General features: G+C 56.6%; 49 protein-coding genes, 1 other RNA gene and 2 pseudogenes (1 of these 52 running past the window's edge). 23 read left to right on the top strand and 29 right to left on the bottom strand.

The window, feature by feature from the left end; translation table 11 throughout:
• Positions 1 to 1,429 (bottom strand): annotated as a pseudogene (locus LN450_RS06235) (S8 family serine peptidase); it reaches 1,021 nt to the left of the window's first position.
• Positions 1,430 to 1,564: 135 nt separating this feature from the next.
• Between LN450_RS06235 and ssrA the strand changes: the two are divergent.
• Positions 1,565 to 1,961: a transfer-messenger RNA gene (gene ssrA / locus LN450_RS06230) on the top strand.
• 107 nt (positions 1,962 to 2,068) lie between these two features.
• Entirely contained in the window at positions 2,069 to 3,595 is a 1,527-nt protein-coding gene (locus LN450_RS06225) for a site-specific integrase (protein WP_057680247.1), read from the top strand.
• Positions 3,596 to 3,766: 171 nt separating this feature from the next.
• Here LN450_RS06225 and LN450_RS06220 read toward each other — a convergent pair whose 3' ends face one another.
• The 3 genes from LN450_RS06220 to LN450_RS23345 form a co-directional block, all read right to left on the bottom strand.
• Complete coding sequence (locus tag LN450_RS06220; RefSeq protein WP_155518709.1) at positions 3,767 to 5,974, bottom strand: hypothetical protein; 2,208 nt, start codon at positions 5,972 to 5,974, stop codon at positions 3,767 to 3,769.
• A gap of 425 nt (positions 5,975 to 6,399) precedes the next feature.
• Positions 6,400 to 7,764: a phospholipase D family protein gene (locus LN450_RS06215; protein ID WP_211261768.1), complete on the bottom strand. Its 1,365-nt coding sequence runs from the start codon at positions 7,762 to 7,764 to the stop codon at positions 6,400 to 6,402.
• 350 nt (positions 7,765 to 8,114) lie between these two features.
• The gene (locus LN450_RS23345) at positions 8,115 to 9,758 is read right to left on the bottom strand and encodes a MobA/MobL family protein (protein ID WP_081033228.1); all 1,644 of its coding nucleotides are present in this window, start codon (positions 9,756 to 9,758) and stop codon (positions 8,115 to 8,117) included.
• A 490-nt stretch (positions 9,759 to 10,248) separates the two neighbouring features.
• Between LN450_RS23345 and LN450_RS06205 the strand changes: the two genes are divergently transcribed.
• The 3 genes from LN450_RS06205 to LN450_RS06195 all read left to right on the top strand — a co-directional run bounded on the left by LN450_RS06205 (position 10,249) and on the right by LN450_RS06195 (position 13,824).
• The gene (locus tag LN450_RS06205) at positions 10,249 to 12,063 is read left to right on the top strand and encodes a protein adenylyltransferase SelO family protein (protein WP_057680252.1); all 1,815 of its coding nucleotides are present in this window, start codon (positions 10,249 to 10,251) and stop codon (positions 12,061 to 12,063) included.
• Complete coding sequence (locus LN450_RS06200; protein ID WP_057680253.1) at positions 12,053 to 12,484, top strand: toxin-activating lysine-acyltransferase; 432 nt, start codon at positions 12,053 to 12,055, stop codon at positions 12,482 to 12,484. The genes LN450_RS06205 and LN450_RS06200 overlap by 11 nt, the downstream gene beginning before the upstream one ends.
• 62 nt (positions 12,485 to 12,546) lie before the next feature.
• Complete coding sequence (locus tag LN450_RS06195) at positions 12,547 to 13,824, top strand: MFS transporter (protein ID WP_228892713.1); 1,278 nt, start codon at positions 12,547 to 12,549, stop codon at positions 13,822 to 13,824.
• Between the two features lie 202 nt (positions 13,825 to 14,026).
• Here the strand turns inward: LN450_RS06195 and LN450_RS06190 are convergent, their stop codons facing one another.
• The 9 genes from LN450_RS06190 to LN450_RS06150 all read right to left on the bottom strand — a co-directional run bounded on the left by LN450_RS06190 (position 14,027) and on the right by LN450_RS06150 (position 26,315).
• Positions 14,027 to 14,419, bottom strand: a complete 393-nt coding sequence (locus tag LN450_RS06190) for a hypothetical protein (protein ID WP_228892710.1) — start codon at positions 14,417 to 14,419, stop codon at positions 14,027 to 14,029.
• 148 nt (positions 14,420 to 14,567) lie between these two features.
• Positions 14,568 to 15,146: a hypothetical protein gene (locus tag LN450_RS06185; protein WP_081033293.1), complete on the bottom strand. Its 579-nt coding sequence runs from the start codon at positions 15,144 to 15,146 to the stop codon at positions 14,568 to 14,570.
• A gap of 8 nt (positions 15,147 to 15,154) precedes the next feature.
• Positions 15,155 to 15,901 carry a hypothetical protein gene (locus tag LN450_RS06180; protein ID WP_081033292.1) on the bottom strand — a complete coding sequence of 249 codons (747 nt, stop codon included), beginning with the start codon at positions 15,899 to 15,901 and terminating at the stop codon, positions 15,155 to 15,157.
• Positions 15,902 to 16,008: 107 nt separating this feature from the next.
• A complete protein-coding gene (locus tag LN450_RS06175) occupies positions 16,009 to 18,225 on the bottom strand; it encodes a peptidase domain-containing ABC transporter (protein WP_228892707.1) in 2,217 nt (738 codons plus the stop codon).
• The gene (locus LN450_RS06170) at positions 18,222 to 19,520 is read right to left on the bottom strand and encodes an HlyD family secretion protein (RefSeq protein ID WP_228892706.1); all 1,299 of its coding nucleotides are present in this window, start codon (positions 19,518 to 19,520) and stop codon (positions 18,222 to 18,224) included. The genes LN450_RS06175 and LN450_RS06170 overlap by 4 nt, the downstream gene beginning before the upstream one ends.
• A gap of 303 nt (positions 19,521 to 19,823) precedes the next feature.
• Positions 19,824 to 22,751: a peptidoglycan-binding domain-containing protein gene (locus LN450_RS06165; RefSeq protein ID WP_267476212.1), complete on the bottom strand. Its 2,928-nt coding sequence runs from the start codon at positions 22,749 to 22,751 to the stop codon at positions 19,824 to 19,826.
• 740 nt (positions 22,752 to 23,491) lie between these two features.
• Positions 23,492 to 23,953: a hypothetical protein gene (locus tag LN450_RS06160; RefSeq protein ID WP_057680400.1), complete on the bottom strand. Its 462-nt coding sequence runs from the start codon at positions 23,951 to 23,953 to the stop codon at positions 23,492 to 23,494.
• Positions 23,954 to 23,993: 40 nt separating this feature from the next.
• Entirely contained in the window at positions 23,994 to 25,697 is a 1,704-nt protein-coding gene (locus tag LN450_RS06155) for a type IV secretory system conjugative DNA transfer family protein (protein WP_228892701.1), read from the bottom strand.
• A gap of 264 nt (positions 25,698 to 25,961) precedes the next feature.
• Positions 25,962 to 26,315 carry a helix-turn-helix domain-containing protein gene (locus LN450_RS06150; RefSeq protein ID WP_081033315.1) on the bottom strand — a complete coding sequence of 118 codons (354 nt, stop codon included), beginning with the start codon at positions 26,313 to 26,315 and terminating at the stop codon, positions 25,962 to 25,964.
• Positions 26,316 to 26,503: 188 nt separating this feature from the next.
• Here LN450_RS06150 and LN450_RS06145 point away from each other — a divergent pair, with 188 nt between their 5' ends.
• From LN450_RS06145 to LN450_RS06135, 3 genes are all read left to right on the top strand, one after another.
• Positions 26,504 to 26,815 carry a hypothetical protein gene (locus LN450_RS06145; protein WP_057680595.1) on the top strand — a complete coding sequence of 104 codons (312 nt, stop codon included), beginning with the start codon at positions 26,504 to 26,506 and terminating at the stop codon, positions 26,813 to 26,815.
• Positions 26,816 to 26,863: 48 nt separating this feature from the next.
• Complete coding sequence (locus LN450_RS06140; RefSeq protein ID WP_057680596.1) at positions 26,864 to 27,256, top strand: hypothetical protein; 393 nt, start codon at positions 26,864 to 26,866, stop codon at positions 27,254 to 27,256.
• A gap of 66 nt (positions 27,257 to 27,322) precedes the next feature.
• On the top strand, positions 27,323 to 27,550 hold the full coding sequence (locus LN450_RS06135) for a hypothetical protein (protein ID WP_057680597.1): 228 nt from the start codon (positions 27,323 to 27,325) through the stop codon (positions 27,548 to 27,550).
• Here LN450_RS06135 and LN450_RS06130 read toward each other — a convergent pair.
• Positions 27,542 to 28,387, bottom strand: coding sequence for a MobA/MobL family protein (locus LN450_RS06130; protein ID WP_081033316.1), 846 nt, complete (start codon positions 28,385 to 28,387; stop codon positions 27,542 to 27,544). The genes LN450_RS06135 and LN450_RS06130 overlap by 9 nt on opposite strands.
• A gap of 483 nt (positions 28,388 to 28,870) precedes the next feature.
• On the opposite strand from LN450_RS06130, the gene LN450_RS06125 reads away from it, so the two are divergent.
• Both LN450_RS06125 and LN450_RS06120 read left to right on the top strand, forming a co-directional pair.
• On the top strand, positions 28,871 to 30,262 hold the full coding sequence (locus LN450_RS06125; protein WP_248842359.1) for a site-specific integrase: 1,392 nt from the start codon (positions 28,871 to 28,873) through the stop codon (positions 30,260 to 30,262).
• A 189-nt stretch (positions 30,263 to 30,451) separates the two neighbouring features.
• Positions 30,452 to 30,736 (top strand): site-specific integrase, encoded by a 285-nt coding sequence (locus LN450_RS06120; RefSeq protein WP_057680479.1) that lies wholly within the window; start codon positions 30,452 to 30,454, stop codon positions 30,734 to 30,736.
• Positions 30,737 to 31,160: 424 nt separating this feature from the next.
• Here LN450_RS06120 and LN450_RS06115 read toward each other — a convergent pair whose 3' ends face one another.
• Together LN450_RS06115 and LN450_RS06110 are read right to left on the bottom strand one after the other, a co-directional pair.
• Entirely contained in the window at positions 31,161 to 31,880 is a 720-nt protein-coding gene (locus LN450_RS06115; protein WP_155518832.1) for a hypothetical protein, read from the bottom strand.
• 252 nt (positions 31,881 to 32,132) lie between these two features.
• Positions 32,133 to 32,468, bottom strand: a complete 336-nt coding sequence (locus tag LN450_RS06110) for a hypothetical protein (protein WP_057680478.1) — start codon at positions 32,466 to 32,468, stop codon at positions 32,133 to 32,135.
• 360 nt (positions 32,469 to 32,828) lie between these two features.
• On the opposite strand from LN450_RS06110, the pseudogene LN450_RS06105 reads away from it, so the two are divergent.
• Positions 32,829 to 33,186, top strand: a pseudogene (locus LN450_RS06105) (integrase); the annotation flags it as partial.
• Positions 33,187 to 33,276: 90 nt separating this feature from the next.
• Here LN450_RS06105 and LN450_RS06100 read toward each other — a convergent pair.
• Positions 33,277 to 34,203 (bottom strand): CBS domain-containing protein, encoded by a 927-nt coding sequence (locus tag LN450_RS06100; protein WP_155518830.1) that lies wholly within the window; start codon positions 34,201 to 34,203, stop codon positions 33,277 to 33,279.
• 1,042 nt (positions 34,204 to 35,245) lie between these two features.
• Here LN450_RS06100 and LN450_RS06095 point away from each other — a divergent pair.
• Together LN450_RS06095 and LN450_RS06090 are read left to right on the top strand one after the other, a co-directional pair.
• A complete protein-coding gene (locus LN450_RS06095; protein WP_228892698.1) occupies positions 35,246 to 35,434 on the top strand; it encodes a hypothetical protein in 189 nt (62 codons plus the stop codon).
• 370 nt (positions 35,435 to 35,804) lie between these two features.
• On the top strand, positions 35,805 to 36,536 hold the full coding sequence (locus tag LN450_RS06090; protein ID WP_228892697.1) for a hypothetical protein: 732 nt from the start codon (positions 35,805 to 35,807) through the stop codon (positions 36,534 to 36,536).
• Between the two features lie 53 nt (positions 36,537 to 36,589).
• On the opposite strand, the gene LN450_RS06085 is transcribed toward LN450_RS06090, so the two are convergent.
• The 5 genes from LN450_RS06085 to LN450_RS06065 form a co-directional block, all read right to left on the bottom strand.
• Entirely contained in the window at positions 36,590 to 37,657 is a 1,068-nt protein-coding gene (locus LN450_RS06085; protein WP_057680476.1) for an ankyrin repeat domain-containing protein, read from the bottom strand.
• 91 nt (positions 37,658 to 37,748) lie between these two features.
• Positions 37,749 to 37,982, bottom strand: a complete 234-nt coding sequence (locus tag LN450_RS06080) for a hypothetical protein (RefSeq protein ID WP_057680475.1) — start codon at positions 37,980 to 37,982, stop codon at positions 37,749 to 37,751.
• A gap of 167 nt (positions 37,983 to 38,149) precedes the next feature.
• Positions 38,150 to 38,800 carry a hypothetical protein gene (locus LN450_RS06075; RefSeq protein ID WP_057680474.1) on the bottom strand — a complete coding sequence of 217 codons (651 nt, stop codon included), beginning with the start codon at positions 38,798 to 38,800 and terminating at the stop codon, positions 38,150 to 38,152.
• 103 nt (positions 38,801 to 38,903) lie between these two features.
• Positions 38,904 to 39,542: a DUF6988 family protein gene (locus LN450_RS06070; protein ID WP_057680473.1), complete on the bottom strand. Its 639-nt coding sequence runs from the start codon at positions 39,540 to 39,542 to the stop codon at positions 38,904 to 38,906.
• A 200-nt stretch (positions 39,543 to 39,742) separates the two neighbouring features.
• A complete protein-coding gene (locus tag LN450_RS06065; protein ID WP_425510710.1) occupies positions 39,743 to 40,222 on the bottom strand; it encodes a JAB domain-containing protein in 480 nt (159 codons plus the stop codon).
• Positions 40,223 to 40,672: 450 nt separating this feature from the next.
• Between LN450_RS06065 and LN450_RS06060 the strand changes: the two genes are divergently transcribed.
• Positions 40,673 to 41,098, top strand: a complete 426-nt coding sequence (locus tag LN450_RS06060; RefSeq protein ID WP_057680524.1) for a hypothetical protein — start codon at positions 40,673 to 40,675, stop codon at positions 41,096 to 41,098.
• A 41-nt stretch (positions 41,099 to 41,139) separates the two neighbouring features.
• On the opposite strand, the gene LN450_RS23235 is transcribed toward LN450_RS06060, so the two are convergent.
• On the bottom strand, positions 41,140 to 41,364 hold the full coding sequence (locus LN450_RS23235) for a hypothetical protein (RefSeq protein ID WP_081033303.1): 225 nt from the start codon (positions 41,362 to 41,364) through the stop codon (positions 41,140 to 41,142).
• A 172-nt stretch (positions 41,365 to 41,536) separates the two neighbouring features.
• Positions 41,537 to 41,932: an H-NS histone family protein gene (locus LN450_RS06055; protein WP_081033302.1), complete on the bottom strand. Its 396-nt coding sequence runs from the start codon at positions 41,930 to 41,932 to the stop codon at positions 41,537 to 41,539.
• A 186-nt stretch (positions 41,933 to 42,118) separates the two neighbouring features.
• On the opposite strand from LN450_RS06055, the gene LN450_RS06050 reads away from it, so the two are divergent.
• The 7 genes from LN450_RS06050 (at position 42,119) to LN450_RS06020 (ending at position 51,093) form a co-directional block, all read left to right on the top strand.
• On the top strand, positions 42,119 to 42,400 hold the full coding sequence (locus LN450_RS06050) for a hypothetical protein (RefSeq protein WP_228892691.1): 282 nt from the start codon (positions 42,119 to 42,121) through the stop codon (positions 42,398 to 42,400).
• Between the two features lie 574 nt (positions 42,401 to 42,974).
• Positions 42,975 to 43,196 (top strand): hypothetical protein, encoded by a 222-nt coding sequence (locus LN450_RS06045; RefSeq protein ID WP_169789622.1) that lies wholly within the window; start codon positions 42,975 to 42,977, stop codon positions 43,194 to 43,196.
• Positions 43,193 to 44,278, top strand: a complete 1,086-nt coding sequence (locus tag LN450_RS06040) for a DNA-methyltransferase (protein WP_228892683.1) — start codon at positions 43,193 to 43,195, stop codon at positions 44,276 to 44,278. The genes LN450_RS06045 and LN450_RS06040 overlap by 4 nt, the downstream gene beginning before the upstream one ends.
• Before the next feature lie 4 nt (positions 44,279 to 44,282).
• Positions 44,283 to 46,289 carry an McrB family protein gene (locus LN450_RS06035; protein ID WP_057680216.1) on the top strand — a complete coding sequence of 669 codons (2,007 nt, stop codon included), beginning with the start codon at positions 44,283 to 44,285 and terminating at the stop codon, positions 46,287 to 46,289.
• Entirely contained in the window at positions 46,286 to 48,292 is a 2,007-nt protein-coding gene (locus LN450_RS06030; RefSeq protein WP_057680217.1) for a DUF2357 domain-containing protein, read from the top strand. The genes LN450_RS06035 and LN450_RS06030 overlap by 4 nt, the downstream gene beginning before the upstream one ends.
• Positions 48,293 to 48,646: 354 nt before the next feature.
• Positions 48,647 to 48,997: a hypothetical protein gene (locus LN450_RS06025; protein ID WP_160291450.1), complete on the top strand. Its 351-nt coding sequence runs from the start codon at positions 48,647 to 48,649 to the stop codon at positions 48,995 to 48,997.
• Positions 48,998 to 49,314: 317 nt separating this feature from the next.
• On the top strand, positions 49,315 to 51,093 hold the full coding sequence (locus tag LN450_RS06020; protein ID WP_160291449.1) for an asparagine synthase-related protein: 1,779 nt from the start codon (positions 49,315 to 49,317) through the stop codon (positions 51,091 to 51,093).
• A 171-nt stretch (positions 51,094 to 51,264) separates the two neighbouring features.
• Here the strand turns inward: LN450_RS06020 and LN450_RS06015 are convergent, their stop codons facing one another.
• Both LN450_RS06015 and LN450_RS06010 read right to left on the bottom strand, forming a co-directional pair.
• The gene (locus LN450_RS06015; RefSeq protein WP_008577255.1) at positions 51,265 to 51,441 is read right to left on the bottom strand and encodes a hypothetical protein; all 177 of its coding nucleotides are present in this window, start codon (positions 51,439 to 51,441) and stop codon (positions 51,265 to 51,267) included.
• A gap of 78 nt (positions 51,442 to 51,519) precedes the next feature.
• A complete protein-coding gene (locus tag LN450_RS06010; RefSeq protein ID WP_014089797.1) occupies positions 51,520 to 51,768 on the bottom strand; it encodes a hypothetical protein in 249 nt (82 codons plus the stop codon).
• Positions 51,769 to 51,966: 198 nt separating this feature from the next.
• Here LN450_RS06010 and LN450_RS06005 point away from each other — a divergent pair, with 198 nt between their 5' ends.
• Positions 51,967 to 53,622, top strand: coding sequence for a sensor domain-containing diguanylate cyclase (locus tag LN450_RS06005; protein ID WP_039418344.1), 1,656 nt, complete (start codon positions 51,967 to 51,969; stop codon positions 53,620 to 53,622).
• Between the two features lie 182 nt (positions 53,623 to 53,804).
• On the opposite strand, the gene LN450_RS06000 is transcribed toward LN450_RS06005, so the two are convergent.
• Positions 53,805 to 54,110: a hypothetical protein gene (locus LN450_RS06000; protein ID WP_008577261.1), complete on the bottom strand. Its 306-nt coding sequence runs from the start codon at positions 54,108 to 54,110 to the stop codon at positions 53,805 to 53,807.
• A gap of 94 nt (positions 54,111 to 54,204) precedes the next feature.
• Here LN450_RS06000 and LN450_RS05995 point away from each other — a divergent pair, with 94 nt between their 5' ends.
• The gene (locus LN450_RS05995; protein WP_011346943.1) at positions 54,205 to 55,179 is read left to right on the top strand and encodes a GGDEF domain-containing protein; all 975 of its coding nucleotides are present in this window, start codon (positions 54,205 to 54,207) and stop codon (positions 55,177 to 55,179) included.
• 252 nt (positions 55,180 to 55,431) lie between these two features.
• Here LN450_RS05995 and LN450_RS05990 read toward each other — a convergent pair whose 3' ends face one another.
• Positions 55,432 to 56,856 (bottom strand): efflux transporter outer membrane subunit, encoded by a 1,425-nt coding sequence (locus LN450_RS05990; protein WP_039418342.1) that lies wholly within the window; start codon positions 56,854 to 56,856, stop codon positions 55,432 to 55,434.
• A complete protein-coding gene (locus tag LN450_RS05985; RefSeq protein WP_008577266.1) occupies positions 56,850 to 57,581 on the bottom strand; it encodes an SDR family oxidoreductase in 732 nt (243 codons plus the stop codon). Before LN450_RS05985 ends, LN450_RS05990 begins: the two co-directional genes overlap by 7 nt.
• Positions 57,582 to 57,671 lie beyond the last annotated feature (90 nt).

Genomic DNA, 57,671 nt, shown 5'->3' with positions numbered 1-57,671 from the left:
GCATCGGCATGCAGCACATTGCCCGACACATGGATCAACGCGCGTTTTCCGGCATCGCGCCACACCCGCCGAAAGCCCAACGCGCGGTAGCGATCCTGCAGCGACTCGATCTCGAATCGGGTCAGCCGCGCAGACACGAAACGCTGCAGGCTGTCTTCCAGCTCGATCGCCTCATCCAGCGCATCGCCGCTCAGGCCGGTGGTACGCGCAGCGACTTCGCGCACATGCTGCAACAGCAATGCGCGCACACCGGCAGGGTCGTTCCCCAACACACGCCGATCCAGCTCGATCAGCACATCGTGCCGGTACTCAGGGCCATGCGCTTCGAGCTGCTCGCTGAGGTCCTTGATCAGCACTGCATTGGACACCGGCTGATCGAAGCCCACACCCACGGCTTGGCGCACCGCGGCGCGCACCTGCGGAATGGACAGATAGCCCGAAGCCGAATGCGGGTTGTGCTGCCAATCCGGATTCAAACGCGCAGCGGCCAGGTTCTCGAAACGTCCTTTGGCATTGGCGATGTCGTCGGTGAGGTCCGGGTCCAGCGCGATCGGGTCGCGCGTTTCGGCCACATTGATCCAGCGCTGTACGCACTCGGGAAACGGCAATTTGCGCGTGCCGGTCCAGCGCTTGAACATGCTGCGCACCTGCGGCAAGCCCAGTGGCGAACCCAGGGTGAGGAACAAACTGACCTCGCAATCGGCGGCCTTCAGCTGGCGCAGCACATCGAAGGCGATCATCGACCCCTGGCTGTGCGCCACCACCACGAATGGCCCGCCCCCTGCGCGCAGCCGCTGCGCCAGACTCTCGCGCATCAACGCCGCACGTTCCGGCACGAAGAACAGGTCATGCACATCCTGCAACAATGCAGCCGAAATCAGCCGCAGCAACACCCGGTTGATCGCATCGATGGCGCCCTTGGCCTGCACGCTGCCGGACACGGACGTGCCCTGAAGCTCGTCCAGCAGCCGATGCAGATCGGTGCGTTTCCTGCTCGCTCTGCGCCAGCGCGTTCTGCCAACAGGTGCAGGTCCTGTTCGCCCGGCACCAGGCCAAGCGTACTCAAGGCGCGCTGCACGCTTTGATTGAGCGCCGGCCCCACATCGCGCGCGTCGCAATTGCCCGGCTCGGCCACTGGATACCGCTCGCGATTGACCCAGTACGCCAGCCGCGTGCGCTCGCCCATGGGCCGCCCGAACAACGCCTTGTCCCACTGACAACGCAGCACATCGGCCGGCGGCTTGTTGCCGATGCCATGGATGTAGATCACCGTGCGCGCCTTGCCCTGCACGCGGGTCGCTGTGGACTCCTGGGTCCCGGCCTGCTGCGCGCGCGCAGCGGGCGGCCGCGCCGGTTGTTGCGTGCTTGCAGCCGCCTTGCGCGGCAGCGCGCGTGCAGGTTTCGAACGTGGGGGCTTGCTTGTCGCCATCGCGTCGCTCCTTCGTATGCAGACTGTTCCGTTCGGTACGGGACTGAAGCCACTGTAAGCGTTGCGCATCTCACCACTTGTGACAGGGCGCGCCGATCCCTACACTGACCCGGTCAGCGTTTTATTGCTTTCCCCGGGGGTGCACTGGTTTCGACGGGGGTCGCGAAGTCGCTTGGCGCATGCCGAGGGGGCAGCTTTCCTCGTTAATCCAGCAGCAAACTTTTAGTTGCCAACGATGACAACTACGGTTCGGACTCCGCTATCGCCGCTTAATTGGCTTTAGTTGTAGTTCTACAGCCGCCTAAGGCGAACCCCCGAACCTACTTGTGCCCGTGCTCGTAGGTGTAGGGTCATTATCACGGAACCATCGGTAGTGGCTGCCTGTCAGCTACCGGTCAGATAAAGCAGGCTGGTTTCCAGGTGCGCTTTGCCAACCGTGCTGCCTGGAAACGAGATCTAACGGAGGGCTAAGCATGTAGTGCTGGGGATGGAGTGCTTCCGGACGGCGGTTCGATTCCGCCCACCTCCACCATCTGATCGCGGAAAAGAGCAGTAAGCGCTTGATTTCGCGAAGGTTAGGCCCGGGGTTTGATGTTCAGTTTGAGCCTGCGTTAGGTATCAAACGAGGTATCAAACCCCGTGCCGAAGCCTTATTTTCTGCGCCGCCCTGCTGGGCTGTATGTGCGCTTTTTCGTCCCGACCGACCTTCAAGCCCTTATCGGCTCACGCTACCTTGTCCGTCCCGTTCGCTTGGCCCTTGGTGATGCTGCCCGTCTGGCCGTGGCACGAACTGCTGTGGCACTCTCGGAAGCATTCGATCAGATGCGGCAGGGAGCGGGCATGCGGGACGATTTGCTGAGCCAGGCGCTGGCCGCGTTGCAAGGGAACGAAGCCCGCCCCTACACCATCAAGGTCGGTGGCGTGGAGCTCTCTGCCAACGGAGCTGGGGATCATGCTCGGCTGCTGGACGCACTGAAACACCTCCCTCTTCAGCAACTGGCTTCTGTGAAGAGCGCCGGACCGCTGCTGTCAGAGCGCGCCACCATCCACATCAGTGAAATGCGGCGTGTGGGGCGAAGCGCGAAAAACGTGCTCGATACCGAACACAGCCTGGGGCTGTTTGTGGCGCTTGTCGGCGACAAGCCGGTCGAGGACTACAAGACCGATGACGTCCGACAGTTCCTGGATGCGCTTGAGCACTATCCGAGCAACGCCACCAAGAAGGCGGTGTTCGCCGGCCTCACCCCTGTCGAAATCCTGAGCAAGGCACGGCAAGGTGGTCATGAACTGCTGAGCATGCGCACCAAAGAGAAGCATCGGGATCGTATTGCGTCCTTCTTCAACTCCTTGGCGAACGAAGACCTGATTAGCAAGGCGCCTCACAAAGCCATCCTCAATCGCGCCAAGTCGCTCACCGATGAGCCGAGCCGTGATCCGTTTAGCCAGGCTGAGCTCGAAGCGCTCCTCGAGCTGAATGCGTTCACGTCTTGGGCCAAAAAGTATCCGCACCGATGGTTTGGCACGCTGTTGGGATTTGCGACCGGTGCTCGGGTCAACGAAGTCGCGCAGCTCTATGTCGAAGACATCGGCAAGGTCGGTGACTTCTGGGGCGTGCATTTCCGAGGAGCAAAGCCGGATCAGCGCTTGAAGAACCCCCACTCCTCCCGGTTTGTGCCCCTGCCCACATCCCTGATTGAGGCTGGGTTCTTGGTCTATGTGGATGAGGTCAAGCGCGCAGGCTTTGAGCGACTGTTCCCGCACTTGCCCTACAACGCCGAAAACGGGTATGGCGATGCGCTCGGGGATCAGTTCCGGGCCTATGCGATCAAGCAAGGGCTGACCCAACGGCTCAAAAGCTTTCATTGCTTCCGACACACCTTGTCCAATTCGTTGGTCAATGAGCACGGCGTGTCGCTTCCGATTTCGCAGCAAATCACCGGCCACGAGTTGACGCTTCCACCAGGCTTGAAGCACTACGTCGATCCACCTTCTGTCCCCGCTCGCTTTGCGGCCATTGAACGGTTTGGCCCTCCGCTTCCATTGCCCGCTTACACGCCAGGGCAATTTGACCGTGCGTTCAAGCAGGTTCGCCACATGGAACGACGACGAGAGCAAGCGGCCAAAAAGAGGACGAACAAAACAAGAACAACAGGGTGGAAGAATTAAAATCACGGGGGATCTCGCCCCGAATACCGTGTGGTGGCTGAGTGGATTCTATCGTCGCGGAATCAATGCCTGCACCTAAGCGGACACACGGAATTTGCAAGCTAGGCGATCAACTTGCTAGGCGCTAGAGGCTTGCGCCTAGTGAGACCGGAGGTTAGCCATGCAACTAACTTATAGTCCTTTGGCAAATCTTACACCCACTTCTTCCCAACTTAACTTAGTAGCCAGTGCAAATCCAATTCTTTGATCTAGAAAATAGATAGCGTCCTCCGTACTCTCCAAGGGCGGTAGAACTTTACACTCTTCTGGAAGGTGTCCCACACCGTATGCGCCCGAGGCACTTACTATAACAGCAGCCCTCTTATCACCTTTCTCGAAGATGTGTTGGACACGACTCTTCAACAAAGACATGTCTGGTTTCAACGGCCCCGTGGGCACCAAGGTGTGATGGACAGGAAAACGAATTTTATCGACCGCATCTACGCAAAGACGAAGCACATCTAAAAGCCTATCAAAATCTAAATCTTTGAGGCCGGACACTATATTAGCTTCACCCTCAATATTTGCAATGGATGTCAGCCCCTGAATGTAGTCTCTTACATACAATCCATTTCCGCGCGAAATGTGCTTATTTTGACCCCACTCAATCATCTCCTCAGTCACGTTTCGGCAGAAGAGGATCATTTTCTTCCGAATCTCTTCGAAGCCATCTGGCGTTTCATTTAACGGCTTTCCAGCATTAAGGAGCTCGTAGCACCCACTTAGTTGCAATCCCAGCAAGAATGCCACCTTGTGATAACCACTCTCGTCAATAAGATGATTCGTTACCCACTCAATGATGGCACCCACGCTCTCGACCGAATTTTCCTCTCTGTTAGAGAGCGGTGGCGGTGGTACCTGAATAGATGAGTAGCTTTTAAAAAGCTGGGCCAGCTCAGCCATTAACGCGACAGCGTCCGGGAAACACCATTTAGACAAAGCGACAGCAATGCGCAGTGCGCTTTCTTTCTCGCCACTTCGATCGTTTCCGCGTTGATCCAGTAATGATCGAATGTGTAGCAGGCATATTTGCAGCGAACCTAGGGTTATACCAGCTTCGAATAGATCCCTGCAGAAGACCTGACCCTCGACGAAGGGAATTCTGCCCGACATGTAGCCGATGGCGGGAAGTGCCACAAGGGGATGTGTCCAGTCAAGCTTTGAAGTCGAAAGAAATGGGAGTAGAGAGGATCGAACCGTTTGGCTTGTCACAAAGGATCGCGAGAAGTCGCCTGGCTCGCCCCAAAATTCAAATAAAAAAGGTTCAGAGCGGCCGCGATGCTGCCGCTGTTTCTCTTTCCAAGTGTTATGATTCTCAATCTGGACATCGTAGTCTTCCGAAAGAAGATTCTTCGCATGATCTATAATTCGGTATCCGCTGCCCGGCATAGAGCCATTTGAAAGACCGCCTACTTTAGCAAAATAGGTGGTCAACGTAGATTGCCGACCATCAGCGTTCTTCTGCATTGTTGCGTGAAAGACGCCAGGGTCAAGCGTGCACAACGTGAACACCCAATACGCCCTATTCGAGTCAACAAGGTTTCGCCAAAGCATCAAAAAACCATGAGATCGCATCCGGTCCCCTTCACGAGCAATCATGCTGATGGCCGTTTGAACAAGTGGAGGTGGAAACTCACTGTCCCGATTTAGCGAGTCATCAGTTTTTTCGTAGAGGACAACATCAAAACATTGCATCGCCTCTTCGGGAATATCAACAGTTGCGGTCGGATACCAGGCTTCGACGATACGACATTGTAATTGCCGTGGTTCAGCGTCGTAATCCAGGCTCAAGGCCAAACACTGCTTGCCTGACCATGTAGTCAAGCTTGCGACACCATGGTCTAAAAGGTCACTCCAATCACGAGCAACGATGACAAAGCAAATGTCCATGTTCGAAAGGAATGGAAACAGGTTTTGAATTTCATGCTCATAACCTGCCACCTCTGAAACTGCCTGCCGCTCTGGCCCCTTCTCCCTCTTCACTTCGAAAATCAGCACCACCCTTGATTCCGGATTGTAAGCAATGATATCAGGCCTCAGCACCTCGCCAGATACCAGCGAAATGCTCTTGTCAACAGCAACGATTTCTAGAAGACCCAATTGGCCAAGGACGAATTTTGAAGCCCTCGCACTGGCTAGCCGACTCATTTTGTCGATCGAAAATCTGGGGAGGTGGCTGGCCTGGTCGGCAGCCCCAATAACGGACTCGACTTCATCCTTCCCGACAATTTCATCTACTAGCTTGCCACTGTTTATTAAGTCGATGAGCCAATTCGCAACAACCGACTCTTTGCTCAGGACCTTTCCCATAGGCGCTTTCTTTTTACGGATCTTTGCCATCCCACTCTCGCTAAGTGAATTTTTCAGAAAATTTGGATTTTTTCCAATCTATAGCAAGCTGAACCGAAGGCAGAAAAGCTATTATACCTAACCAGGGTCTGCGCCCCCCTTTTGGAAAATCTCTCACATCGGCCGCATTCGCCTCTCGACATTAAATTTCTTCTCGCCTCACCCAATATTCCTGTCGCCAAAAGCCCTCCAAAAAACAGCGCCATATGCTTTGTTCCCCATGCCCTACCCAGCTCTCATCAGGTATCACCAGGGCTCGCAGAAACAGCTCACACAAACGCATGGGCGCGGGAGCTTGGATCGCGATTATTGTCATTGTTCTGATGGTCTTGCGTTGGTGCTCTAGCTAATCGCAGCTTCGCGTGTCAACGCGGAGTTGTGACCGATGAGCCCTGCCCAGTGATGAGTTTTGGCTGCTAGACGAGAACATCAACATCGTTCCCAAGTGCTCGAAGCGCTTTGCTTGTGCGTGAATTCCGTGGTGGGTATTCCGTCGGGCGGGCCCAGCCCACCACCTCACCCAGGATGCTAGTGCCGATATGCGAAAGCTTGTAGTCATGATCATGGCTCGCTAGCCAGATGCGCTCAGCCACATCACCATCCCCCCAAATTACGAAATCAAGCACCTCGGGCGCAGTCATTCCGTTCCCAGACTGTTGCTTCCAAAGTATCCGCGCCAAGGCTTCACTCTTCGCTTGGCTGCCTGGATCGGTGCCCAAGCCCAAATATAGGTTACTGATCTTCATCGCATGATCGCCAAAAGCGTATACGCGGGTAAGGGCATCGATCCATTCACCTTCGGTCAGTGTGGTGATCCTGCCTCGTGCGAGAAGCTCGTGTAGCAAGGGCGCCGACGTATAAATCGTAGATTCCTCATGCTCATGCTTATATTCGCCTGCCTTCCACCAAGCCAGTCCACTCCGTAGTGCAACCTCTGGATCGAGACGATTCTTTCGGAATTCTCGTTCGTAAGCATCTTTTTCGGTATGAGGCCTGACGACTTGGTAGTAGTAGGCGTGAAGGAATTGATCGCCTTGAACGCCTTGAGACACATCTGACGAGATCCAACTGGGGCGATTCTCATCAAGCGCAACACGAGCGCCAACATTTCGGATCAAGGTGAGTGTGCGTGACCATTCGGCTTGGAAAGCTGCAATCTTCGCTTCGAGCGCCTTTCGATTTGGCGTGGGAGCGATAGGGGGCGTGCGGTCTTTCAGCTTCCAATGATCGTCTTCGAATTCACTCTCGATCTTGTTGAGCTTGCCGACTAGATCTTCCCTCCTTTTCTCCTGTTTGATCTGACGCTCATATTCCTCTCTATCGAGCGGGAACGACTTCTGCGCAAGGCCATCGAAGAATGCTTCAAGTTGGAGCACCATCCCAAAGTGCTCAAGCTCTTCGTGCTTGATGTAAACCCCAGCTTCAAAGTTCTTGAACCACGCCCGATCGGTCAGATTTGCCGAACCAATATATGCCCCTTGGCCTACCCACCAAATCACTTTAGCGTGTAGCCAGTGCGGCACAAGATGGCACACTAAGTTGGGCGATGCACGACGCAAGAACCAGTCGAGAATACGCAGATCGATGGGACATGAGCCATCGACACGGCCATAGAACGTCAGCTTTTTCCCCTTGGCAACGCAGTCCTCAAATAGAAGGATATCGCCGGATGGCTTCGTGGCGTATGCAATTGCAACCTTGACCTCAGAACAGTCTGCGATGGCAGAAGCATGCTTGTTATAAATCATCTCACCCGTGATGGGTTTACCCACAAACTCCATGTATCTAGCCTCCCCTGTTCCGTAAAGCACAGCTTCGCAAAGTAGGAGAGGTTCGTCTACGGGGCAGGAAGCCACGTCAACTACCTCAGGGTGCAGACGTTGATTTGCCTTGCACTTCAACAGATCTGTGCGAAAAGCCGTAGCATTCGGGCTGCAACAGAAAGAGCCCCGCATGCGGGACTCCTGTGTCGCTGGGGTTGGAGCCTTGGCCTCGGCGCCGGGTGCCAATGGCGGGCGGCGTTGTTCCGATCATTTGGCGGGAACCTTCTGCGACGACCCTAGCTTCCAGGCAAATGCCTAGGCGCACCATCAGTCTGCTGCGCGGTCGACGGTCAGAAATATCTGAGCCGTCATAGACTTGGCTTCGGTGGCCGAAACTTCAACTCCCAATGCCCGGCATCACCTTCGGCCTGTGGTGGAAGCGCATCATCGCCAGATGCCTCAGGCGTCAGCACCTCGATCGGCTGTGCGGCAAAGTTCTTCTCCAAAGCCTCAGCTGCTTCCACCATCGCCTTTCGAGCCCGCTTGATGCGCCATTGCTGGATGGCCTGGATGCGAGGAGACACATGCACCTTTGCCCTCCCCAAACGCTGGCGTGCCCTCGCCACCGCTTGCGCGTCTCCGCTGCCTTCTTGCTCAACAAGCTTGGCTTGCGCATCCAGCACGGCCACACGCGCTTTGTAGGGTCGCACCAGCGTATGGGCATACCTGCTGACTGAGCGAGCAAGCATCTCCGTATCCTCGAACAGGAACGGCTTTGTGGCGTAGCTGTCGACCCGCCGGCAGATGAGTGCGGAGTGCGCCCGCTGGAACTCGGGTTCAATCTGGATACCCGGGATCTGCCGCAATACTTCGAGAGACTGCTGCGCGACCTCCCGTTGCGCTTCGAGCCAGTCTTCGATGAGCTGAGCCTCCGCATTGAGCACCTCCGCGTCTTTTCGACCCGAAGACCGAGCCAGACGCGTCACGCGACCAAGATGTCGGGTCTGACCGCTGTAAGGCGTGTAGAGTCCTGCGCTTGGCGCTGGCGCACGCGCCAAGCGCTCTTTGATCTGCCGCACCCGCTCTGCGCCTGACAATCGCCCCGGCCCACCCGCTGTGCGCCCTTCTAATCCAGACTCTTTTGCGTTGGTCCGATCCCGAAGTGCAGCCGCATGGCTGTGAGACGGCGGCACTTCATGCACGAGGCTCCCGCTCTTTTTCATGTGCTCAGCAACAAGCTTTGAAAGCGCCACTGCCGCAGCTTGCCCCCCTGCACCCTTGACTTCTGCGGTGAACTTCGTTTTGCGCATCACCGCGACTTTGGCTTTGCCCAAGTGCTTACCAGGCCGGCGCGTGAGTTCGCGGGCGCGTTCAAACTCCCCATTGCGCGCGGCCTCCTGCGCTTGTGCTCGGAGACTGCGATGATCCACCCGAGCCGCGTTGCCGGCATTTTTCAGATGCGCATTGATAACCGTTGCGATGTCTTTGCGGATTTGCCGCAGCGCTCGCGTGCCACCGCCTTGTCGCGCATCAAACTCAGCGCAGGCGCGCTCACCCAGTCCACCGGGGCCTACTTGTCTGGCTGACATCAATAAATGCACATGATGATTGCGTTGATCGCCCAGCTTACTTGGCGTGTGCACCGCCACCAACACGGCCACTTGGAAGCGCTCGACGAGCAATTGACCCAGCGCCAAGGCAAGCACTCTTCGTTGGTGTGGATCGAGTTGATGCGGAAGCGATACTTCGACTTCTCGGCAGACGCGTGCATTCTTGCGCGTCTCGGCCGCTTCATTTGCGTTCCAAAAGTATTGCGCATCGAAGCACCACGAAGGCGCTCCCTTTGGCGCAAGCATTTGATGGAAATCGACACCGCCTCGGTGGGAATAATTGTGACCGAGCCCTGTGCTCGTATCGAGCAGATCAAACCCTGCTCGGTAGGCCGCTGCTGCGACCGACGAGTCGCCGTTGCCTCGGCTAAAAGACTTCATTGTTGCGTGATAAATCGCCATTTGTGAAACTCCTGTTTGTGGAGCACACAAAGAAGCGGCATAACATCCCGTGTCGAGAGTTAAGCGAACTCGACAACAAAGAGACATGAATCTCGGGGTTTTGAAGGGCTGTGTTGCCTAGCGAAGCATAGCAACGAGGTGGCGAAAGCCACCGCACCGACGCGCAGCGTTGGCGCACGGTTTCTGCAAAGCAGAAACCATAAGTGCGCTCTTGCTGTTTGATTCTTTATTAGAATTTTCGCGCTACGGCTTAGTCAGCAATTGCGCCCCTACGTATGATTAATAGTTATATTAGAAAATGAATAAGACCTGTACAGACCTAACTTTTGCCATGCCCTGTGCCGATTTCAAGGCAATGGTCTATGCAGCCGTGATGTCCAGTGGTTTTCGGAAATCCAAGCGGCAGCAGGACGAACTGCCGTCAGGTTGGTAGCATCGCTAAAGCCGATCGAACGCGAAGTCGCAACAACTGCAGAAAGAAGGACGCGAAATGCCCAATGACTACTGGGACATGGATGACAAGAACGACCCCAACCTGTTGAACCTCGCCAGCGTGAGCACTTCGATGCTCGTGCCCTTCCCAGTGGGAAAGCTGCCAGATGCTTCCGTGCTCTGGCTCAATGAGCGCTGGTTTCATGACTTGGGCATCGCCATCCACGACAAGCCCACTCGGACCAGCATTTCAGCGTCCTTGCTTGAGCGCTTTGCCGTGACCTCTCTCGAAGCTCACTGCGTTGCCGGCAGCTTCGGACGCCAGACACTGGGCGCTGATCGCTATGGTGGGAGCGGTGGGGCAATCCACGGAGGGAGTGGCCGCTGTGGCTCCGATGGCATGCTCATCGCCAAAGGAACCGGCCCCACGCCATTGGTCTCCGAGGCCCATGATTGGTCACACTCCCATGGCTGTCTCTATCTTTACGATGCCATTCGCGAGGCAGTCGCCAGCGAGATCCTCAACGCAGAGCTCCCCCACGGGGCAGTCCCCATCGTTGCCATCATCGATGCCGGCTTCTCCCTGGCACGCACCGATGCAGACGAACCGGAACGTTGCGCCATTCTAATCCGGCCCGCTTTCCTTCGCTTGGCGCATTTCGAGCGCAGCCTGTATTTCGGAACATCAGGCAGCGCAAACAGCGATCAATTTCAAGATAGCCTGCGGGTCAAAGATGCCATCCACTTTGCCGACGAACACGCGCAGCTCGATGCGGGCAATCCCAATGGCTTAGGCGTTAACTTGTCTGAGCTCTACCTCCGCCTTGCCGAGCAGATTGCCGCAAGTCGCGCGCATCGCCTTTGGACAGGGCGCCCGACAAGCGACAACATCACATTGAACGCGCAGTTCCTGGATTTCGGCGGCTTCCGCGCAGTTCCCAGCTGGAAGCATGGCACCGATGGACATGGTCATTTCTTCGGCAATGAGATGCGCGATGTTCGCCACTCGCTTCCATCGCTTGCCTACTTCTTCAACAAGTATTCCCACTTCGACAACACAATCGCCAACATCGATCAACTGCTCATCCAGATCGAGCATCACATGGAAGCTGCGTTTCTCCATCACTGTGCAGAAGCGTGTGCCTTGCCTGAGTCAAGCCCAGAGGCGTTGCATTTCAAAGCGCTCATTGCGCGCTACTACCGCGAGCAACAGCGCATTGACTATGCGTTCGATCAGCCCACAAAGCACGGCGAGCGCCACGATTGGCTCTCTGACCACCTCAGAGGCAAAGCAACCCGGGGGTCTCAGATTGGCGAGGAGATCGCAGCGTTCGTGCGCGCACTTCCGAACTCAGATCTTCATCTTTGTGCGGCCAACCGCTGGCTGAGACCACGACCACGCCTTTCCTATCGCGTCTCTAAGCGCCGCGCGATCAAGCTGGTGCGGTCGATCCTCGCCGATCGGTCGTCGGGACCCGAGCGGGTCTCGGTCTTTATCGCAACCGAGGTCGCGGTCTCGCGACGGGTTTGGAGAGGCTTACCACCACACTGGCTTGTCCTAGGCTACGCAAGCGATCACGTGTCCACCGCGTTGTATTTCTTTGATACGCACCGCATGGCTTATGCAGCCCAGCTGTCGGGACCACGCGTGCATGGGGGAACACTGCTCTTCGGTGCCCAAGTCGCAGATGAGAAACTCGGCATCACCAATTCTGGCCATCGAACCGTCGTGCTTGTCGACTGCGAACCCACTAGCTACCTCGTAGGTCTAGGCTTGAACGGGCGTGCAACAATTCCTGCCGCACTGCTCACCTTCCCGGACGCTGCCGTTGCCGCGCAGAAATTCAGCTCAACCAACACCCATGCAACCTAATGCCGTTGATGCGCAGGCGCTTGGCCTGGCGATACAACTTCTGTTCAAGACTGACCGCAAGAGGTTCAGTATCGCAGCTGCCTACGTGTGGATATGGCCTGCGATTCGCCTAGGCCAGCTCGTCACGATCGAAGATGGAGATGGGGTCTGGACCGGCTACGCCTTATGGGCATATCTAACCCATGAAACCGCCAGTCATTTGGTTCTGCAAGATCCCCCGTTCTTACCGATTAGCGACTGGAACGAAGGTGATCAACTCTGGATCCTGGATTTCGTGGCTATGCCAGAGCATCACCGACGCCTGGCGAGAGCACTCCGGGACCGCTTGCGCCCTCACTTCAAGCAAGCGCATCGCTTGGTGCGAGATAGGACGGGCGCTATCCTGGGAACCAAGACTTACACCCTTCGCAAAGATGGCTGAGGAAGACACGTTGCTTCCTTGATATGAATGGACGAACCGAAGCGACAAGGCAGTTGCAGCCCATGCAGGAAGTGACATCAAGGCCGACCAAGGCCTGGACTGGATTTTTGTTCCTGGGCTTCGGTTCTGGTTTGCCCTATCCGCTGATCGGCAGCACCTTAGGCTATTGGCTCAGCGAAAAGTCGCTTTCGATTGCAGTCATCGGTGCCTTGGCTTGGACCGCACTTCCCTACTCCCTCAAATTCCTATGGGCCCGCCATCTCGACCAACGCCGTGCGCCGGTCGTTGGAAGCAGCATGTCGCGCCGTCAGGGCTGGATTGTCTTGTCTTCGGTCATGGTCGCCCTCTCTCTCCTGGGCCTTGTCCTGAGCGTTGTCGCAGGTAGCCTTCCGCTCATTGCACTGAGCTGCATCGCAGCCGCCTTTGGCGGTGCGACCCTGGATGCCTCAGTCGATGCGTTTCGGATCGAACAAGAGGCAGTGCACCAGCAGCCAGCTAAGCTCCTCACTGCCTACCAATTTGGCTACCGCATTGCTCTACTGCTGAGCGACGGTCTGGTGTTCTTGGTCGCAGCGCGGTTGTCCTGGCAAGTTGCTTATGCACTTCTGCTTCCCCTGATGTTGGTGCCCATCTGCGGAACGCTCTTTCTGCGATCTGCCCCCGATAGGGTCCTCACCCCAGGTCGCACGAGTGCGGAGAAGCACGGGGCTCCGTTGGTGTCGCTTCGACCCTCCACGCTCCAAGGATGGATCGCGGTGGTCGTCTTCATCGGCTGCTATCGCCTACCGGACATTCTTCTGGGTCCCATGATCAATCCGTTCTTCTATGCCCTTGGCATTGGAAAGAATGTGGTCGGATCCCTCCATATCTGGCTTGGTATCCCAGCAGCCTTCCTCGGAATTTTGGTTGCAGGCACTAGCTTGAAGCGCATATCCTTGAGCACGACCATCCTTGTTGGCGCAGCTCTCCAAGCACTTGCACTCCTCGGTCTTGCATTGCTTTCGTCCAACGAGCAGTCCGTTGAGCTGCTTTGGGCTAGCGTTATTCTTCAAAACCTTGCCAGTAGCTATACCGGCATCGCGTTGGTTGCTTACATGTCAAAGCTAGTCACACTCGGGCGCGCAGGAGAGCACTACGCTTGGCTAACAAGCTTCTACTCGATCTTCGGCAGGGTGCTTGCCGGCTTCTCAGGCCTTGCAGTGGCTTATCTCACCACGCGCTATGGACAAAGCCTAGGCTATGGCACGTTTTTCATCGGCATCTGCTTGACTTGCGCGCCAGCCCTCCTCGTCTACTCCCTCATCGTTCGCAACACCCTGAGAGAGCGGCCGGATGCGTAGTGCCATCACGCTGTCGCCTCCAATGCCCACAGCGGCTACTTATGACGATGTATTGCCTGAACTCATCCTTTTACGCCAAACGTGTTGGTTGCTCATCTCGGCGCTAGCCAACTAGATAGATGCCTAATTGGCTAGCGCCAGCAAACCGTTTAGTTTCGACTCCTCGTGAGCCCAAGCAAGCACTCACTCTTCGAGCTCGCTTTCACATACACAGACGTTCCACCAAGATCGGTTTTGTAGAAAACCTCCTTGCCGGCATCGGCGAGTGGCGCGGCGTCAATTCCATATACGCAAAGCTCACTCCTTTGTCGAGCTCAGGTGGAACCCTGAACTCAACGAAGGAGACTCCATATTGATCCTTTGTCTTCAACGCGGCTGAACGAAAAGCAATGTTCAATGACCGGCTTGAACTTACTTGCCGAAATTCACTGAGGCCGATATCACGGAAAGTTTCATAGTTGACCGGCTTAGCTGGATCATAAAATTTACCGATAACGTCACCCAAATTCAATTGAGAATTCCTATTTTCAGCATGCACAACCATTGCCGTGACAATAAAAATTGGGATGATTAGAAAAGCCAACGCCCTCTTCATCAGTATAGTCACACCCTATCACTCAAATATAATGAAAGATTTCTGAGGGCTTTTTTCCCCATTTAATGGCTATCAGCGCCTTGCACATCACCCTTGCGTCGACCAATCAAAAGGCTTGGCCAACGTAAGGGTGAAGATGATTTCCATTTTAATTGGCGGAAGAACTAGAATCATCCGCTGCTTTTTTGGATACAGTCAATCCGGAAACACATGGCGATGTAACATCCGTAGTCGAAACAAATATTTTGTATGGACCTTTAGTTGAAGTTGCCGGCTGCGTCCAGGCTGCCCCTTTTACAACGGATCGTGGCTCTCGAATCCCTTCCACAAACCCGTATTTTTTCACAATATCCCTGTATTTTTCACACCCAGGGGCTTTAGTATCAGAAGAAACGATTGTCAACGCGGCTATGTTCCACACTTGGGAACCTTCGTCATTTCGATTGGTTCCGAAACTCAGCGCAGTCACCTGGGATTTCGGGTCATCTAATGCCACCCGGTAGTGGCGACGAAGGGGTTCATCCCTAGTAATTTCGACATCAGCCGTATCAGTTCCGATCAACCTCTCGACTTGAGACTGCTCGACCTCAACGCCAGAGCTGAACAACGATATCAGGTCGCTGATTTTTTTATCGGTGCCCAAGGCACCCCCAAATGCTAGTGTGGGCATTAAAAACACAGCAGTTAAAATTGCTAATGGAAGAGGTCTGTTAATGCACAATCTCATAATTTCACCTACTTTTTATTTGAATTATAAACAGATTCGTAGTATTGCTTCACAGTTTGCCCACCACCATGGTCCTGATTACCATACCACTCAGCTATCTTAGCGTTCGCCTGCTCTGCTGTTAGCGTCGTGCCAATTTGGTTATAGATGCTAGTTAGATCAGCTGGATACTGCGTAATACTAGTTGCCTCAACTTGTTTGACAAAATTCATCTCGAACATGACTGAGCCGGCTTCGTTATTGAGCCATGCGTTGACATATTGCTCTTGAGTCGGGTTTTGGGTGCCGTAATTCACGGGGTTATAGACATGATAAAGCTCATGACTCAGTACAGTTGCAGCTTGAAGCGTGGTTCCTTTGAGGTCGTCATCTAGATAGATGTTGCCTGCATCAACCTCGCCCTTTACCGTTCCAAGATCTTTAAATTCGACGTCCGCACCGCCCGAAATATATTTTGAAAGCAAACTCTTCACGTCTTCGCTTTTATTCAGATACGCGTCCGCACCCGCACCGAGCCCACTCACGAGAGGCGGCAAAGGTGTGGGTGCACCACCACCACCACCCGGAGGGGTGATTGGCCCGGGCTGCTCAACTGGCGGTGAAGGAGGAATAGTCGGAGGCGGACTCGGAGGTGGATTTGTAGGCGGGTTAACCACAATTGGTGGAATCTCAGTAGGGGGCTCGCTTGGATCAACATCCGCAGCGGCTGCTGCACCTGCCACTAGGAACAGCTCTTCGTTTGTCAATTCTCTCATTACAGCGCTCCATCCTGTGTGTAGACTGTTTTCTTGATATTTTTTTTAATTGAATGTGCCATTTCGCCTTTTTCCTTTGAACTTATTTTGATAAGCGTTGTAACTCCTCATTGTAGACTGGACTTCTCAGCCGTTTCCCCGGCCTCGTCCTGTTCAAATTTGCTAGGCTGTTCTTTGATCAAAGGCCTTAGGATCCCGCCCACAAAGAGATAGTGCATATCGCACATCCGAGAAATGTTCTTGTCGTGCGTCACAATGACTGTAGTCGCGCCGATGCTCTTGATGTTCTTCATCAGCTGTATGCCCATCTGCTCATCAACCCCAGTCGTTGGCTCATCCATCAACAACAACTTAGTGCGCCTGTAGAAGGCTCTGGCCAAGAAGATCCGTTGTTTCTGACCACCTGACAGCGTGTTTCCCAAGTCGCCAACTCTGGTGTTGAAGCCCATTGGCATGCGCTGGATATCGTCGTGGATACACGCCAATTTTGCAGCCTGCACCAGGCGCTCTTGGTCAATGTGCTCATCGAACATAGAGATGTTTTCCGACAACGTTCCTGACAACAGATTGTCTCCTTGCATGACGATGCTGACTTTGCTCCGGTAGCTCGACTTACCGACCTTGCGCAGATCCTCTCCATTGACTAAGAAGTCCCCGACTTGAAGATCTTCAAGCCCCGCCAGAACGCGGATGAGTGTGGTCTTACCCACGCCTGAGTTCCCGACAATCGCAATCACTTGGCCTGCGGGGGCCCTGAGCTGCAAGGCGCTCATGATCCACTTGTCGGTGGATGAGTAGCGGAAGTAGCCGTTAGCAATGGCAATAGCGGGCGCAGCATCCTCCAGCGCGCCGTTACCATGCAAAAACGACTCAGGCTCGCTGTGGGTGATGTCTGAAATGCGCTCTGTGTGCAAACGAAGCAGCCGGAGCTGCATCAAGTAGTCGGCCAGGTTGATGCTGCGTTGGCTGAACTGCGTCGCGTAGATCAAAAAGACCGTCAGCACCCCGAGCGTCATATCCCCACTGAGCACCAACCGGGTGCCTTCCCAGATCACAAAGATGCGGCACAGGCCCTGGATGAGGAGCTGGACAGAATCGAACCCGATGCGGATCCGCTCGGCCCCGATTGTCGCGTTGGTCGCTTTCGCGCTGTAGTTCGTAAAGCGCGACGCCCAAAGTGCTGACTTGTTGAACAACTTGATGGGCTGGATGCTTCGGACCGTTTCGTAGAGCAAGCTTTGCCGGCGTGCATCGATGTTGATCTGGTCGAGGTTGGCTTCTTTCAGCTTGGCGTAGTAAGCGTAGCGCGAACCCACATAGGCAATGGTGAAAGCCAACAAGGCAAAGGAAAGCGGCGCGTCGTAGCTCATCAAGAGCAACAACATGAGGAAAGACATCACCCCATCGATGACCGCTTCCAGCATCTTCGTCGTGAGCGACTGCTGGATGGAGTAGATCGACTGGAAGCGACTTGAAATGTCCCCGGTATGCCGCTTCACGAAATACGACTGGGGTAGCGACACCAGGTGACGGAACAAGTTACTGCTCCACCGCAAGCCGGTGGTGGAAGAGATCCACAGCAAGGTCCACTTCCTGGCAACGGTCAGGACGAGTTGGACCAAGAGCACGATCGAAAAGCCGATCGCCAATGTGGTGACCAGGCCATCGTCCTTGACGCTGAGCACCTGATCCATGGTCAGTCTCAGGTATTGCGGTGCAATCAGCGCGCAGCCTTCCAGGAACAGCGCCAAGATGCCCACGACCCAAAATGCGGGCACCAGGGACCGAAGCGAGCCTGCCAGGTCGCGAAGCGATACCGACGGCACACTCTTAATCTTCTTGAAGGCCGGGCCGGGATGCGCCTCCAACGCAATGCCGCTAAAGACCTCATCGAACTCGTCGAGCTTGATCTTCTTGACGCCGGTTGCGGGATCGCTGATATGCACATGACCGCCCCGCACAGCCGTCAACACGACAAAGTGCCCGTGGTGCAGGTGGACCATGCAAGGCAACGACAGCTTGGGCAGTTCGTAAAGCTCCAAGCGAAGCGGGCGCGTTGTAAGCCCGTTGGCATCAGCGATTTCAATCAGCGAAGCGAGCGTTGCCCCGCTGGTCGACACCGTAAAGCGGTTGCGAAGCTCCCCGAGGCTCGTTTCATGGCCGTAGTAGGAGAGCAGCATCGCAATGCAGGCCAGGCCGCACTCGCTCGACTCCGTCTGACGGATATGCGGCACACGGCGCTTCGAGGAGAACACCAGGCTTGGTTCAGCAGAGCGATCCGTCTCGGCAGCGCCATTGGCGGATGGTGTCAAGACGTCCTTCATCGCTTTTCACCCGTCAAGCGTGATCCCATGGTTTGGAAGGGGTCAAACATCCACTCCCAGATCTTTCGGCCCTCCAAGATCAGTTCCGCGTCCACTTCCATCCCCGGCAGGAAGGACTTCGCTTCTTGGGCAACTCCGATGGTCTGATAAGGCAAGGCCACCTTGGCGGTGTAAACCGGCTCAGTGGGCGACTGGCGACCATAGCGGCGCTCCAACTCACCGAGCGGACTCGTTTGCGTCGACAGCGATGCGATGCGCCCCTGGATGGCGCCATACTTTGCTTTCGGGAATGCGGCGATGTTGAGCAGCACCTCGGTGCCGACATTCACATGTCCGATGGCCCTGGAAGGAATAAGAATTTCAGCTTCGAACACCGACTCGCTTGGGGTGATGGACGCGATGATCGAGTCGGTGCCAATGCGCTGACCTTGTGATGCAAAGATTGCTGCAACACTGCCGCTCAAGGGTGAGGTGATGGTTTGCAGACGGTCAGACTTGGCTCTGGCCACTTGATCTTCGATCGTGGACTTCTCGCGCTCGATTTCACTTGCTTGCCTGCTGGCCGTTGTCTTTATCTCGGTGATCTCACCCAGCAATGCGGCACGTTGATTGCGAAGTGTGGACTGCTGCGCGCGGGCATCCTGAATCTCCGCCTCTGCATCCAAGAGGGCATTTTCGTAGGTGAGGTAGGTGTATTTGGACACATACTTCTCAGCAAGCAGCGGCTCAATGGTCTTCAACAGTTCTTTGTTCTTGGCGTATTTCTTTTCCAAGATTGAGATCTTGCGAGCGACTTCCTGCATCGCACCGCTCGTTTCTTCGACTTGACGCGTCAGTTCCCGCTCGCGCTGGCCGGAAAAGTCATGCGTTTGCAATTGCTCCTTGGTCAGTTCTTCTGATCGGGTGAGCGCACGCTTGATCGTCTCATCGGACAAAGAGCGACCCGCTTCATCGGTGATGTCGGCTGACAGCTCCGCAAGCACTTGGCCTTTCTTGACCAACGCATTTGGCTTCAATGTCGTCGACAGGATGAGGCCAGGCGTTCCACTGCGGATGTCCACTCGCCCATGCGTGGAAATGATCTGGCCCGACACGTGCTCCCGCTTGGAGTAGGACGCGGTCAGAACAAACGTGGCCAGCAAGAGGAAAAGCACACAGCCACAGCCGATCCAGATCCGGATGGACGAGGGAAACGCATCTTTTAGGTCGCCGAGTGTGGAAGTTGTCTCCGGCCCCTTTCGCTTGCGAAAGAGCGGTTGTTCTGCGTCTTCCGTCTGAGCTAATTCGCTATCCATAGCACCTACACTTCGAGATCTACTGCACAACTTGCGTGAGTTGAGGCTACCCGCGCAGACATTAAAATTACATTTGCGTTTTGTTGATCTGGCGTTGGCATTGGCGCCAAACCTAAGGCTGCAAGCCCCACGTTATTGCTTTTTCAGCAACCAAGGTTTGCGTCAAGCGAAGGTGCGTTGCGCAAAGCGCAGCCGCACATTGCAGAGTCGGACCACGGCAGATAGCGCAGAGAACGCGTCAACATCAACTTAGAGCACGTGCTGCTCCTAGTCGTCATCACGGCGATCTAGGCTTCCACCACATCAGCCACCGCCCCCATCACCACTGGACGCGTCTGACATCATTTGCTGCTGAGAGTGGGCAGCGAGCGTCATTACGGGGCCTATTGGGTTCTTGTCGATTTCTTCGCGCTCGCGCTGGAATTGCGCCATCTCCTGCGTCCGTTGCTGATCCAGCGCCTCTGCCTTCTGCAAGGTTTCATTGATGCCAGGCGATGGCGTGTTGAGGGAGGTTTCCGAGTGAAAGCCGGGGGTTTTGCCAAAGACAAAGGCGACATCATCTTGGATGGTCACTTTCCGGAGTTGATCCGCGCGCTCGATCCCTGACTCTTTGACGGCATAGAGCAATTCGGCCGTCTTCTCATCAGATGTGCCCCTCGGAAGTTGTGCCTGGATGGCCGAGAACAACGCGTAATCCCGATGATCAGAGGGAAACGCCTGCTGAGCGACATCTTGGGGGGGTCTCGCTTGCTCGACCCGGTCCTCATCGTTCACACCTGGGTTTGAACGCCCGCCAGCCCCACCGAAGCCAGGCGATGACACATAGGAGGAGGTCGTGCGCTCAGGCAAGACGATCTGTGCAGGCACTTCGATCTGCGTTGGCGTTGCCGGCAATGTCGCTTGCGCAACCTCTGGCTGCGTTGCCTGCAATGGAACAGCCGATGGCGCTTCGTTCTGTGGTGCAACTCCTTGCGCTTGCTGCTCACCGCCCTGCTCCACCGCCGCATTTGCCAATGCCGGCGCTGTGGGTTTCAAGGCTTCTCGGCGCGCGTGTTGTGCTTGGGACAACGCCGCATCCAGGTCTTGGCCGGCGATGCCCGTTGCAGGCAAACCTTGGTCCTGCTGGAACTGCCTCACGGCATGTTCGGTCTCTGGACCATAGTGCCCGTCTTGCGGCACGGCCTCGCCGTTCGGACCCCGGGCATCAACCTGCTGCAAGCGATATTGCAAGAACTCGACCTCCTGCCCTCGGTCGCCAAGACGCAGCCCTTCCACCTCATGCGATGACGGCGGCGTTGGAACAGTTGCCTGGCTTGGGAACGTGAGAGCTGATGAGGGCGATCCGACGCTCGGCGCAGATGCGCTTGCAAAGGCTGGCGCCACTGCCTCTGCCGTCGGTTGGAATGCGCCGGCTGTCGAGGGTGCGGCAACCTCAGATGTTCGGGTTTCTTGGGGTTCGCGTTGCGGGACAGGTTCGGGCTTCGGTTCGGCCGGCTTGGCGACCGGGCGCACGTCTTCTGGCGAAGGCGCGTTGGTGGATGTAGGCATCACGACCGGAGTAGGCGTTGCCGTCTCCGCAACGGCAGGCGCGTCGGGTGTGCGTGCAACGTCTCGATCCCGCTGCACGTCAATGGCTGCCTGAGGCGCTTGGGTTTCGTCTACCCGCGCAGCGGTGACCGTCGTTGCGGCGAAGCTTGCGACCTGTTGCGCTTCTTGCGTGGAAACACCCTGCCGATTGGTCTCCCGCAACGCTTGCTCGTAGGCATCGCGCTCTTGGGGCGATTGCGCGTCAATGCGCAGCTCTGGTGCGCCGGCCGAAGGCGGTTGCTCCTGCCGAAGTGACTGCACCTCGCCGAGTGCCTGATGGATGTCGGCGGTGCTGGTGGTTGCCGCAACACGCACCACACCATCGGCGTCACGGCTCAAATGCTGGATGGGACTGTCCACCGAGTATTGACCGGTCGCATCACGCTCCAACGCCAAAGAACTGGTCGCTGCATCAATCCCGTTTGCCTCACGGGTCTTTTGCACCGCAAGCTGGATCGCTCCAGCGGTCTGAGCATTGGGCGCAACGCCATAAGCGGCATAGGTCGCCTCGGTATTGGCCTGGTCTTGTTGCTGCGCGGTTGGCGTTTGCCGCGCGGGCATCTGTGCCATTGCCTGCGCATGCTGCTCCAAGGCCGGCTGCAAGCGTTCACGCGTTGCATTGAGTTCTAACGGGACATTGCCTTCGGCAGCAACACCATCATGCCGCCACTGACCTTGCGTATCGCGCTGATACTGCCTGCCGTCCGATGCTTGCAACGCATCCGGGTTCAAGGCCGCTTGCACGGCCGCTGGCACAGGGCCAAAGTCGTCCCAACCATTGCGCTGATAAGCAGCTTGATAGGTCGCGGCAATCGCAGCTGGGCCACGTGCAATGTTGGCGTCCACCACCTGAGCTGCTTGCTGATCCAACGCAGCACTGCGCTCGGGGCTTGCCGGATCCACCGTCCAGACAGGTCGATCGTTCCGATCAACGTCGTCGGCGACCATCCGTGACCACTGGCCACTTGCCGGATCATGCCGCCAATCCCGTGCGTAAAGATGCGCTGCATCTGCCTCACTGGATGGTTGCACATAGGGATTACTGGGTTGCACCTTGCCCAGCGCCTGCTCGGTCGCTTCGCTACTGGCGTGATAGTTCAGCTCGCGCGCCTTTTCGGGCAGCGCGAACATGCCCTGCTTCTGCGGCGTATCCACGCCATCGTTTTGCAGGTCGGCTTTTTCTTGGCGAAGCCACTGGCTGCCGTTGAACTCCCAGCTCACGCCCTGCTTGTCGGTTTGCATATAGATCTGGCGGTTGTCCCAGAGCGTCACAGCCTTGTCGGCAGCAGCACTGAACAGATAACCATCGGCCACCACCAACGCGACAGGGCCTGCACCGGTTGTGCCAACAACGGCAGCGGTAGCAGCACCTCCCGCCCAGCCGCCCGCACCTCGGGCAGCAAAGTGCAACGCTTCTGAGCGCGCAGCGGTGAGGTTGTCTTGTGCCAACAGCGTGCCAACACGCTCTCCAGTTTGCGACGCATCGTAGGCAGTGGCGGCAACGCCCAAACCCGCAAGCCCTGCCGTCATCCCGGCGCGACGCAAGCCTGGGATTTCAGGTTCCGGCGTGGTTTGGATATTGCGTCCCTGCCACTCATCCCAGCGCTCCTGACCCGCTTGGGCATGCTCGGTTGGCGGTTTCATGCGCTGACTAAGCGGAAGCGTGCTCTGGTCTAACGCCTTTGATGTTCCCTCAATGGCCGTTCCGCGAAAATACTCTCTGTTGTCGAGCCTCAGAACTTTGTTCTCGCGGAGCGCATCATCACTGGCTGGAATGCGCAGCATGCCCTCGTGTTCACGCGCACGGGCCACGATCAGCTCAAAGGCTGCTTGCTGACCGAGCCGGTCTTTCACACCGGCCAGCGCTTCACGCGGAAGGCCCTCAATCGAGGTGACGTTTGGATTGGCAAGAATGCGAGGCACTTCAATTTCGCCAAAGACACGGCTTGGCTGAGCGTCGCCCACGATGGCATGAACCTCACCTACGGTTGCATCGGCAAACCGTCCCGAAGCATCTGCCCAAGGACCTTGCGTAGGGTGGTAAAGCCACTCTGTGGCAGGCCCCCGATGAGACCCATCTATCAGCTCACGAGGCGAAATGTCATAGATGTCGGCGAGCGCGGTATAGAACTCACGGGAATTCAGAAACTTCGATGCCTGACTTTTATCGATAACCCGGATGTCTTCGCCAGATTCGATCATCGATCCAATGACATCAGTCGACCAGATGTCCTTCGCTGCCGGGCCACTATAAAGAACAGTGACCTTGCCTGAGGCATTTGCGTCCACCTGCGCGGCCAGCGACCGCAGCGATTCTGGTGTTTGGTAATCGCCAGGGTTCTGACGAATTCTATCGATTGCGTCCTGGGCAGATATCGAGCCATTCACACCAAGCACCCCTCATCGACTTCAAAAACGATGTGGTAGTCCGTGTTCCTGGAATGGACGCCGAAATCCTTGTATGCAAGCAAGGCTTCTTTGAGGTCAGCTATGAATTGCTCCTTGTCGGCCTTGAGATGCTCAGGCAGTCCCTCTCCACCATTGATCCACATCAGTCTCCAATGGGACCAGCCGGGCTGACCTCGCGCGCCTCCACCGTCGACCAAATCCAATCTCAGCGTTAGAAGCTCTCCACGCCAATAGAAGGAGAACTTTGTCTGATTTCTGACCTCGATTTCGGTGCCGCCACCGTTTGCGACATTGCGCAAATACATGTCGCGATCACGATCAATTGTCCAGTCTCTCGCATTGGTGCCACCGACCACGAAGTCTCTGTCGATCGCTTCTAGGTTGTATTTGACAACATCTGGCTCAGGAATAAATTCATTTACAAATGGCATTTTAATTTCCCGGCAATGGCTTGGAATTTTTCGTCAAGAGCTAATTTCATGAGCCCGAGACGGCGGCAGATAATTTCTTCAACTCGGCTTTTGGAAGCAGCCGTTTGGTGAAGTAGGTATCTTCGTAATACTTGATCTTCTCGCAGAGCACCGGGCTTGGGATGCCTTCGTAGAGGAAGACCTCCTTGTCAAAGCCCATCGCCTTCAGCTCCTGCGGCAGCATCAATGCGCGGCGTTGCTCGGTTTCGGAGTAGGACACACTGCTTTGCTTGCCACTGGTGTGCGACTTGTTCTTCTTGCGCACCGTGGTGTAGCCGAGCATGTCCGAGTAGTCGTTGGCGTCTTGCTGCTCGCGCGGGGCGTAGACGATTTGCAAGGCATGGTTGGTGATGATGGTGCGCGAGACATCCTTGCCATAGGTCGCGTCCAGCTGCGCCATACTCTGGATGATCGGCAGCAAGCGGATGTTGTAGCCGGCCATGTAGCTCACCGCGCTTGCAATGATGTCGACTCGGCCGATGGACGTGAATTCGTCCATCAGCAGCAAGCACTGGTGTTTGAGCGCCGGGTTGTTCTGCGGCAATTCTTTGGTGTTGAGGTTGATGAGCTGACTAAACAGCAGGTTGATCAACAGGCGGCTTTCCGCCAGCTTGTTCGGCTGGATGCCAATGTAGATGCTCATCTTCTTCTTGCGCACATCGGTGAGCAAGAAGTCATTTCCGCTGGTGGCCGCATCCAGGATTGGATTAATGAACTGGTTGAGCGGCTCTTTGAACGTGCCCATGATCGAGGCGAACGTCTCTTCCGCTTGCGAGAGCAGGTTGTCAAAGGCCATCTTGGCATCGCGGCCCAGGAAGTCGCGCTGCGAGAGCTTTTTGAGGTAGCCCTTCAAGTCGCTCCCATCGCCAGACGACACGCGATAGAGCATCCCAAGCGTTGGGAACATCCAGGTGCCTTTCGGGTGCTTGCGCTTGATCTGATCGTCCAAGCTATCGAACAGATAGAGCGTAAACGCCATGAAGGCGTTGCGCGCTTGGCTCACCCAGAACTTCTGGGCGTCGGAGCCATCTGGGTAGAGCATGGCCGCGATACTCATCAGGTCCGACACGCGAAAGGCGGGATCGGGTGAGATGTAGCTCAGGGGGTTCCAGCGGTGGGTGCGCCCGTCTTCGGCAAAGGGGGTGAACAAAAAGACCTCTTGGCCTTGGCTCTTGCGCCAGCCCGAGGTCAGATCGAAGTTTTCCTGCTTGATGTCCAGGACCACCACCGAGCCTTGGTAGTCGAGCAGATTGGGAATGACGATGCCCACCCCCTTGCCCGAGCGCGTAGGCGCGGCCAGGATCACAAACTGTTGCCCAGGTAGGCGCACCAACTTGCCACCGTGCTTGCCGACCACGATGCCGGTCGGCGACGGTTTGAGCATGTCCTTTTTGGCCAGATCACTGCCAGAAGCAAAGCGCGCATCGCCGTGTAAGGCGGCCGCCCTTGGCTTGAACAACGGGATCAGCAATGCGATCCAGGCCAGCAGCGGCACACCGAAGCCGAGGGCGCCAGCCAGCTTGATCTTGGTGGCATAAGGAGCGTATCGCGGGAGGTCGAGCGCTTTGACGTAAGACCAGTAGGTGCCGACGGTGAGGGGACCGGCCACCTTCAACAGCATCAAGATCAACTGACCCGAAAGGTAGACCCCTGCTGTGAGGGCGAAGAGCAAGAGCGCGGTGGCGACACTGAGCTTGATCTTGCCGGTCATGAAGCGCTGCCTTCCATTGATGATCCCTGGCTTGTTTGAAAACGACCGTCCGCTCGCAAGATTACAGGATCAAGCCACCTGCTCAGATCGGGTGGGCGTTGGCATCTGTGTAGGAATTGTCTGACGGGAAGCATGCCAAGACAGCAACGGGACTTTCGCACCATGGACGACACGGGCCGCTGCGCTGGGCTCAGCCGCAATTTTTTTGCGACGTCCTCCGCTGCTCCCCGAGTGAGAGCTTGTCCGCCCCCTAGGTTATTCGGCCTACTCTTTTTCGGACCTCGAAGGAGACGATGCGGCGAGTGTAGACAAGTGTTTCGCCAGCTCTTCCTGCTTACCCTCGGGCAGCTGGCGCACCAGCTCGATGATCTGACCAAGTCGATCAGACTCGGCGACCAAAGAACTGAGGGACACACCCAGTGCATCAGCCAGATCCAAGGCAGTCTTGAGATCTGGGACATGCGTGCCCGTTTCGTAGCGACTGATGCGAGCCTGAGCGATGCGACTCTCCAATCCAAGAGCGACACCCAAGTCCTGTTGCACAAGGCCAATTGCTAGGCGGCGCGCTTTAAGCCGCGCAGCGAACAACGACAGGATGTCAGGTTGGGGGGTGCTCATCCCTACAAGGATGAACGTGAGTTACGCGCCTTGCAAAAATTCGTTGAACGAATCATTCGTTGAACGCATACTGCCGCTGCATCGGCAAGCTGTCAACTGCACTGGAAACCGTTGCTTGGGCAGCCCTGCCGGCCCTGAACATCCGTGCATGCGCCGATCCGTTCGACCTCCCTATTCAAGGAATTTCTATGTCCAAGGCTCGCTTTGCCGTCATCGGCACGTTGATCGTCTCTCTGGCGGCTTGCTCGGGAGGTCGCCCATCGCAGTCTGAGCGGGAGCACGCTTTTTTGCAGTTCGTCAAAGAGAACAGCAATGACGAGGCCAGGATCGAAGACTTCAAGAGCAACCAGTGCCAAAAGGCGGAAGGTGCGCCCAGCTACACGTGCGATGCCAGCGCAAAGGTAAGGGCATTGGGTCAAGACTTCGGCAATCAAATGGACGGCGTCTACACCTTCACCAAGGTGGGCGGCACTTGGAAAATCACTGGTCGCGTCCAGTAGCCACCGTTGATCGCCAACGGTGCCCCCATCCTTTCCTCAGGAACTCACATGACGGTCGGCACTTTTCTTACCCTGGTCTTCTTCGCTGGCTGCGCCGTGATCTTTTTGGTGCTTGCCAAAACGGTGAAAACGCGCAGTGAAAACGCAACATTTGACCATGACTTCCAGCGGTTTTATGGCTACAAGAACACGCGCATTGCGGTGTCAACAGCACGCGCCATGATCAAGTTCAAAGCCGGCAATCGCATCAAGGCGTATGCGCTGAGCGATGTGCGGTCCTGGGAAAAGCACTGGCACAACTACAATCGAGAAGGCACGCTGACGCTCAATGTCAAAGACATCGATCATCCGGTGTGGACCATCAAGTTTCGCAATGAGGCCGAGATGAACCGGTGGTATGAGCTGATCAGTCAGGCAGTCAACGAAAAATTGGAGCTCTAACCGACTTCTGTGCAGCCATGACATCGCCGCCTTGACGATTAGTGATTCTCTGATACGAATCATGGCATGAACCAGAACTCAAAAATCCATAACAGAACATTGAAGGCCAGCTCGTCGCTTGACCGCGACGAGCTGCATTTCCGCGAGGAGCTTCTGACGCATTGCGTCGAAGAATTCCTGGAAAAGGGCTTTGGCCTAGACCCCCACCTTGAACAAGCACTCGATGGATATCGAGCTGGCCGCTACGACATGCCTGCATTGCAGCGCGAGATCATGCGCCCTTATCTACACTGATTGATCAGACATCGCCTCACCAGCTCGGTCTCCCGTCCTAACATCACTGCGTTGATTCAGGGGCGCGGGCACCCGATTGGCGCCGCGTGCAAGAAGTCTTTCTGCAAACGCTCGCTCCGCCGTGTGCCCTTCCGGAACATCCATGAGCATCCCGCCAGACCGATAACGGTTGAGCAATGATTCGAAGCCGGCTTTGCCTTCGAGCAGGGCTGAACTGTCCGCGCACATGGTCTGCGTTGCTGTTGTTACAGGGTGCGGCTCGTTGACCCGGGCTTGGACGCCTGCATTCGCTAGGTGAGCGTTGATCTGAGTGGCGACCATTGCCCGGATCCACTCCACCTCAACCCTTCCGTTAATGGGTCCATCCAGTTCGCGCGTCTTGGCGGCAAAAACCGCTGGACCCAGCTTTCGCGTGGTGGCCAACAAGTGAGCATAGAAGTGCCGTGGATCGCCCTGGACCGGGGCGTGTGAGCTTGCCTGCACTGCAAAGCCATACCGATCCACCAAGCGGTGAGCCAAGTCTTCGATGAGATCCCAACGCTGCGCATGATTCAACTCGTGCGGGAGCGAAACGCAGAAGTTTCGGCACAGCGTGCTGTCCTTGCGCTTCTCCGCAGCTTCTGCCGCTGTCCAAAGCGCCTGAGGATCATCAGCCCAGGCCGGGGAACCGCCTGGAACGAAACATCGAGTTCGGAGCACGCCTCGGCGCGCTCGATAGTCGTGCAGCTTTCCGTTCGGCTCAGCTAGCAGCATGGCCCCCCGATACGCAGCTGCCGCAACGGCGGATTGATTTTTAGAACGACTGAAAGTTTTAACGCGAACATGAAAGATAGCCATGTGTAGTCCAGTGAGTGAAGATCACTCCTGTATGACCTCAAGTTTTCTCCTGACCAGAGCACGTAAATATAAAAATCGCGGTCCAATCGGACGCCTAATAGTGATGGTTTTTAGGCCCCGTAAATATCATTTATTTAACGTTTACATTTCAATAACGAAGAATGACCGGAATTGAACTTCGCGAAAACGCCTAATCTTGCTCTTATAATAAAATATAATAAGGCGCCCTTTAGGCGTCTATTTTGGAAAAATAAACACTATATAAAGTTGCTTAGTGTTTGCTTTTAAATTTTGGCGAAACCGCCAGCCCACAAGCACTTTCCTAAGTTAAGCCCGCTAATTTTAAATGCGCCGATGTTCCTTATTCGCATCAATCTTCAAGACGCCGAGGCGTAGGCCAAATCCATTATTTCAATTTTTTTATCCTTGACAGCTTAAAGACTGACGTTATCGCTGAATCATCTTCAACCCAAAGGAAAGTCGATGACTCCAAAGCAAAACCAACCACCCGTTGTCCCTCTCATCAATGATGGCGAACACCTTCACTTCAAATCCATTCAAGTCGGAAAAACGCTGTTTAACGACGTTACTGTTCGCGGACGACAAGCCGCAATCCAATTGAGCGAAATGCTACAAAGTGCATGGCAAACTTTCTGTGCATCTCGTGCTCGCCGCCCTAGATCACGCTATCCAGAAGCACTTCCCACGGGATCACCTGCCCGGCTGCTGTCTGTTGAGATCGCGGATTACCTCAAAGACATGGCGAGGCGTGATCTCCAAGACACCACCATCAACTCCGCCGCCCGATCCCTCAAAATTTTACGTCTGACCTGTGGCGATGTGCCGGTCTCACAGATTGACCATCAACACATTCACCAGATGTGGGATGTCTTGCGCTGGGCGCCGCCTGGCTTGACCAGCAATCCCCGGTTCGAGTCGATGAGTGCCGAAGACATCATTGGCGAAGGGGCCGCACTCAATGTGCCCTGCCCCGCAAGCGCCACGACCGAACTGCATCGTCGGATGGTCACAAGCTTTTTCAATGCGTTGCTCAAAACAAAAGCTGTTGCGCACTCGCCGATGGCAGCGTTCAAGCCCAAGAAGCCATCACTCCTCACCAACACCACAACACCATCCAGGCTCTTGTCGTCCAGTGATATTCAGAAGATCTTCGATCCTGCGACCTTCAATGCCTGGGCGTCTAAGTTCCCTCATCGGTGGTGGGGGCCGATTTTAGGCCTTTACACGGGGGCACGTATCAATGAAGTCGCGCAGCTCAAAGTTGCCGACATCATCTTGGAACACGGTCAGTGGTGCATGGCTATCCGAATGACAGCAGACGATGATCTTGCCCAGTCTAACGGTGCTCAGACTCGCCAACGCCTCAAAGGCAAGAGCGCAATCCGCAAAATTCCGTTGCATCCTGAGGTGATCAATGCCGGCTTCTTGGACTTCGTTGCCGACATCAAGGCCTGTGGCCATCCCAGACTTTTCCCGCACTTGTCTGCTGGCAAGAACAAGAAAAGCGGCGCGAGCAACTGCCGGTATAGCCAAGGGCTTTTGAACCAATTCAGCGACTATCTCAAAGATCTTGGCTTCGCCAAAGGCATCGGCTTCCATGGTTTCCGCCACACCCTGGCCACAGAACTTCATGCGGCAGGCATCACGCCTCAGGACATTGCTTTGCTCACGGGACATTCATTGGTTAAGAGCGTGCCAGTGCTGCAAGACCACTACATCCATAAGTCCTCTGGCAATGTCATGCAAAGACAACTTGCAGCACTATTACTCTATCAGCCGATCGTTCAATTGCCGGTGTATCAGCAAGGCCAGTTCAAAGAGAAGCTGCGTAAGGGCGCGAAGATGTATCCCTAAGACGAGCCATGTTGGTTTACAACGCCATGCTGCACAGATGCGGCATGGTTTGGGAACTTGCTCAGTGTAGGGGTGAGTCACCTCATCACCAAGGTTTCCACGATCAATTCCCAAATCGGGCTAGATCCTAAGAGCGGGGCGCGAAGGCTCACACTATCGAGGAGCAACCACCGCGGTCTACATTGGACCTTGATCCAACTCTGCAACTACCTGAAAAGACTTGGGCTTCGTGAAGGCATCGGCTTTCATGGCTTCCGGCATAGGTTTGCAACCGAGTTAGAAGCCGCTGGAGTCAAAGAACAAGACATCCCCCTGGTGACAGGTCATTCGATCTCCAAGAAGGTGCCGGTGCTACACAGCAACTACATCCATCGTTCGGCGCAGCTTGTGCGTCAACGCCAGGTCGCAGCACTCGCTACCTACAGCCCGCCGATCGTGCTTTCGGTCTACCAACGAGGGCAGTTCAAGAAGTAGCTAGGGAAGGACGCGAGGATGTATCCATGAAGCCGGAGGCCAACCTATTTCGGCTGCTCAAAGAAGCACTCTGTGAAAGCGTCCTCAACCTCCGGTTGACATCAAGGCGCCTTGCCACCCGCGCCTCTTCCCTAACTTGTCTGCAAGCACCTTCCGAAAGACCGACGTCCTCCACCGCTACCCACGGCCGGGACGTCGAAGGCGTGCCTGAAGAACGTTACTTCTCAGAAAACATGGTTTAGAGCTCCTACACAAGGCTAACGGCGGCCCTAATGCCATTTTAAGGTCATGTTGACAGAGCTTGAGCAAGGCCGTATCTTGCGCAACTAGGTTCTCTAGCCGGTGCGAGGAACCGCCCACCATGGCCTAGTCATGGTTCAGCGATCGCTGTTAAGAGGAACCGGACCGCAACACTAAAGCCCCGTTATGCGGGGCTTTTCTTTTTTCCAGAGCGTTTTGAACCTTTTCTCTTCTTACCTTTGTCTTTCGCAGGAATAAGCCCCATTAGATCTGCGCAAACGGTAGCAAGGTTTTTTCTCTTTTCCCTACAGCTGCTTGTTAGCTGCTTTTCGTAAGCGCTTTGCACATACAGCACCAGTCTTGGCTGCGGCTCTTCCGTTCGATATAAATCGAAAAAAACTTGGTAGTGGGGGTCATCTACTGTCGAGCCCTGAGGCTTACAGATCATGTAGTTGCTTTTAGCAGCGGCATAACAGAAACCTCCAACCTGCACCATATCGGTAATCATTTTTGGCAGTTCTTTCGAAAGGTTGTACCGACGCTCATGAAACACGCGGACATTTCCACCGCTATCGCTCCAGTGCTGCTCAACCTCGGTGGCAGCTTGTTGAACTTCGTCATCTTTGGATTCGGTGACAACATGACAGTCGAACACGACTCGAATGTTCACCACCATGGCGGGGAGTTGCCCGTACTCGCCCCTGCTGAGCTTCAGATCGAAGGGCCAGAGGTGATTGAACGAAGTCTCGTTACCCAAAATTTTACGCGCCGACCAGCGATGCCAAACTGCTGGGTTACGCCAAGGTGCTTGCTTCAAAATTTCATGCGCCGGCGCAGGAATTGAATCGGAAACCCTTGACGGTTGCTGCTCGATGCCGAGATCCGGCGCAACTGTGACTTCCATAGCTTTGCCTATTTAATCAAGGAGCCACACTTATTCACCACCCAGCTCGCATTAATGAGCAGGCAGGTTAAGCATAATATAAAATTGCAATCCCGACTGCTCTTTCGGATCTAATCTTTAAAACTGGCCACACTTACATTGGCGCAAAATCAAAGTCCCAAACTAATCCATCAAACTCAAAAGCATCGTCAGTGCAAACCGCCACTCAAAAAATCAAGACCAGCTTATAGCTATTAAAACATTAGAAATGAATCACCCGTGTTCGGCACGGAAAAGAGACATTGCGGAAGAAAGATGCCTGGATTGGGTTTGATCCAACACACAACGATTCAGATCCAGCTCGATCTCAAATGCAGAAAACCGCTCGTTGTACTGGGCTTGCACATTGTGATGGCGGAAAAACCCGATGTATTCGTTCACAGTGCCACCATGCATGCGCTGCCGCCCGGTACTATTCTTGATATCTTCGGAAGAAAGTGTATATCGAAAGTGCATATCGCCCGAGTAGGCGACACGCTGCACACTCGTCTCGATGAACGATTTCAATACCTGCTGCAAGAAGGACATATCAGGAGCTTGAAGGGCCATGGGATTGTCACTAAGCCTAGGGGTTGATGCAATCGTACTCCACCCAGACAGATTGCGCAATGGGCTGCTGTCAGACCATGCATTGACCTTGCAAGAACAATACAAGATACATATAAGAGCAAAACAACGGACTAGAACTCGAAAAATCCCTTCTAAAGCCTTGATATAGCTGCATAATCGCAGGCTCAGTAATGCAACCGCAGCACTGCCGGCCTGGCACGCTAGTCCTCGGGCCTGAGCTGGTTGTGCGATCCTGCCTGGCACCGCTTACAGTGGACATCGCCTACATCCTCACCCTACGAACCCAGCACTTGAGTGTCTTGGCGTTAAGAAAACAGCTCCGCAACTTGCTGATTGTATTGCCGCAAGACCGTTGAGCCGAATGGGCGTTACAGCCAAGGCTTCGTCAATCAGTTTGCGAAGTTTTTAAAGGAGCTTGGCTTTGGCAAGGGAATCGGATCGCATGCGTCCCGCCATACCCTGGCTACCGAGCTCGATGCCAAGGGCGTGCGCGTGGAGCATATCGCCTTGACCACGGACCACGCCCTCAACAAGAAGGCACCCTTGCTACAAGACAACTATGTCAACAAGTCGGCCGGGAACACTCGGAAAATCCAGGTTGAAGGCCTTGGTCAATATCACCGCCTGTGGCGCTAACGAGCTATGTGCGAGGACAGTTCAGGAGCGACTGAGGAAGGGAGCGAAGATGCATCTTTAATGAGGCCCCCAACTATGCCAACCGGCAATCAGCGATATGGCTTGTTAATTTTAAAATATAATACTGTGTAGGCATAAATAAATAATATCGCTAATAGCGGCGGTGTGATGCCTCAATCACCCCCTTAACCTCGCCGAGCGGCGATACCACTACCGCATGGCGTTTTTTTGATATCAATTTACCAAGTTCAGTGAGCGGAACAGATGGTTCAACTATCACAAAATTTTTTGCGCCAGCTATTTCGCTAACTAGCTCGCTCACAGTGTGGGTAGACAACTCAAAAATTCCGTCGCGAAGCGACATTGACACAAGAAATTCCGCTATTTCTCGACCAGAGATGACACCAATAACATTGCCCGCATCTTTTACTATGGAATAGTGACTAGCAGACACATCTTTAAGCGATGCGGCAGAATCAATCTCCCTAAATCGGTTGTCGCTTCGCTCTTCAACCGTAGGGCCGAAATTTCCATTCCTCCCAGGCTTCGAACGAATAATTTTAGCTAACGTTGAATGGGCCACAAGCCACTGCAGCGCCTCTTGGGAAACCGCCCCAACCAAAAATTCAATATCAGCGTGCACAGCATTAGCGCTTTGACAAGAAGGCATACCGAGAATGCCCTCATGATGCGCTATCCTGTTACGGAATTTGTGCACACGAGCAAGTCTTGGTTCAAATTCACTAAAATTAATCGAGGCATTAGCTCGAACCACTCGGTCAAACCTCCCTTTCCAAATATTAAAGTGGTTTGAACGAAAAAGATGAAACCAAAATCCAAATTGAAGCTCGGCCACAATATCATCGACGTTATTAGATTTTGCTCCCTCAACGCCATGATGCAGAATTTCTCTTGTTTTCGGAACTAAAAGATCCGTAAAATTTGAATTCCGATACCACGCTTGACTGAAATCTTGCTTTAAAACGTCGTTAACAGCGTTGCGGAGGACAATCTCGCAGGCATGCAGCGGGAATAGCATGGCTTTAGCTAAACGTGAATTGTAAAGATAACTATGCATAGCAAACTCGCTATCCCGCTCCGCGCGCCTAAGATATGGTTCAAAGCGCGAGTCTGACAGACACCTCGTTAACTCTGCGATTACCGTCTTGGAGTATGAATAGTCTTTACTTAGCTCAGCCATAGCGTGCAGGTCCTTTCCGGCTCATCAGTCATAGCCAATCCTTCAAGATGGTATGATTGCACGTGACCGCAGGCTTGTGGACTAGGTTCAGATTTCTCTTGACACAACCCAGAGTGTGCATTAACGTCTACACATATTGGCTAGATGTCCGTTCCGATCTTAAAGTGGTGAACGGCGGCCTTAGAAATAGTCCCCGGGTAAGGTGCGTCCTCCCCGGGGTTTTTCTGTGGACCGCTTTCCATGGGGGATCTCTGATGTCTCAAGAGAGTATGCGATCGACAAGGGCCTAAACGGCAAGGCCCAGGCATCGTTGTGATCTTGGTAGCGTTAGCGTTCATCACCGATTGTGTGTCGCTACAGGCGGGGGATACCCTTAGCATCACTGTTGCGGTCGCTTTTAGGTGTGGTTCTTCAAAGAAAGCGACTCTGCTCACCGGTCGGTGCCCTGTGAGAAAACTGGGCTCCCCTGCCCCACCTCAAGCGGAAAACTTGCAAGCCGCAATTGCACACCTTGCCGAGCATGACCCGACGAGGCTATTAGCAACACCAACCCTCTGCGCCATTGCGCAGTATGGACTTGACTGCACCACAGGCGTTTTGGTTTGCGCACGCATAACGCCTCCTTCAATCAGGTGTCTCGGGCTACGTTTGTCGGGCTGCTGCGCCATTTGGGTCAAAAAAACACATCTTGATCCAAGACGGATCCGGACTCTTTTTTCACAGACCAGTCGGCAACCGGATCGTCAACCAGCACCGGTTCTAGGCGGCGCTCACTGTCAATGAAGAATTCCGGCAGAGTGCCGCTACTAACCACTCGGCACTCTGCCGATCTTTCACATGCTCACTACCGGGAGGCGCACTTTTTAGGTGGACGCACCTGGCTAGTCAAGCAATCAACGAAACCCAGAAGACGATCTATGTGTCTGCCACCCAAAGTGGCACGCCGCCGCTGTTCAACGGTAGCGGTGGACGCGCGCGCACCAAGGTGCGTCAGACCATGCGCGCGATTTATCAGGGGCCGCCGACGCCGACGTTTGTGGATGCGTGTACGCAGCGCTTCATCGACGAAGGATGGACCAGCTACCAGCAACACGTCTTGGATGATTAGCTCTTTCTGAATAGGGGAAGCGACATCTTGCTTCTCACTTGGCTGGGCAATGCGACAGACGATGCAATCGCTTGCTTACTCAATGCCAGGAACTTCAAGGCGCAGGGTAGCCGCCTGGGGGTCGAGATCACACGGGGGTCCGAGTACTCATGAGAACATCGAGATAGCGCTCAGAGCGATTGCCGCTGCACCAACCCCATCCATTGAAGTGCTATTGGCAGGCGCGAAAAATCTGGTTAGCCAAAAGTGGGACAGTCTGCTTTCGCCCCACTTGCTTCAAGTGTCTTATGCCAGCTCTAACCTAGACCTTGATGAGGCGATGGGTTGGCTACGCAGCTCCTTCCCATCTCGAAGTTGATCGACGAGAACTATGCGTCATACAGAAATCGTCAAATCAAGGCGTCCCATCAAGCCACTGGAAGAGCAAGACAAGCTGCTCTCCAAGCGATCATGGTCCATCACCCGTTTGGTCGGCAGCCTCGCAGCCATCACAACTTTGGCTGGGGTTGTCCTTCATGGCTGCGGTCATGTCGCATACACCACCTATCTCAGTGCCTGGGGTGTTCAAGCTGACCTCTTTCCGCAATCTACCGATTGGAAAATTGTGAATGGATACTATGCCATTGTGCTTCAAGGCGTTGGCATTCTCCGATCTGTCCCGTGGCGCGTTCCGATCACGTTTTTTCTCATGCTCTGGTTCGCGATCTGGCTCTATCGTCTACCCACCAGACCAGCAATCAACAATTGCATCACTTTATTCATTCGGGAACGGCCATGGCTAAGCGGTATCGTGTCCTCAGCCGGCATGGCCGCATCTGTCGTTTATTTAGGGGTGATGCTTTACTTGGTTGGCCTGCTTGTCGCAATCATGCCAGGCTTGGTCGGAGAGAGATCCGGGAAAGAGAAAGCAACCAAAGAGAAACAACGCCTCCTCGGCCCAGTGTCGACAAGCGATTCAGAACTCTGGGAGAAGGGTGAGCGAAAGATCCGAGGCCACATCATTGCCAGCAGTTCTGACCTGATCGCCATCTACGACACCGACCTCCATCAGGTCCGCACGCTATCGCGTGGCGATTGGGAAATACGAAGAGTAAGTCCTTAAAGCAGAGGTGTGAGGATGTTGGCGACATCTGGTCTTATCTCGGCAACATCTGCTTACAAGCGCACGCCACGAGATGGGTTCATTGTCACCGGCCCTGCCGTATCGCTCTGCGCCACCCTTTTGCGCTCGTTGGATTGAAGCTCTCTGCGCTGCTTGGCCGTATCAACTCTGGCAATCGCCTCATCAAGCTTCGCCTCAATCGCTTCGTCTGTGATCAGGTCCCGCACATCATCTAAGTTCGCTCGGCGAACCAAGATGTCGGCCACCTCATCATGGCCATTTTCGAGTGCGACGTGCAAAGCCAATTCGGGATAGGCGGTCTTGTGCGCAAATTCCAAGATGGACTTGACGATACCTACATGTCCGGTTCGTGCTGCAGATTGCAGCGCCTCTTCGCCAAAGTCACGAGGCGCACGGTGGGTTGTCACAATCGCCCCGAGCAAGGTGCGCACCACGCGTTCATGGCCTTTCGCAGCAGCGACGTTAAGTCCCAATGCGTAGGTGTCCTCGGGATCTGGAAGGCCCGCTTCGATCAAGAAATCAACGACGTCGACATGGTTGTTCTCGGCCGCCGCCGCAAAGCCGTGCTGCGCACATTGGATCTTCGATGAGAACGGCAACAGATGCTTGACCACTTCCAAGTGGCCCTCTTTGCATGCGGCAATCAATGCTCGACTGCCCTGCGCCTTGGCATCTGAGAACAGGACCAATTGAAAGACCACATCCGCATGGCCATGACGCGCCGCTTCATAGAGCGCAAGTGAGTCGTGTTGCAGAGGGCTGCACTCTTTGAGAAGGCGTTTGACGCACTCCGTGTGCCCGTGCCTGGCAGCAAGCACCAATGCCTCGTCATCCTCTGTGTTGCAAAATGCCATGAGCTGCTCGACCGCTCGCAGTGATCCTACCCTAGCAGCCATATCAAGCGGATAGACCTCAAATGACTTTGACAGCAGTGGAATCAATTGATCGACCAAGCTCTCCTTGCTGCTCCTGATTGCCACATCAATGGCATAGCGTGCCGCAGCATCGATGTCACCTTGAGCCTGACAAAGCGACGTCACATACGTCTCGCTTCCCTGCTTCACTGCCTGCCTAATCTTTCTTTTAAGTGCCTGGTCCATTTTCTCTCCTCTCCTTCAACTTAACGCCATCACGCCTTTCGTCAAGATCGCAGCGTGATGGCGACAATCGATTGAGCAGGCCAAACGGGACTTACAGATCGTCAATGTCTGGAACATCGTTATCGTAGTCGCACGCGATGAGCGTTCCGGCGTCGTCTTCAATGCGTTCGATCGTAAGGTCACTGACCCATTGTTCGAACTCGAAGTCACTCTCGGGCAGTGCATCGATATCGCACTTGGCAAGTGCTTCTGCTGGCGAGTTCGCCTCAATTGTCGCCCAATGGACGACTTGGACGGTGCCGTTGATCTCAATGATGTATTTCATGGTGCGCTCCGTGCTTGGCGTTGGCCGAGCTTCGAAGCGCAATCTATGCATCGGATGCATCTTGCTAAAGGATGAAAACGCCCCGGATCGATGAACACCCATTCATCCGTAAACTACAATCCTGGCGAATTGATGCGTCAGACCGTCAATGTCGTAGGTCGGCCTGGCTAGACGGGCTTCGTGTCTTCATCCAGCTCTTGGCGATCCAGCCAAGCCATCTGGGCTGCATGGAAGGCCATCAAATGAAAGCGGTAGGCATTTCGCCAACGCCTCTTCTCAGAGCTTAATTGCCAAGGCAATTCCAAGACCTGATCGATGGTCAGAGCCAAGATCGTTGCTCCCTGCTGGAATGCTTCTTCAATCGCACTCATATCGAGCCCCGTGATCCCCGCATGCGAGATCACGCTCTTGATCTTGCCAGCCGGCGCGCGGATCACAATGAAGGGAATCCCCTTCCCCGTTCGACCGAACTTGCCCGAGATCGGCTCTTGGATCTTTTCGCGCGCTTTGGTGACTTGGGCATACCACGTCAAGAGTTCTACCTTAGAAATCGAGCGTGGCGTGCTCTTGCTGATCAGAAACGGATTGCCATGCTCACGCTTGAATTGGTCGAACTGGCGTCTCGGGATGCCAAGGTAGAACTCCGCCATGGCTTGGGTAAAGCGCGTTGTGCTCGGAGAGCGATCAAGTCGTTGCCTCAGGCCATCGAAATCCCGGATGGCGATGATGGCCTCGCGCTCATCACGCTTCGCGATGACTTCAAGCGCAGCGCGTAAAAATCCGTCTTCGAAGCTTTCCGCCTTCCCGATGTTCGTCATCCGACCCCCTCACTTGTTCAGGCCTTACTGCGAGAACCTTGCATCGCAAGCTTGCCACTCACCAGCCTGAAAGCCCGTTGGCGATGGCGCTTGCCTGAAAATCCTAACGTATCCGTGGAGGAAGCACAGCGGGAAATCCGTCCGACGTCTTGACAACCCATCGCACCGCGTCTTGGCTACCTGTAGTGATCGCAAGTTGCATGTGGGCCATCACCACGAGCGCGTTGCTTTGTTTGACAACCAGCTCCACGAGTTCAAGCGGGAAGCCCGTTCGCAATCGATGAAGTGCATGTGCACCCGCGTGGACAAACGAGTTGAGTGCCGCCCAAGAGTATTTCTTGAACTCCAAAAACGCCCGCAGTGGCTCGGCTGCCTGCTTCACCGTTTCCAGAGCTTGAAGCATCTTGGATAGCATGGGCAAGCGAGCCGCTAGTGATTCACTTGTCGGTGTCAGCTCTTCCTGCAAGCAGGCCACCTCAGTATCACTCGCGCAGTAAAGGACCCACACGGCTCTCACCAGTGCTTCGAACTGCGCACGATGAATGACCAAGGTGGAGGGCTCAGCGCCAACTGCGAGTAGGTAGCGACTCGCAGCGGCATGCTCAATCGAAAGCAGGCAAAGGGCGCGACAAACTTGAAGGCGATCACTTTGATCAAACGGTGGAGCCGCTGTGATCGGCGCCAACGCCCCCAATAGCTCATCAGAACCCACAAAGAGCTTCTCAACCCGCTCAGACATCATGCTTCCCGAAGCATTGAAACAGCTGGATCGCATCCTGGCTCATCAATAACTCCCTCCTTCGATTTCTCATTTGGATCTTGCCGTAATGGCGTAAGCAGCGGAAGAAGCTTGAAGACCGGACTCAAGCGTAGCGCCATATCTTTTGCAAGATCAGGCGCACTGGGTGGTCTTCTGCTACCAACCGACGAAAGAGAGGGGGGCTACGCCCACCCTCTTGCTGCAAGGCTGGTGTGCTGACGCCCGCCGATCACCAGGTGGTCCAGCACCCGGATGTCGAGGAGGCTCAATGCCTGCTGCAGGCGCTCGGTAACCTTGCGGTCAGCTTCGCTTGGTTCCGGATTGCCGCTTGGGTGATTGTGGAAAAGGATGACGGCAGCGGCGTTCAAATCTAGGGCGCGCTTGACGACTACTCGGGGATGAATATCGCAGCCGTCGATAGTGCCGAAGAAGAGATGTTCGGTTGCCAAGATCTGGTGCTTGATGTCCAGGAAGACGACCCCGAAGACTTCGTGCGGCAGGTGAGCGCAGCGGGCAATCAGGTAGTCGCCGGCTTGCTCGGGGCTGTGGATGCGGCCTTGGCGTTGAAGGCGTTGTTCCAGGATGGTTGCTGCGGCGAGCAAGATGCCCTCTTCGTCCATCTGGAGTTGGTATTGAGCCTTGATGTCTCGGGTGCGCTTCATCGGTTCTTCTCCACCAGCGCGTTGTGCGCCTCGTGGGAACCGACAGGCGAAGCGTCCGGCCCTACCGCACCCGAGAGCGAGCACTGCGCAAGCAGCGCGCAGCGAAGGGCCGCAACAAAGCGCCAGCGTCGAGAAGGAGGCCTGTCCTTGCGGTCGGGACAGCGAAGCTAAGGTCCCTTTCAGAGGCCCAGCGCTGGTGGAGAGTAGTGATGCGCTACTCCCATGCCGGTGGTTGAACAGCCAGGAGGACAGCATGTTGCTGGCGTGCCATTTTTGCCAACGATCCTCGCGCTTTTTTGCCGATCGCTAACTTGTTCATGCCGTAGACGTCCGCTCAAACGAAGTGCTCGTGCCCACAGCATTCCGGCTGCACTAATCTCAGACACCCAACTCGACCGGGCGTCGTGAGGCTATGGGACACTCGGGCTATCTCCGGACCTGAGGCCAACTATGCGAAACGCTCAGCTAACGGCCACCCTGGCTTCTCGAATACGAGTGCAAATACTCGCAGCATTGGTGGTCATATCACTTACGGGATGCGCGGCGGCTGGCCCCTTCACTAGCCAGGCGATCGAGGGCCCAGTGCGGTTAGGAGAGATTGCGGCAGTTAACCGACACAAAGTGCGCCCTGACCGCGTCATTGAGGACAGCCGTTGTCCGACCGATGTTCAATGCATCCAGGCTGGACGAATGATTGTCAAAGTGACAGTGATTGGCGGCGGCTGGTCCAAGCAGATCGACATTACGCTTGGCGTTCCAGTGCCTGTTGCCGACGGCATGCTGACGTTGGTGGACGCCACACCCGTGCCCAGTGCTCAGAAAACCATCACACCGTCCTCTACTCGTTTCACATTCAAATTTCGGGGCGGCCGTTAGCTAAGCGCATTCAACTTGTAGTGCCTTGGCCGTTTGCGCTTCTAGCCTAGTTCGTCAGTGCTGGTGAGCCCATGCCAAGCCAAGATCTCGTTGAGACGTCGACCAACAAATTCCGCATCCTGAGCAGTGAGAGCCTTTGCTTCAATGATCTGCGCCATGCCTGCGAACGCGCGTAAGAAATGGCATCTGTCAGGACTTGCTGCCCGTAACGCCGGCACCGCATCGTCCAAGTGGTCAAGGTGGGTTCGCAACTCGGCTCTGTTCATAGCTCAGAGTATCGGCGGCACTGTCGCAAAATTTGAGACACATGGCCGCGCCCCCCCTAGCTGAGAAGCCGGCGCAGGAGGGCCTAGCGCCCTCCTACGCCCATTTGCGCAAAGCAACCCCGCCAAGCCTCACATTTGCTAAAAAACATCACACCACGGGGCTTTGTAAAGCTCACCCCGGATACTTAGGAAACTTCTCACCCGGGTGCTTAGCCTTCCACTCTTTATAAGAAGCACTGCCCTGCCAAATTGTGAATGCCTTAGGCGGACGGCCACGCCCTGACCACGTTTCTTGGTTGTGTGGCAGCCAATACTTCGGCGCTACTTCTTTCCTTGTAGAAGCTGCCTTTTTCGGCTTAGCCATCCCAACGCCCAGCAGATATGCAATTTCAGACTTTTGCTTTGCACTGAAATGCTCGGTGTATTGGTCGAGCAGCTTGACGATCTCCGAATAGGCTTCGGACGACTGTTGCTGGCGAAGCTGAGCCTCCTGCTCTTCTAACTTACGAATTTCTTCTGCCAGTTTTTCCTTGGCAGCGGCAAGTGCACTCAGAGACGCGTTGTTCATTCGAAGCCGATCCATTCAATTGATTAGTAAATTATTCGCGAAAATCGAGCCCAGTAGAGCCCTACTTTACCTATCACCAAGCTCGGCTTGCGCTCCCGATAATTTAAAATTGTTACGCAAGGCTTACGCCGGTTGACGTTTTTCGAGCAAAATGACGTTGCGTGCCCCTCGCCGCCTAGATATCCAATGTTAGGAGCCAATGACTTGACATGCTCCATTATTCGATTACAAAAGCAAGCCACCCTCATCGACGCCATCCATATGAAAATTGAAGATTTTTGGAACCAAGCCTTCATAGCAGCATTGGCTAGACTCCCCGTTGCGGAAGCTAAACAAGAAGCCACGAATGCACTCAACGCATGCATTGATCATTGGAGCGATGATGGACGTCAATATCATCCTCAACTTCCACAGCGGTGGTCCGATGCCGAAATCACTTCAATACCCAGACGCGGTAAACATTTTTAACCTCTGTAGCCAGGTGGAAATGGCTCGGGATCTTCTTCAAAAGAATAGCCCATATCCTCCGCCCTCTTTATTGCTTGCTCCTCCGTGGCTCCACTGCACACAAAATTCCGGGGTGGTGGATCGGTAAGCACCAAGAACCATTCCGGGTTATCCGCCTGTTCCGGATGACCCCGCACCAGCTCTGATTTCACTAAGATAACTTTACGACTCGCCACTCGGGGAGTCGATTTAAAGCCCCCTAACGACATTTCTTCACCTCTTTTTAATTAAAAATAGGCCAATACTAATAGTATTCGAGCTACCTGGATTTGGATTTCTTCATCTTTTTGTCAAAACGAAGGCTTGCTGTAAGGACACTACAATTAGAGCCCCCTAGTCAATACACGATCATGCAACGACCGTCGATCAATGTAAAACTTCTCAAACACTGCGCACCATGCGCTCATCTTCTCGTAGCTCCTCGGCTGTGACCTGAAACCTCTTGATCACGATAAAAAAGGCTGTAGCGCAGGGTGGGCAAATGCATGCAATATGTACTATACTACCAGGATTGCACAGGCAATTGCGTTGCATCATGAATTTTAACAACATTAAAAGCAGCAATCTCAATTTGAGAGTTACCCCCTCTTTCAAGCGGGCTTTGAAAGCTGCAGCAGACCATGAGCAGCGAAGCATGGTGAACATGCTCGAAGTTTTAGTCGCCAGCTACTGTGAAAACAACCACATATCGATCCCCCCCAAATCTGAGAGTGAAGTGCATGCAGCCGGCAAAAGCCAAGCTAGGACTGCCCTGTGAGTAGCCAAGATATGGATATGCGAGGAGATTTTCTTTGCGAAGACGGTTCACCCGCCGCTTCAATCAAAACCGCCCAGAAAATCTCTAAGTCAGCGGCCCAAAGAAGTGCCTCACAATCGGCACAGCGCAAAACGGATAAAAAGAAAGCACAACCTACTAAAGCCAACTTGGCGCAGATCCCGCAAGTGGCCAGCGCTGAAGCATTTGCCAACGAAGGTCTACGTAAGGTGGCCTATTATGCTGACGACAATGTCCTGATCTTCAATATGGATGTGCGTGAAGCTATGGAGCATCTTGCTGCGGCCGGCGTGTTTGTTAACTGCATGGTGACGTCTCCCCCGTTTTACGGGCAGCGTGACTATGGGATTAAGGGACAGATCGGACTCGAGGAGCATCCACGCGATTTTATTGACCAACTTGTCTCATGCTTCGACGCCGCTAGATCAGTGCTTGCGGAGAACGGCAGCCTTTGGGTGAATCTGGGTGATACATATTGGAGCGGCAAAGGCGAGCATAAGAGTGGCGAATCCAAACAAAGTGCCCGGCGCTTCGGATTGCGGCCTCAGGACAGGACCGGTGATGGTCTGCTTTGCAAACCCAAGCAACTTCTGCTGATCCCGCATCGGTTCGCCATCGCCATGCAAGATGCCGACTGGATCGTACGCAATGACAACGTGTGGGTGAAGCCCAACCCCATCCCTGACCAGGTTCGCGACCGCTGCTCGATTTCGCACGAATATGTGTTTCACCTAGTCAAGTCACGCTGGTATTACTTCAACAAGGACGCCGTCGGCCGCGCTTCGGAGAGCGGCAGCATCCTGCCGCCTTCGGACACCTGGGAGATCGCGCCGGCCCGCAGTTCTCACAAGCACAAAGCGCGATTTTCCGAAGAGTTAGTCCGCATTCCAATTCTGGCGACTACGCCCAAGGGTGGTGTGGTCCTAGATCCCTTCGGCGGCAGCGGAACAAGCCTAAAATTTGCACGCAAGCATGGTTTCCGTGCTATCGGCATCGACATCAAACCAGAGTTCTGCCAACTGATGGTCGATGGGCTGAAGACAGACACAACAATCTCAGGGTAGAGGCATGCCACAATTTCTGACCGCACAACGCATTAAATCCAGCATCGACGCGGTGGCGGACACCCGAGGGAAAGCAGCCCTCCTCGACTTCCTCATCCTTAAGCGGACGCTGGCGATCAAGGCACAGCCGAGCGTCGCCATCGTTCAGGGGGAAGCGGCATACATCCAAGCCACGACCGAGCTCGCAGGCGTCTTTGACAAGCCAAAAATCGATATTAATGCGCAGAAGGAGATCTTCAACGTCTTCTCGTCTCAGGACAAGAAGCAAGGCTTCAGAAACGGCAAATACATTTCTAACGGCACCGGGACGACAATCGCTGGTAATCCTTGGCAGACGGTAATCGAACTGTCAACTGATGACCCTCGCAAGGCCAGCCTGCGTGCCGGACATGAGGTCCACCTTGCCGATCTATTGTTGACGTCCGCCAAGGCTGCGAAGCCACGTTTGGGCGATGTGGCCGTCTTTCACTACCGCCGCACGAACATCGAAGCGATCCTGGGCGGTGAGGCCGACCCAGCCAAGCGATTCGACCTTCTCGAACAACGCATTGCTGCGGACTACGCTCTCAGCTCCACCGAGATCGCCAAGCTTTTCGACACAGGCGGAGGCTCGATTGAAGATGCGGACCTGCAGACTGCGGCTGCTGCACCGGAAGAATACCTTGATGGCTTGGCGCCTCCCACCACTGCTACAGCGGTCACAGGCAAGCTCTGCTCGTTCGACCTGGTAACCGCGTTGGCTGCCAAGCCCTTCGTCATCCTCACCGGCACCTCTGGCACGGGCAAGTCCCGCTCGACGTTGCGTCTGGCCGAGAGCCTGCAAGAGCTCTATGCCGGCCAGGTCGATGGCCAGATATTCCAACTCGTCTCTATTGGCCCAGACTGGACATCCCCCAAGAAGCTGCTGGGCTTCCGCACGCCATTCGGCCAAGCGCGGAGGCGCGACGACGGCACGGATACTAACGAGAGCTACGAGATCACGGAGTCGCTGCGGATCATTCTGCGGGCCTGCCACCCTAAGTCCACCAAGATCCCACACTTCCTCGTTTTCGACGAGATGAATCTCTCTCACGTCGAGCGCTACTTTGCGCCGTTCTTGTCCCTGATGGAGGCGTCGAGCATCCTTGAAGACGGCGAGAACGCCCCGATCATCGATCGCCAGTCGCTGGCCGTGATCAGCGAGCTGCTCAACGATGAGAACGAAGGCTCCACGGAAGCGCAGTCGGCCCAGCTCCTGGTCACCAACGGCCAGCCATTGAAGCTGCCTCCGAACCTGTTCTATGTGGGTACAGTGAACATCGACGAGACCACGCACATGTTCTCGCCGAAGGTGCTTGATCGCGCGCACGTTCTCGAAGTCAAAGCCCTGACTCCGAGCCAATACGTCGCTGGCTCGGGAGAAGGGACCACCATCGACTTATCGGTCGCAGATGACCTTCTGCGCCAAGCGATCGATGATCGCGAGGCCGACGAGGCCGTGGGCTCCAATCCCGCCGCCATCTTGGACCTTCTGGCCAGCAAGCATGGCGTCGGTGCTGTCGAGCTCGTTAGCGCCAAGGAACTGACGTTGAAGACGCTGGACGGCTGCTTCAAACTGTTGGGGCCAGTAGGCTTCGAGTTCGGCTTCCGCGTCGTCAAGGAGGTCTACGGCTACATGTACGTTTGGACCAAGGCTCAGCTTGCGACTGGCAAGCCTCCCGCTGCAGTGATGGCGGATTGGATCAATGGATTGGACCGTGCCATCTTCCAAAAGGTACTGCCGAAGATTCACGGCAACCGATCAGCCCTCGGCGACAGCCTCAAGGCTCTAGCCGCGTTCCTGGACGGTGCACACGGCAAGAGCGGGACGACGCCAGCCCGCTATCTACTCGGCACGGAGACAACAGTCGAGATTGCGCCCGGAGAAGCGCTCACCTTCCCCGCTGATAGCCAGTTCAGACAGTGTCGGGACAAGCTACTAGCCATGCATGCCCGGCTTATCTCTCGAAACCATGTGTCCTTCGTGAAGTGACAGAATTCGTCGCGCTCCATCGGGTCAAGTTCGATCTCGGCTCCGGCACTTCGATCGACATAGAAGCAGCCCTTGGCCGTGGCCGTCAGATTGCGGTCGATTGGGCGGCGCCAGACATGCTCGAGGCCGAGGTCGAGATCGACGTCGCCGCCGTCACTTCTGGATCGATGCTCCCGATGTGCTGGCGAGAGGCCGGGCATCTGTTCGAACGCTTCCAATTGCGCGAGGACACGGACTACTTCGTTGACATCAGCCTCCCAATTTCTTTGGATGAAGCGACGAAGCGAGCAGAGGCAGGCCGGCACTGGCCATTCGGCGCACGGCTAGCTAACGTGTTTAAACGCGATCCGTCGCGGCGGTGGAAAGAGACCGTGGCCAATGGCCAAGGGGCGGTGGTCGTCACCGGTCAGCTGCGTCTTCGCTCGCATGCCGGGGTCATCGACCTTGGCGTCGAGTTCGGCCGACCAATGATGGCAGAGGTTGCCTGCCGCAAGCTCAAATACTTCGAGGAGTTCAAGGAGCTCCTCGACAGCTTGGCAGGGAAGGCGGCGGAACTATTGCTCTCTTTAGATAGTCCAGTGTCCTTGTCCTTCGACCCGTCGGGTGACTTATCCAAGAACGATGCCGCCTTGCACTTCCTGATGCGGCACATCATGTCCAGCTCCAAGCTGCCGCTGGCCATCGACGAGATCGCTGCCCAGCCGCACTCGAAACTGATGGAGCAGATCGAGTTCGTCCGCATCGACGAGATCCAAGAGGCTGACCCGGAGCTCATCTCCGACGGATTCGACCCTTCGGAGATGGTCGCAGGCGGCCCGCTCAGTCGGATGTTCCGTGGCTATACGCCGACCGGCCTGCCTCGGCGCGACTCGTTCGAGACATTGGACACGCCCGAGAACCGCTATGCGAAAGCGTTCTTGGCGCACTGCGCACTGCTTGCCCGCCAGCTCGAAGCCCGCATGGGTGTGGGAGGTCGACGTGCTTCCCAGCGTGAAGCAAAGGCCTGGGCCGTTTCCCTCGACGAGGCTTTGCAGCACAGCATGTGGAGCGGCGTCGGCCCCCTGGGGCACATCCCCTCGAACTCTCAGGCCTTGCTTCGAAGGCGCGGTTACAAGGAGCTCTTCCACTTCGACTTGTCGTTGCGGATGAGCTTATCGTTGGCCTGGCGCCAAGGAGCTGAACTCGCCGACGGGCTGATCGGCGACATCCGCCCGGTCAATCAGATTTACGAATACTGGTGCTTTTTTATGCTAAGGGAAGCGCTCTTAGGCATATGCAGCGAAATGAGCGGCGGCAACTTCATCTGCCTACCAAAGGACGGGCTGAGTATTCAACTGACCAAAGGCCGGCGCAGCGAATGTCGCTTCGAATTCGTCGCGCCTAGCGGCAATCGGGTTTTAGCCTCTCTGTTCTACAACCAGCGATTCACGCGCTCAAAGCTTCCCAAGAGCGACTGGAGTGGCAGCTACACCGCCTCGTTCGCCCCTGATTTCAGCATTGTAATTTCGCCTGCCGGTCATCCTTCGGTGAAGCACTGGCTACATTTTGACGCTAAATACCGCTTGGAGCGCATGCAGGCCGAGGCACTCTTTGAAAGTGAAGAGGACGTGGAGGCCTCGGCCGAGCATCCGGCTCCACCCGAGTTAGCGATCGGCGAGTATGAGATTGAGCTCGCTCGCGTGCACAAGCAGGACGACTTATACAAGATGCACACCTATCGCGACGGCATCTTAGGCACTCGCGGAGCATACGTTCTCTTCCCCGGTGACACGATAGGCGGTCGCACCGTAGAGCCCAGTCCAAACCTGTTCGTTCGCCATCCCTCGGCGTTGGGCGGCGGGTCCGAGCACCGTATTCCGAGCGTGGGAGTATTTGACTTAGCACCCGGTGGGTCACCAGACCAGATAGAGGCGATTGCAGATTTGATTCGCGCAGCATTGACTATGGCTGCCCAAGACGCGCCATACCAGGAAGAGCAGGCGAACTTTTCTCCCATGCCATAAGCGGCTCAAGACTTAGCTGGCGGCCATTTGCTAAGGATTCGAATGCCACTTATACCTGTCGCGTGGCGCGCCAGCAGCAGCGCCACTCCACACTTACTCAGCTCAGGACTTTAGGTATCATTTGAGGTATCAAAGCAGGCACATCTGTTGGGCCTAAATATCTTTAGGATCAATGGGTTGTTTGAGGGCGTTTACAGGCTCCGCCCACCTCCACCAATGAGCGGACCGATGAGGTCCTGAGAAGGCCGGGAACCCCCGTAAAACAAGGGTTCCCGGCCTTTTTCATGTGCGACGCAGTGCGCAGGTGAACGTATCACGCCATGCGACGTTGGGGACATCTGGGGCATGCAGCCAATGGCCAACGTCGATACCCCCACGATGCCCTCACCCACCTTGCGATATGCCGCGCCAAAGCTGCGCTCGGATTCCGCCAGCACCGGCAAGCGGTCCGGCATACCGATATCGACTTCGATCAGCCGATGCCGGGGCGCCTTGTCGGCCACGATCTCCGCAGGGGCGCAGTCATTGGTTGCCGGCGGCGTGGCGGGCGAGAGAGCGATCAGGCAAACGCCATCTGCAACCTGTTCGAGTCATCGCTGCGCCTGGTTGCACGCGGCCATCCACGCGTTCGACATGACGCAGCGCACCGGAGCGACATCGATGCAAAGCGCTCAAAAAAACAGCGCCATCTCAACCGTTCCTTGATCATTTCCAGGCGGAATCCCCATACGACCAGCCCACCATGCGCGCCGCACCGGATCGGGAACGACGTCGCCAGCAAGTCGCGTTGCCCGGCCCAGTGCACCTCTCTATATGGTCAAGGGCGGACGGGTCAGATGTCGGGTATCTGTGGATTGTGGTCGGAACCAAATTCTCACAAAGACAGCAGCACGCTAGGACGGCGTGGAAGTGCGATGGTTGCTGTGATGAAGCACCGTGGAGATAAAGCGTGTGTGGCAACCGTCGTTGACACGCCCCTGGTACTTGCAGCATGCGGGAGCTCTGGTACCCCGGGGACTCGCATGGGCTTTTCTGCCGATGGTCGTTATCTTGTTGCTCTGGCTGGACGCGCCAATGGCCTCTCGCCGCTTTACAGCACACCAGAGGCTTGTGAGAGCGACACCTCTGCCGCAAGGATCGCGCAAAGCATTCAGTCGTTGGGGCTGCAGCAAACCCTAGAGCTCATCGATGGCAGCTTCTGCCTGGCCATTCTTGATCGTCGATTACACACGCTGTCGCTAGTGCGCGACCACATCGGTCAATGCAGCCTGTACTACGGCTGGACACATCAGGGTCTTGTGTTTGCTTCTGAACTCAAAGCGATCGCTTCCTCTCATGGCTTCAGTAACTCGCTCGATCGGAATGCGCTGACGCTCCTGCTGCGATATGGCTACATTCCATCGCCATATAGCATCCATCGAGGCATCTTCAAACTAGCGGCAGGAACCATTCAAGTTTTCAGCACGCTGGATGTGGAACGCGGTGCGCCTCATCACGACCCAAGCGAGGGGGCGCGCTACTGGCATCCGAAAAGAAATGTCAGCAACTTAATCCAAGCAAGAGAGCATGTGACCGAAGAGCGTGCGATCAGCCGCCTGCAGGATGCGCTCTCGATGGCGGTTGACCGCGTCAGCGATCACAGGACTGGTTCATTCCTGTCGGGAGGAACCGATTCCAGCCTAATCACGTCCCTCCTGCAGTCGCAACGCTCAACACCTGTCGATACCGTCACCATCGGATTTGAGGATGCCGACCACGACGAAATGGATTGGGCACAAAAGGTCGCAAGCCATCTCGGTACGCGGCATTTCCAACAACGCATCAGCGATCAGCAGGCCGTGGCCATTCTGCCGGAGATATCGGAGGCGTTTTGCGAACCCTTTGCGGACTCGTCCCAGATTCCGACACTGCTTGCAGCAGGCTCCGCGCGCCGCCAAGTCAGTCACATGCTGACAGGCGATGGAGGCGACGAATTGTTCTTCGGCCATGCCGCTTACGCGCGTGCACTGCGCAATGCGCGCCTGAGCTCCATGATCCCGGACACGCTGCGCTGTTCGCTGCGTCGCCGGGGCGTCTACACGAAGGAGTCGGCCCGTTTGGGCGGATGGCGAGCGGCCGTGGGGGAGACGATCAGCCGCTCGGTGGAAGAGAGCTACCTGCTCAGAGTCTCGCGTTGGCGCAACCCCCATTGCGCCGTGCTTGGCTCCATGGAGTACCCCACGATCTATGACACCCCCATGGAGCAGCTGACCGTCGGATCCCCAGGCGAGCGCGTTCTCTTTATGGACATTGCCATGGAACTTGGGGAAGGACTCATGACCAAAGTCGACCGCGCGTGCATGCTGCATGGCCTGAACACGTCTTCCCCCTTCCTGGATCAGCAGGTATTTCAGCTGGCCTGGCAGATTCCGCTCAAGCTCAAAATGGTTCGTGGGGAGCAAAAATACATTTTGAAGCGCCTGCTCGAACTGTATCTGCCGCAGGAGCTTATCTACCGACCCAAGCGAGGCTTCGGTGCGCCTGTCGGCCGCTGGCTACGCGGCCCCTTACGCGAGTGGGCTGAAGACTTGTTGACACCTTCAAAACTCGAAGAGCAAGGCGTCTTCGACGTCGGGGTGGTGACGCATCTCTGGCAAGCGTTCATCGCAGGTCAACGAAAGTGGCACACGCATCTTTGGCCCATTCTCATGTTCCAGGCTTGGCAGCAACGCTGGCAGCAGCGGCCCTCCTTTTGTGTGGACGAGGCGTGCCATCGCGATCCAGAAGGTATAAGCCACCTCACCATTGAGGCGTTCGTTTGACAGCGAGGTCACCGAAAGCGCTTGCGCGTTGCGACATGCGTCAGTGCGTGCTGGGGCCCTGCCCACCCGCTTCAACCTCGCCCCAGAGATAAACGGACAAGGCCGGGATTTCCCGATGCAGAGGTCAGACGTTGGCCATTGCGAAGGACGAAGCAGACTGCGCGCGCTGCGTCAGTTAGTGACGCGCGCGGCATGGTCGGGCTCATCGCGACGAACGAGGGCCCCTGCCCGGTCGTCGGCAGCTGCACACCGCGGGGCGGCATCGCCGCGGAGTTGATCGAACAAGGCCAGCAACGCGCTGGCTTCGTGTTGCAGCAACGCCAGTGCGCTTTTATTGGGCTCTTCCATTGCACTTGCTCCAGAGACGCTCGACGGCGCCCTGATCAAACCCGAGCAAATCGCGTGCCAGCCGTCAGGGCTTCCCGCTCAGGCGTACTCGCGCTGCTCTTGCGCCTTGGCGTGCATGGCTTCCAGCGTGACCATGCCGGCAATCCGGGCGGCTGCCATGGCGCTGCGATGGTCGGGAAAGGTCGACGACAGCGCGGCGCCTGCCAGGTTCGCGCCGCGGCCGATGCCGATCTGCGCAATATCCCAGCCTGCCACCCAGCCATGGGCGGGGGTATCGCCTTTGACGGCATGACAGGTGAGTTGGTAATTGCCTAGAAAAATGACCAACGGGCGCCCTTTTCGGTGACTGCTTGCCAGCATACCGCCACGACGCTGCTTCCGGGGGCAATGTGCCGTCTGCCAGCTGACTCGGCAAGCGAAGTGGAGCGTAGGCACGCCGCTTGCATCGGCCTCGACCAGACAATCGTGCCGGGGAACGCGGTGTTGACCAAACGAACCAAACGTCGCGCTGCCGGGGCCTCGCTGGTGGGCGGGCTGATCTTTGTCCTGATCGGCGTGGGCGGATATCTCACGACGCAGCGTTCGCTGTCGGACGCCGGCTGGGTGACGCACACGCAGGAAGTGATTGCCAGCATCGACGAAATCCAGGCGGGCATGCTGTCGGCGGAATCGTCGGCGCGCGGCTACGTCCTGACCGACAACGAGGCCTTTCTGGGCGTGTATGCCGATGCGATTGGCCGCCTGCCCGAGCGCATCGTGCGGCTGGATGCCCTGGTGCAGGACAACCCGACGCAGCGGCGCAATGTGGTCGTCCTGAGCCGTTTGGTGGACGCGCGCCTGGCGCAGATCGACGAGTTGTTGCATTGCTATCGCAAGCAAGGCCTGGATGGCGCGCGTGCGGCCATCGCGCGCGGGGTGTTCCAGACCGCTTCATCGCTGCGCCGCCAGGTGCAGGCCATGACGGAGCTGGAGCGGCAGCAACTGGTCAGGCGCAACGCGGCCACCACGCGCAGCGCACAGTGGGCGCTGTGGGTGACGGTGATCGGCATTGTCAGTGGCTTGCTGGTGATGCTGCTGGCCTACCGCTTGTTGTCGCGCGAGCTGGAACGGCGTACGCGTGCCGAAGACGACGCCAGCCGGACCAGCGAGCGCCTGATCGAGTCGTTTGCCGTACTCGAACGCACCTCCGCTGGTCTGGAGGCACTGGCACGCTATTCCGGGCTGCTGCAGAACTGCCGCGACGCCGAAGAAGCGCTGGAAATCACTGCACGCACGATTGCACCGCTGATTCCCGGTGCCGCCGGCGCGGTCTACCTGCTGCGCGCCTCGCGCGACCGCGCCGAACAGGTGGTTGCCTGGGGCGAGATGGCCGACGACGCCAGTACCAGCATCGCACCGGACAACTGCTGGGCGCTGCGCCGCGACCGCACCCATGTGGTGATGGACGCCAGCGCCGGGATGCTATGCCAGCATGCCGGCGTCAAGCTCCCGGCGAATGCGGCCACTGCCTGCATTCCGCTATCGGCGCAGGGCACGCAGTTGGGAATGCTGGCATTGCGTAGCGAAGACCCTGACGATCTTGCCTCGTTGACCGTGGCCGAGGCGGCAGCGGAACAACTGTCCTTGGCGCTGCACAACCTGCGCTTGCGCGAAACGCTGCGCCAGCAATCGATCCGCGACCCGTTGACAGGCCTGTACAACCGCCGCTATCTGGAAGAAACCCTCAATCACGAGTTGGCGCGCTGCACGCGCCGGGCGCTGCCGTTGTCGGTACTGATGCTGGATGTGGATCACTTCAAGCGGTTCAACGACCTGCATGGGCACAGCGGCGGCGACCGCGTACTGGCGGCCATTGGCGAATTGCTGCTGGCGCAGACGCGTGGCGAAGACATCTGCTGCCGGTACGGCGGCGAAGAATTGACGATCATCCTGCCTGAGGTCGATCTGCCAACCGCCTGCATGATGGCGGAGAAACTGCGCGCCGGCATCGAGGCCCTGCAGGTCATGGGCGACGGCGTCTGCCTGCCGAAGGTCACCGCCTCGTTCGGCGCAGCCAGCTTTCCCGATCACGCCGGCACCGTGGCCTCGTTGTTGCAACGGGCGGACGCGGCGCTGTATCGCGCCAAGCAGGGTGGCCGCAATCAGGTCGTGGGCGCGGATGTCCTTGCATTCGTGGCCTGAACGCAGGCAGCCGGGCGTGCTTTGTGCGGTCTGCCGTCAAGACTTGGGTTGCGCGGTCGACGCTCAGATCCGCATCGCGCGGGCTTGGCGAACCCGGGTGTGCGCCATGCCCGGATCATTCGCTGACGCGTGCATTGCAGCGACAAATGCACAAGCACAAGGGCTCATGCCAAGACGAGGCCTCAACCGCAGGACTGACCCGCGTCGTCGGTGGGGATCAGGCCCGCACCGGCCAGCATGCCGTCGATACGCGTACGCACATAGGCGGCATCGTCCTGCGCGGCGCTGCTCAGGATCGCTTCGGCACGCGCCTGAAAATCCAGGTAGTCGAAATCCGCATCTTCATCTGCCGACAACTTGGGCAACTCTTCCTGCAACGCGTCCAGGCGCGTGGCCAGTTCTTCGCGGGTGGGCATGGCAGACTCCGACAACCAAAACGATACGTTTGCGGCAGCGCCGTCAAGGATGTGCGAAGCCTTGCGCTGCAACGCTTCACTTTCCTACCCATTGCGGAGATGAAGACACGCTCAACTTTGACCGCACTCCGCCGATAATGATGCCGACTCCTATAGAACCTTCCCTGTGATCCTCCACCTGCGGCGGGATTTCCGACTCGGCATCGTCAAGATGCTCGGGCCAATCACCGCGCTGTTGCTTTGCCTCTATGCGGTGTACCTGGCCATGACCGGTCAGGCAGTTGCGTGTCTGGTCACCGCGGCGCTGGGCGTGCTCGCGGTATGGCGCGGCTGGCAGATGCGCAGTGCCGAAGACACCGGCGCCGGCGGCGTGTGGCTGGCGTCGATCAATGTTGGCGGGTGCCTGGTGGCGTGCTGGACCGGTGGCGTTGGCGCCCTGCCGTGGCTGTTCCCGGTGCTGGCCACCAATTATTTCTTGTGCGGGCCGCGGCGCGCGGTGTTGTTGAGCTTGCCGCTGCTGGCCGCCTTGTTGTTCTTGCCCGGCTTGATCACCAGCCCCGGCCAGGGTGTGTCGACGATCGTGGTGACGCTGGTGACGCTGGCGGTGGGCTACGCGTTTTCGCTGCGGATGCAGGACGACCGCGTGCATCTGGAAGAACTGGCCTCGCTGGACGCGCTGACCGGCTTGCCCAACCGTCGCATGCTGGAACGTGCGCTGACCCACCAGATCGATCAACGCCAACCGCACGACCGGCTCAACAGCCTGATCATCCTGGATCTGGATCACTTCAAGGAGGTCAACGATCTGTACGGGCACGCCGCCGGCGATGCGGCGCTCTCGGATCTGGCCACCATCCTGCGCTTCGAAGTCCGCGAACCGCACCAGGTGTTCCGTTTTGGCGGCGAAGAATTCGTGGTGCTGCTGCGTGCCGGCTCGCTGGCCGAACTGGAAGCGGCCACCGAACGCTTGCGCAAGGTGATACGCAACGGCTTGCGCGGACCCGGTGGGCGTATCACCGTCTCGCTGGGCGCGGCGCGCCACGATGGCGAAACGCATTGGCAGGACTGGTTTTCGCGTGCCGATGCAGCGCTGTATCTGGCCAAGAACGGCGGACGCGACAGCGTGCGGGTCGCCGAATAAGCGCCTGGCGGTATGCCTGCGCAGGGGTCCGCCTGGGCACACGCAGCTGGCAGTTGGGTAATCGCATTGGTCACGAATGCGATGGTGCTGATGAAGCGGCGGTAGCGCGCCTGTCAGAGAGGCGGGCGAACCGATGGCGTCGGATGCATGGCCGGTATCGCCAGCCATCACCCGCACACGTTCGCGCCTCGTTAGCTCTGACGCTGCAGCCAGAACTGCGGGGCGACCCACTGGCCGCCCCGCGCGCATCGTTCAACGATTGACTACGGCCACCGGTGCCGCAGGGGCTTGGTCCTGCTTCCAGCCACCGAGCGCCTTGTACACGCCGACCACACCGACATTCACCGCCGCTTCGGCCTGCGCCAACGCATCGTCGGCCGCCAGCTGGGTGCGCTGCGCATCCAGCAGGGTGAGGAAGTCTTCCGAGCCCTCGCGGTAGCGGATCTGCGCCAGCTGCTCGGCACGCCGCGCGGCATTGGCCTGCTCCACCACGATGGCCAGGCGCCCCTGCTGGCGGCCATAGCCGATCAACGCGTTTTCGGTGTCTTCCAGCGCCAGCAATACGGTTTGCTGATACTGGGCCAACGCACCTTCGGCCTGCGCCTTGCTGGCACGCAAGCGCGCACGCACGGTGCCGAAATCGAAGGCGGCCCAGCTGATCGACGGGGTCACCGACCAGGCCTTGGCGTTGCCCTCGGTCAACCTGGCTGCGTCGCCGGTGAGGAAGCCGACGAATCCGCTCACGCTGATGCGCGGAAACAGGTCGGCAGTGGCCACGCCCACTTGCGCGGTGGCTGCCGCCAGCCGGCGCTCGGCGCCGCGCACATCCGGACGCTGACGCAGCAAGCCGGCGGTATCGCCCAGCGGCAGCGGGCGCGCGAACGCCGGCATCTCGCGCGCGGCCAAGGTGGCATCCAACGCGTCCGGTTGCTGGCCCAGCAATACAGCCAGACGGTGGCGGTATTGCGCCTCGGCGGTTTCCAGCAGCGGAATATCCGCCTCGATCGCCTTCAACCGCGCCAGGCTGCTCTGCACGTCCAGTTCGCTGCCGGCACCCAGATCCCATCGGGTCTGGGTCAGCTTCTGGGTGTCGCGCAGGTTGGTGAGCGTGCGCTTGGAGACGTCCAAGCGCTTCTGGGTGCCGCGCAATTCGAAATAATTGCGCGCCACTTCGGCAGCAACGGTGACCTGCACGTCCTGCAGGTTGGCCTGCTCGGCATCCAGGTCGGCACGCGCGGCCTCCGATGCACGCCGCTGACGGCCGAACAGGTCCAGCTCCCACGCCGCATCCAGACCGAGCGTGGTCTGCTCGGTCAGAAAGCGCTGATTGCCGGCGATCACCTGCTGCTGCTCGCGACGATCGAAGCTGCCTTGCGCGGTGATATGCGGCGCCTGATCCAGGCGGCGCTCGACGAACACCGCGCGCGCCTGCTTGACGCGCGCCACCGCGATGCGCAGGTCGTGGTTGGCGAACAAGGCGTCGCGCACCAATTGCTCCAGCACCGGGTCGTCGAACTGCGACCACCAGTTGCCCACCGGCGACTGCGCGCTGTATGCCGGGTCTTGCGCGCCTTGCAGCGTCACCGCCGCCGGCGGATCGGGGCGGTAATCCGGCCCGACCGCGCAACCGCTGAGCACCAGCGCAGCCAGTGCCACGCTCAGGAAGTTTCTTACCATGGCAACACCTCTCCCAGATGGGTAAAGCTGCCGGTGGCACCGTGGGCATCCAACAGCGCCATTTGCACGCTGCTATGCGCGCCCTGCTCCACTTCGATTTCGCCGCCGCCACCGTTCATGTCGGTTTTGACGTAACCCGGATGCACCGTGTTGACCTTGATGGCGGTGTCGCGCAATTCGTAGGCCAGATGCACCGTCCAGCTGTTCAACGCGCTCTTGGACGCGTCGTAAGCAGGAATCTTGAAGTCGTAGATCGGCGAGCCGGGCTGGCTGTGCAAGGTCAGCGAACCGAGGATGCTCGACACGTTGACGATACGCCCGGCCAGCGAACGACGCAGCAGCGGCAGGAAGGCCTTGGTCACCTCGACCACCGCGAACAGATTGGTGTCGAAGGTGCGCTTCCACACCTCCAGGCTCTGCTGCGACGGGGTGCGCTGCATGTCCTCGATCATGATGCCGGCGTTGTTGATCAGGATGTCCAGATGACCATGGCGCTGCTCCACCGTGCCCACCGCGGCAGCAATGCTGATGTCGTCGTTGACGTCGAGCTGGATGGCCTCCACCGGCAGGCCTTCGGCCTGCAACTTGAGGGCCGCGGCCACGGCGTCGTCGCGCTTGCGGCCGGCCAGCAGCGTGTGCACGCCGGCGGTAGCCAATTGCCGAACGGTCTCCAGGCCGATGCCGCGGGTTGCGCCGGTGACCAATGCGATCTTGGTGTTGCTCATGTGTAAATCCTTCGAATGTATGTAGGGGGGAAGTGACGCGTACTTAGGCGTTGACGTGCGCGTGATCGTGCGCAACCGCAGGCGGTGTCG

Source organism: Xanthomonas euvesicatoria pv. euvesicatoria (assembly GCF_020880415.1).
In the GTDB taxonomy this organism is placed as follows: domain Bacteria; phylum Pseudomonadota; class Gammaproteobacteria; order Xanthomonadales; family Xanthomonadaceae; genus Xanthomonas; species Xanthomonas euvesicatoria.
Note: the sequence above shows the minus strand (reverse complement) of the source record. Positions and strands in the feature narration are given on the sequence as shown.

What these genes read in the sequence shown, in the direction of transcription:
- LN450_RS06220 (WP_155518709.1), bottom strand. Translation starts at nt 5,974, where the DNA reads ATGGCAAAGATCCGTAAAAAGAAAGCGCCTATGGGAAAGGTCCTGAGC.
- LN450_RS06215 (WP_211261768.1), bottom strand. Translation starts at nt 7,764, where the DNA reads ATGGAGTTTGTGGGTAAACCCATCACGGGTGAGATGATTTATAACAAG.
- LN450_RS23345 (WP_081033228.1), bottom strand. Translation starts at nt 9,758, where the DNA reads ATGGCGATTTATCACGCAACAATGAAGTCTTTTAGCCGAGGCAACGGC.
- LN450_RS06205 (WP_057680252.1), top strand. Translation starts at nt 10,249, where the DNA reads ATGCCCAATGACTACTGGGACATGGATGACAAGAACGACCCCAACCTG.
- LN450_RS06200 (WP_057680253.1), top strand. Translation starts at nt 12,053, where the DNA reads ATGCAACCTAATGCCGTTGATGCGCAGGCGCTTGGCCTGGCGATACAA.
- LN450_RS06195 (WP_228892713.1), top strand. Translation starts at nt 12,547, where the DNA reads ATGCAGGAAGTGACATCAAGGCCGACCAAGGCCTGGACTGGATTTTTG.
- LN450_RS06190 (WP_228892710.1), bottom strand. Translation starts at nt 14,419, where the DNA reads ATGAAGAGGGCGTTGGCTTTTCTAATCATCCCAATTTTTATTGTCACG.
- LN450_RS06185 (WP_081033293.1), bottom strand. Translation starts at nt 15,146, where the DNA reads ATGAGATTGTGCATTAACAGACCTCTTCCATTAGCAATTTTAACTGCT.
- LN450_RS06180 (WP_081033292.1), bottom strand. Translation starts at nt 15,901, where the DNA reads ATGAGAGAATTGACAAACGAAGAGCTGTTCCTAGTGGCAGGTGCAGCA.
- LN450_RS06175 (WP_228892707.1), bottom strand. Translation starts at nt 18,225, where the DNA reads ATGAAGGACGTCTTGACACCATCCGCCAATGGCGCTGCCGAGACGGAT.
- LN450_RS06170 (WP_228892706.1), bottom strand. Translation starts at nt 19,520, where the DNA reads ATGGATAGCGAATTAGCTCAGACGGAAGACGCAGAACAACCGCTCTTT.
- LN450_RS06165 (WP_267476212.1), bottom strand. Translation starts at nt 22,751, where the DNA reads ATGAAACCGCCAACCGAGCATGCCCAAGCGGGTCAGGAGCGCTGGGAT.
- LN450_RS06155 (WP_228892701.1), bottom strand. Translation starts at nt 25,697, where the DNA reads ATGACCGGCAAGATCAAGCTCAGTGTCGCCACCGCGCTCTTGCTCTTC.
- LN450_RS06150 (WP_081033315.1), bottom strand. Translation starts at nt 26,315, where the DNA reads ATGAGCACCCCCCAACCTGACATCCTGTCGTTGTTCGCTGCGCGGCTT.
- LN450_RS06145 (WP_057680595.1), top strand. Translation starts at nt 26,504, where the DNA reads ATGTCCAAGGCTCGCTTTGCCGTCATCGGCACGTTGATCGTCTCTCTG.
- LN450_RS06140 (WP_057680596.1), top strand. Translation starts at nt 26,864, where the DNA reads ATGACGGTCGGCACTTTTCTTACCCTGGTCTTCTTCGCTGGCTGCGCC.
- LN450_RS06135 (WP_057680597.1), top strand. Translation starts at nt 27,323, where the DNA reads ATGAACCAGAACTCAAAAATCCATAACAGAACATTGAAGGCCAGCTCG.
- LN450_RS06130 (WP_081033316.1), bottom strand. Translation starts at nt 28,387, where the DNA reads ATGGCTATCTTTCATGTTCGCGTTAAAACTTTCAGTCGTTCTAAAAAT.
- LN450_RS06125 (WP_248842359.1), top strand. Translation starts at nt 28,871, where the DNA reads ATGACTCCAAAGCAAAACCAACCACCCGTTGTCCCTCTCATCAATGAT.
- LN450_RS06115 (WP_155518832.1), bottom strand. Translation starts at nt 31,880, where the DNA reads ATGGAAGTCACAGTTGCGCCGGATCTCGGCATCGAGCAGCAACCGTCA.
- LN450_RS06110 (WP_057680478.1), bottom strand. Translation starts at nt 32,468, where the DNA reads ATGGCCCTTCAAGCTCCTGATATGTCCTTCTTGCAGCAGGTATTGAAA.
- LN450_RS06100 (WP_155518830.1), bottom strand. Translation starts at nt 34,203, where the DNA reads ATGCATAGTTATCTTTACAATTCACGTTTAGCTAAAGCCATGCTATTC.
- LN450_RS06090 (WP_228892697.1), top strand. Translation starts at nt 35,805, where the DNA reads ATGCGTCATACAGAAATCGTCAAATCAAGGCGTCCCATCAAGCCACTG.
- LN450_RS06085 (WP_057680476.1), bottom strand. Translation starts at nt 37,657, where the DNA reads ATGGACCAGGCACTTAAAAGAAAGATTAGGCAGGCAGTGAAGCAGGGA.
- LN450_RS06080 (WP_057680475.1), bottom strand. Translation starts at nt 37,982, where the DNA reads ATGAAATACATCATTGAGATCAACGGCACCGTCCAAGTCGTCCATTGG.
- LN450_RS06075 (WP_057680474.1), bottom strand. Translation starts at nt 38,800, where the DNA reads ATGACGAACATCGGGAAGGCGGAAAGCTTCGAAGACGGATTTTTACGC.
- LN450_RS06070 (WP_057680473.1), bottom strand. Translation starts at nt 39,542, where the DNA reads ATGATGTCTGAGCGGGTTGAGAAGCTCTTTGTGGGTTCTGATGAGCTA.
- LN450_RS06065 (WP_425510710.1), bottom strand. Translation starts at nt 40,222, where the DNA reads ATGAAGCGCACCCGAGACATCAAGGCTCAATACCAACTCCAGATGGAC.
- LN450_RS06060 (WP_057680524.1), top strand. Translation starts at nt 40,673, where the DNA reads ATGCGAAACGCTCAGCTAACGGCCACCCTGGCTTCTCGAATACGAGTG.
- LN450_RS23235 (WP_081033303.1), bottom strand. Translation starts at nt 41,364, where the DNA reads ATGAACAGAGCCGAGTTGCGAACCCACCTTGACCACTTGGACGATGCG.
- LN450_RS06055 (WP_081033302.1), bottom strand. Translation starts at nt 41,932, where the DNA reads ATGAACAACGCGTCTCTGAGTGCACTTGCCGCTGCCAAGGAAAAACTG.
- LN450_RS06050 (WP_228892691.1), top strand. Translation starts at nt 42,119, where the DNA reads ATGTTAGGAGCCAATGACTTGACATGCTCCATTATTCGATTACAAAAG.
- LN450_RS06045 (WP_169789622.1), top strand. Translation starts at nt 42,975, where the DNA reads ATGAATTTTAACAACATTAAAAGCAGCAATCTCAATTTGAGAGTTACC.
- LN450_RS06035 (WP_057680216.1), top strand. Translation starts at nt 44,283, where the DNA reads ATGCCACAATTTCTGACCGCACAACGCATTAAATCCAGCATCGACGCG.
- LN450_RS06025 (WP_160291450.1), top strand. Translation starts at nt 48,647, where the DNA reads ATGGCCAACGTCGATACCCCCACGATGCCCTCACCCACCTTGCGATAT.
- LN450_RS06020 (WP_160291449.1), top strand. Translation starts at nt 49,315, where the DNA reads ATGGGCTTTTCTGCCGATGGTCGTTATCTTGTTGCTCTGGCTGGACGC.
- LN450_RS06015 (WP_008577255.1), bottom strand. Translation starts at nt 51,441, where the DNA reads ATGGAAGAGCCCAATAAAAGCGCACTGGCGTTGCTGCAACACGAAGCC.
- LN450_RS05990 (WP_039418342.1), bottom strand. Translation starts at nt 56,856, where the DNA reads ATGGTAAGAAACTTCCTGAGCGTGGCACTGGCTGCGCTGGTGCTCAGC.
- LN450_RS05985 (WP_008577266.1), bottom strand. Translation starts at nt 57,581, where the DNA reads ATGAGCAACACCAAGATCGCATTGGTCACCGGCGCAACCCGCGGCATC.